The sequence below is a fragment of the Paenibacillus sp. Soil522 genome, assembly GCF_001428245.1.
Classification (GTDB): Bacteria; Bacillota; Bacilli; order Paenibacillales; family Paenibacillaceae; genus Pristimantibacillus.
The window spans coordinates 1-41,168 of the sequence record NZ_LMRV01000053.1 but is presented as its reverse complement, the minus strand read 5'-3'; the positions used below and the strand labels follow the sequence as shown (position 1 = coordinate 41,168).

Sequence of the window (41,168 nt, the reverse complement as noted above, 5' to 3'; positions counted from 1 at the left end):
CCAGCTCATGTATGAAACCAAAGTCCACAATGCTATGAATCTTGCGTAAGAGGTGATTTTCCGGAACAAGTGTATATAACTCCGCATGAAATGATGCGATTAATTGTCTACCTACATGCAACAAAGCCGTTCAACTCGCTTTTCCTTTTTTCCCCATTATACAACAAACCCAATGCCTACGCGGCATTGGGCTGTATTTTACAGAAACTGTATTCGTTTTGCAGGGCTCTCAAGACAGACACTTTTTTCAAAGCGTCCATCTTACGGGTCACCATTATCATGCGGGAGGGATTTTATTATAAAACATATGTAGTAAAAACCGATCTGCCCAAATTCGGCAGACCGGGAGACTGGATTATTCTTACCAAGCGGAACACAATTTCCAGATATCGATCGAATTCATGGTTACTTGGCCGCCAATTGAGAAAACTTCCATATTTGTACTGCTCGGAACCGGATAAATATTATTGGTCATTACTGTACGGTTATTATCCGTATATACTTCGATCACACAGGTATCGATGAAGATATGCAGCTTCAGTGCCTCTTCGCCTGATCGTTCCAAGATAACCGACTGAACGCCTTCGCTCCACCCATCGGATTGATTGCGGTCGAAACGCAGCTCGTTTGTGCGGATATTGTATATGAGCAGAGTCCGCTGTATTCCATCGCTTGCGGCCCTTAATACGAATCCTATCTCTTCCGCACTGCAACCGGCCAATTGAAACTCCACCTTCATTTCCACGCAATCACTGCCCGCATACTTGGGAAGCACCTCAGCTCCCGGAGAAACAATCGTATTCGCCAGACGATAATGCTCCCGACGAAGCACCTGCAATTCTTCCACTGGCGCAAACCTTAACCTGCCGTCGGTATCCAATTCCACTGTCCGCGGAGCCGACATTGCGCCGCACCAGTGATTTTTCTCCGTTGGACCAAAGTTCTTGAACCACGGCATCCAATCCCAGGCGTTCAACCAGGCAATGATCACCCGCCGTCCCTTACCATCCAAGAAGGATTGCGGCGCATAATACTCAAAGCCATGATCGATGTCGCCCATCGTATCCCAAGTGAATTTGCCGGTCTCATAATCCATATCTCCGACCAGATAAATTGTTTTGCGGGTGCCCATTCCCATTGGTGAGAACATCAGGACATGCCTGTCTCCGAGCGTAAAGAAATCAGGGCATTCCCACATATAACCCATTGTCCCGTCACTTTCCGCAAGTACTCCGACATATTCCCAGGCACGAAGATCTGTCGATTTGTACAGCAATGCCTTCCCGATGTCGTCTTTCCTGGAGCCGACTACCATGTACCAGAATTCATCATGTTTCCATATTTTAGGATCACGAAAATCCGCAGAGCCATCTTCCGGAGGGACCGGAATAACTGGGTTGCCTTCATATTTCTCGAAAGTGATCCCGTCTTCGCTTGTAGCCAGGCATTGTGTTTGAATGACCTTTCCATCTTTGATGACTGTTCCCGTATAAAGCAGTGTCAGGACGCCGTTGTCATCCACAGCGCTCCCGGAGAAGCAGCCTCCCCGCTCATCCAGGTCGTAGGGTTCACTCGGTGCAAGAGCGATCGGCAAATGTTCCCAGTGCACCAGATCCTTACTCTTTGCATGCCCCCAATGCATGGCGCCCCACTTAGAATCATACGGATAATGTTGATAGAAGAGATGATATTCGCCTTTATAGAAGATAAGTCCATTTGGATCGTTGATCCAATAGGCAGGTGCCATAAAATGATATTTTAACCGGCTTAAATCCTTACTTACAGTGTCTTTTATCTTGGCGATGGAATGTTCCGCTTTCAATAATGCTTCCCTGTGGGAGATCATTCCATTGATTGATACTTCCAATATTTTTCCTCCTTCTGTTTATTGTTGCGGAACCATGAGGCCCCGCAACAATATGAATCTCTTATTTAAACGAATCACGGACGTTCTTGCTCTGTTCAATATTTCCTTGGGAATGCCAGGAGACTCTGTCCACTTTCTTCTGAACCTGATTCGTCCGACCTTCCGAATAGGCAGCCATTCGTTCCTTTGCAAGCTCGTACGACTCTTTCATCTCGTCATTCAACTCTACCTTCTTCAGCGGACCCGGGCTTGGGAATTGCGGCATCAGTTGGATCCGCTCTTCTACCGGCAGAATACCGAACGGTTTGGAAGGCAGCGTCTGGTACCAATAAGCCGTCGAAGACCAGTCGTCAGACAGATGATTGGCATGCCCATGCTCGATGGTGACTTTAAGGCTCTCCGAGAAATGAACCGGATCGGTAATATGGAACCGGTATGAGACCTGATAACCGGGAACGTCACTTTCGTGTACGATGGAACCGTGAAAAGGGAAGGCGTTCTTTTGCATGCCCCAAGCATGGTTGAAATAGTCTTCCGCGCCTGTCCCGACAATGCTCGGCAGCTTCTCGCCGTCGATGAAGAACATATCGTCGCCCTCTCCCCACCAGCTTCCCTGGAAGTGAGTAACGGACAGATTGCAGCCGATATAGTGGCCTTTCCCTTCCGTTTCCAGAATGACGTAGTTCCCTTCTCCGTCAAGATTCGCTACGCTGTTCACCTCCGGCGTATTTACCTGAAGATCGGGCCCCCAACCGTCGCACGGGTTCTCACGGCGCCATTGCGCATGGAAATATGCCGTATCATCGCCGAAAGGCTGCTTGTAAAGCTCATAATCGATATGGAAATATAGACCGAACGGCACATCGTTTTCATTGATGATTTCGATTTTGGCTCTCTTGTTGAAAGGCATCGGCAAGTAACAATTCACCGATGCAACCCCACCGAACTTGTACTGTTCCTCCGGTTTAACGGAAACCGTGAACGGGAGCGAAGCAAAATTGCCAGGCATGGAATGGCCGATACAGAAGAAGTCGCCATAAGGAACAAGCACGCTAGGATGGGATTGATCGTCCCAAGTCATCTTTATAAGCACTTTGCGGTACCAAGCTGGATCAGCCGTCTCCCAAGTTACGCCAAGCGCGTTATGAATTTCATTTACCGGTGCGATATTGCCGCCGCCATCCGGATTAATGACGCTTGGGCCATGTGTTCTGCGGCAGAACGACGTCATCCAAATATGCGAGATGCTTCCTGGTCCTTCCATGTCGCCTAGAACAACTGATCCACCGGCCGGAATCATCCAATAATCCTGATTACGACCGTCTTGATCCCAGCTGGATACCCGAGCAGAGCGGACTTCCCTGATCTGAGTGAGTTTACTGAGCAGGTTTAACGATTGATTGTACATAGATGATTTCTCCAGATTTAACGATTGATTTTGCATAGATGACCTCTCCTTTAGTTGGGTTTATATGAAAATTTATTTGTTGCCATTGGGAAACGGTTTGCTAGCCTTTTACTGCGCCTGCCGTCATGCCTTCAATGATGAATCGTTGGAAAAAAACGAAGAAGATGAGCTGTGGAATAATCAAAAGGATGCTGGCTGCGATAATGCCGCCGTAGTCAATATTGAACCTTCCCTTGAACTGTGAAATGCCAAGTGATATCGTAGTCATGGCTTCATTGCTAATCAATGTTACCGCGAAAGGGAATTCATTCCAGATATATAGGGCATTAAAAATGAAAACGGTAGCCACAACAGGCATGATAATCGGGAATACCACCGCTCTGCCCAAGGTGAATAAACCGCACCCGTCAATGATCGCTGCCTCCTCCACTTCCTTCGGAAATCCCCTTAAAAAGCCTGTAAACAGAAGGGTATTGAACGAAATAGACGTTGCGATATAGGGAATAATCAGCGATGCATAGGTATTATAAATACCAAAGAAGATCGTAAGCCGGTATACGGGAAACAATAGAATAAATGCCGGTATGGCAAGACCCATTAATAAAAGGGCAGTGACGGAGCGTTTTAACCTCTCCGACCTGAATACCATCCTCGACAAAGCATAAGAACTCATGAACGTGATCAAGATTTCAATCACGATCGTGATCGCTGCGATAATAAACGTATTCTTGTATAGTAATCCCAGATTTAAAGTCTCCAACGCACGCGCGTAATTGTCGAAGCTGATTGTCCCCGCGATGCTGAACGGATTGTTCAAAATATCACTGTTCGTTTTGAAGGATAAGAGCACCATCCACAATAAAGGAAGCAGAACCAGCAGGGTTACGATGTAGGCCACTACTGTTGTACCGGTATTTCTTTCGGAAAGCGCCTGTTTTTGCCCTGTCATCATCTTGCTATATAGTTTGGTTTCAATCACCGCATTCCCCCCCTATTCCTCGATGTTTTTTTTGCTGAGTCCCATGTAAACAAGGGAGAATACCATCGTGAGCAGGAAGGTCACGGTAGCAATTGACATTCCGTAGCCATATTCACCTGAAGTGAAGGTAACATTGTACATATATGTGACCAAGACTTCCGACAGGTGGTTAGGTCCTCCATTCGTTAGCAGCAAAACCGTTTCGAAAATTTTGAATACGCCGGTAATAATCAGCACGACATTGATTTTAATGGTTTCATTCAACATCGGAATCGTGATGCTGAACAATTGCTGCAGCTTGCCCGCCCCGTCGATGGAGCTTGATTCATAGATATCACGCGGAATCATTTTTAAGCCGGCTAAAAAAATAGTCGCCAGAAACCCAATCATTTGCCAAGTAAATACAATGCCTACCGAATATGGCGTTAACGTCTTTCCGCCAATCCATTGCAGGGCAAGCTGATTCAAACCTAGGCTCTTAGCGAACACATTGATCAGCCCCATTTGCGGGTCGAGAATAAACACCCAGATCAGACCTACCAGAATCGGCGCGATAATGCTTGGAGCAAAGTTAAGCGCCTTGATTGCGTTGCCGCTCTTTATCTTCACATTCAACAGCAAGGCAAGCAGGAAGGCTCCCGGTAGAAGAAGCGTGATAGAGACAATCAAAACAATTAGTGTATTTTTGAGTGAGATCCAGAACAGGGTATCATGCCAGAGAGTAACATAATTTTTGATCCCTATTAATTCAGCCTTGCCGATTCCCGTATAGGTCGTAAAACTGTAATAGAAGGAAACAATCACCGGAAGAATGATATAGACCAGGTAGACAAGTAAGGTCGGAAGCAGCATTCCCAGGATATATCTTCGTTTACTAAGCCAAATCATTGTGCTCTCTCCTATCCAGTGGAGTGTAGAAGGATTCTGCCGGCATTCAACGTGCTGGCAGAACCCGGCTCTATCGATTACTTCGCAAGTTTGCTGTCAATCAGCTTCAGTGCCTCTTCCGGTTTGTAGAATCCGTTAATGACGCCATAAATGCTGTCATTCAACTGATTGGCTACAGCTTCGGAAAGAACGAGGTCAGGTTGTGCAGCTGGACGGTCCCAACCCGGTTCATTCAACTTGCTAATGACATCCGCATAGACCGGATATTTCTCCTTGTCCACACTGCCTGTGTATTTAACGACTGGCGGAGCTTCGTTCTCAGCCATAACGGCAGCGCCTTCCTGGCTGTAGAAGAACCCGAAGAACTTGGTTACCGCATCATATTTCGCTGCATCGTCTTTCACCTTTGCGCTTGCGACAAGCGGCGCTGCGGCTACAGCCATTGCGACTTTCTGATTGCCTACGCCGTCCGAGAATGTCGGTCCCCAGGAGAAGCCTGCGGTCTTCGCGATTGGGCTGCTTTCAATCTTTTTGGTTTCCCATACGCCGGCATCCAGCATGGCCGCTTTCCCGGACGTGAACATTTCGACCGCCTGGAAGTAGGAGAGCGTGGTTACATTTTCCGGGAACGCGCCATTTACGCGAAGCTCATCAATCTTATTAAACAGCTTCAGAAAATCCGGATTGTCGAATTTCTCGGTGCCTGCTTGTATCTTTTCAACCTTATCGAAGAACCCATAGCGGGTAAGCATCCCGAGGAATGCCCATGTACTGAATGTGTCTTTTGCGCCTTTTGCTATGGTGACGACATTGTTCTTCTTGAACACCTTTGCTGCAGCGATCAGTTCCTCGTAGGTTTCCGGAACTTTTACTCCGTATTGGTCAAACAGCGCTTTGTTGTACCATAAGCCGGTAACCAAGGCTTGATACGGTAACCCAAATTGTTTGCCTCCATCCTGATAAGCGCTTACCATTTTAGAGTCGATACTGGAAGCGATTTCAGGATTATCATTCAAAAATTCATTCAGATCGAGAAGAAGACCCGCCTTGTTCATTTCCTTGGCTGGAGCCGGCAGCATCCAGAAAATATCCGGAAGCGTATCCGTTTGCGTCATCATCTTCATCTTCTTAATATGTTCCTGGGTATCCGCACCTTGCAAATCTATCTTGATGTTTGGATATATTTCTTGGAATTTTTGAATAATTCCATACATGTAAGGCTCTTGGTCCTTCACGTTGGCTACATGCATGGCAATCGACAGGGTTACCGTTTCCTGTGCATTTCCATCGCCATTAGTCTTATTTGCAGCATCGGTACCATCCGCGTTGCCCGCTGTATTGGCCGGAGCAGTTTCTCCCGCATTTCCGTTCTTGCCGCATGCCGCTAAACTAAGAACCATAAAACACGCGATAAGGATAATCGACAGCTTTCTTTTCATAGTTTATATTTCCCCCTCGTTCATAATCTTCAAGATAACATTTATTGCCCTCTTCCTTGAAGTATAATCCAATATTACACCCTCAATTTACGCTTGTATTTAGCAAAACTTATTTTATATTTATCATTTCTTGCTTTTATGTTACGCTTACAAAAACGAAAATTAAGGTGGGATTTCTAATGATTTTACACCAAATTTCACCTTATATCCGGGTAGCCATGGATAATATCGTCGAACGCCCATGGATCATCCAGGATCGTGTGTTATTCGATTATGAACTTCTGTATATAATGGAGGGCAAAGTGATCGTCACCATTGAAGGCGACGTCTATGAGGGGGAACGGGGAGATATCTTCCTATTTCGCCCGAAACAAAAGCACAAAATCGTCAAAGTAGAAGGACAGAGATTGAGGCAGCCTCATATTCATTTCGATTTCTTTTATGCCGAAGACAGCGATAAAGTAAAGGTTTCCTTTCGGCCTCTTGAAGAGGTTAGCGACGACGAGTATTCCTGGTTCAGGAATGATATCATCGATGAAATGCCTATCCCGTTATCCAGCCATCTTCGGCTTAAGAATCCGATCCTGATCGAAAAGATGATCATGGACATTATTTATGAATATGAAACAAAAATGCCATATTACGAATTCAAGGTCAAAGGCTTGTTTATCCAGTTATGGATCCAGCTGCTTCGTGAAAACCACTGGAACCGCAACCCTCATCTTGAGACAAACATGCACGCACTGATGCACACGAAACAATACCTTATGCACAACACAAACAGGAAGATCAGTCTGGATGAGATCTCCAAGATGTCCGGCATCAGCAAGCACTATTTAGTCCGTCTCTTTCAGAAGGCTTTTGGCATGAGTCCGATCCAATACCATCAACTCATGCGCGTTCATGCAGCCCGTCAAATGATACAGTACACTACAGATCCGCTTACTATTATCGCAGAGAAGATGGGATTTCCAAGTATCCATGCTTTCAGCCGTTTCTTCAAAACAGTCGAGGGCACCGCTCCATCCTTTTACCGCAGCAGCAAAAATTAATCCGGTCCTATTCCCATCCATTCGGGCAGAAAAGCCCATCATCTAACTTGAAAACCGGAGATATCCACCTTAATGGCAATAAGAAAAACCGTCAGGAAATTTCAACCTGGCGGTCAGTTTTATGGTCTTATTTGACTATGCTTTCAAACCAATCCATTTATTGATTAATTTAATCTGCTAAAGACTATTTCTTAAATGATAAAATAAAATTGGTTTGCACACTATTTGTAATGAAATTTATTTCTCCGTTATTCTTATTCATAATTTCATTGCAGATGGCGAGGCCGAGGCCAGTTCCCTCTTCTTTGTTCGTTATAAACGGTAAAAATAACGTATCTCTTATTTCTTTTTGTATTTCAGGACCGTTATTTATAATTTGAATATAATAATTATCATTATCCTCCTTGCATAATATTCTTATTTCTTTCTCATCATGTTTAACACTCAATGCATCTATAGCATTATTGATAATATTAAATAATACTTGATGTATCGCTATTTTCTGAACTTTAAGGAAAAAATCATTTTCACAACTAATTGTTAAATGGATATCTTCATTCATTATTCGTGGATTCAACAAAGAAAATATAGCTTCTATCAGCTGTAAAACGGAAACCTCCATATAGCTTTCTTCGGTTATGCGATTTTTGGAGAAGCTCAGCAATCCAGTAATTTGCATATTAATAAGCTCAAATTCATTTTCGATAATATCCATATATTTTTCTGTTTTATCCGTAGTTCCTTTGGATAGATTTGAGCGAATCAGCTTCAAAAAACCTTGGATTGCAGTCAAAGGATTTCGTATTTCATGCGCGATGCTGGAAGCCATCTTCCCGATCAAATTCATCCTATCATTATGCAGCATCTCGATTTTTGTATCTTTTTCATTCATTAACATGATGGAATTTTGCCCGTATAATTCAAAAAACTTGTGTTCAAACGCTCCATTCCTCGCTAAAATCATTTCCATGCACGCTAATGCTTCTTTAGGATTTTCGCTCTTTAATAAAATATGAATAAACGCAGTTTCCCAGCATTTGAAAATAGCCAGCATATAAGGAAGCGGTCTCTTTCTGAGAAAGACGATCTCGCAATACATTTGAATAGCTTCATATACAGGATGGCTTTCAACGGAAATATTAAAATCTATAAGAAAGTCAAAATAGTTATGGGCATGTACTTCTAACTCGGAAAATATATACTTATTGGATGAATAATTATCTAAGTATGTAAACCAGGTAGAAATTACAGTATCCTTTTGTAATTTAAGAGAAGTTAACTCTTTCTCGAAAACCATAATCCTCTCACCTTTTCATTTTTAGTCTGTATAATCTAAGCTTGGGAAAGATTTCTAAATAATTGCAATATTAAATTATTCTCTTATAGTTATCAAAGATTTCTACATGGATCTACATTTTTCCTTCTTTCGTACACATAAATTTGTTTGCAAGCTCCGATTTTACTCATTTATTACCTGAGAAAATAAAAAAAGTCCCGATGATATGAATATCATCGGGACTGGCTTTATCTAGGCTGACGCTTTCGAATAATGAAGAAGATTGCCCATTGACTTCATTAGCTACAAATGTCAGACGCTTTTCGTCTTATCCAATGTACGGCGGATTAATACATTGTCGAGGGAGAACGTGTTTTTATCGGCTAGCGCCAAGCAAATGGACATGAACAGGAACGCCACGTCGAGCTCGTAACCGGCCATCTGCCCATTCCCTAGGAAGCCAAGAGCAAATTTCACCTTCACAATCGCTCCCAGCATGATGAGCGAGAACAAGACGGAGACGATACGTGTGCCAAATCCAAGAATGATGGCTAGACCGCCTGCCAATTCGATGATCGCAACAAGATATGCCGCAAATCCCGGTAATCCTAAGCTTTGAAACCATCCGGCAGTATTGGCGATGCCGCCTTGAAATTTCACGAACCCGTGAATGAAGAACGTTAACCCGAGAGCCAATCTAAGCAACAGTAATCCAATTTGCGTTTGTTTATTCATAATATCGAACACTCCTTTTAAGATGAATTAAAATCCTTTACTAATAATAATTACTTATTGTAAGTTAATATATATTGATTATTATATGGTGTCAAGTAATTGATTTACTATTGGTAATAATTTTATTAGTTTCCGTCTTTGCTCAACGTTACGATGCGAAGCGTATATAGCGCTGCCTCAAGCAGAACCAACGAGCAGACCCATGCGCAATCGCATGGGCCTCTCTCATTTTATGATTCGCCTATCTTAATGATCTCATAGTCAAGGAACCGCAATTACTGAAATCCAATCACGGGATGAGGAACATACGGCTCCTCCAGCATCGCTATTTCTTCAGGTGCTAACTTGATCGAGAGCGCAGCTGCCGCATCTTCAAGATGAGACATTTTCGTAACCCCAATGATCGGAGAAGTAACAGGCGCTTTGTGAAGCAGCCACGCAAGGGCGACTTGGGCGCGGGGAACGCCTCGTTGTTCTGCGATTGCCGCAACCCGCTCCACGACCAAGCGGTCGGCCTTTGCATGCGCATCGTATTGGGCTCTCTGGACTTGATCGGTTTCGGAACGATGCGTCGTTTCCTGCCAATCACGCGTCAATCTTCCTTTTGCAAGGGGGCTGTACGGAATCACACCGATTTTTTCTTCCTTACAAAGCGGCAGCATCTCCCTCTCTTCCTCACGGTATAAGAGGTTGTAATGATTCTGCATCGATACAAACCGGGTCCAGCCATTTTTCTCAGCTGTATGCAACGCCTTCAGAAACTGCCAGGCGTACATGGCAGAAGCGCCTATATACCTTGCTTTACCTGCCTTAACAACATCATGAAGCGCTTCCATTGTTTCTTCGATTGGTGTATTGTAATCCCAACGGTGGATTTGGTACAGATCCACATAATCGGTTCCCAGGCGTCTAAGGCTGTTGTCAATTTCAGTCATAATCGACTTTCGGGAAAGCCCTGCGCCATTTGGACCTTGATGCATGCGAAAATGAACCTTCGTCGCGATCACAATTTCATCCCGATTTGCATATTCTTTTAGAGCCCGTCCAACAATTTCCTCACTCGTTCCATCTGAATACACATTTGCCGTATCGAAAAAATTGATTCCGAACTCTAGCGCTTTTTTAATAATTGGACGGCTGCGTTCCTCATCAAGTACCCATGGATGACTCCACCGCTCCGCTACACCAAAGCTCATACAACCAATACAAAGCCGTGATACATCCAAGCCGGTATTTCCAAGCTTTACATATTCCATTCGTCTATACACTCCTTTGTTTCAGAGAATTTAGCTCAAACCGCCCATAACGGGATGCGGTACATAAGGCTCCTCCAGGCTCGCAATTTCGGTTGAATCCAGCTTCACCGACAACGCAGCAACTGCATCCTCCAGATGATGAGCCTTTGTTGCTCCCACGATCGGCGCCGTTACCGGCTCCTATTCAATGACCATGGAGCGAGTCCGCGTTCAGGCACCCCATAGCTCATACAGCCAAGACAGATTCGTGAAACTTCCAAGCCGGTGCGGCCTAGCTTTACATAGTTCATTAGTCGATACGCTCCTCTGTTTTTGATGATGCGAAGACATCCTTCGTGAAGTTTCTTTATTGCTTCAACGTTGTCATATCAATAACGAATCGATAACGAACGTCCCCTCGTTTGACCCGATCCCAAGCCCGGTAAACCTCATCGGCGCGAATCCTTTCAATCTGGGGAACGATGCCATGTTCAGCGCAGAAATCCAGCATCTCCTGCGTCTCTCGAATACCGCCTATGCTTGAGCCGGAAATGCTTTTTCTTGGGAGGATCGAGAACGTATTATAGGATACCGGCTCCGCAGGCAAACCGACGTTAACAAGTGATCCGCCAACACCTAATAACGATAAATAAGCATCTATGTCGAGCTTCGCTGAAACGGTGTTCAAAATGAAATCGAACGTGCCGGCAAGCTCGGTGAAAGTAGACTGATTACAAGTTGCATAATAGTGATCGACACCAAAGCGGAAAGCTTCTTCACGCTTGTTCTCGCTCTGGCTTAACACCGTGACGTCCGCACCCATCGCGTGAGCGATTTGGACCCCGAGATGTCCGAGACCGCCCATCCCAACAATGGCAACCTTCATGCCGGGACCAGCGTTCCAATGCTTGAGCGGGGAGTACGTTGTGATACCCGCACACAATAACGGGGCAGCGGCATCAAGTTCAAGCGTATCGGGAATACGAACCACGTATTCCTCGTCCACGACGATTTGCTCGCTGTAACCGCCGTAAGTGGGGTTCCCTTCATAGTCTAGTGCATTATAAGTATACACAGCCCCCCTCTTGCAATACTGCTCTTCGCCGGACAAGCAATATTGGCACTTTCGGCAGGAGTCCACTAAGCATCCTACTCCCACGCGATCTCCGATCGAGTAGGTTGACACGTGTGAGCCTACGGCAGTCACGATACCGACGATTTCGTGCCCGGGCACCATCGGAAAAATCCCTTGCCCCCAGTCGCCTTCACCCTGATGAATATCTGAGTGGCATATTCCCGAGAATTTAATAGCAATGAGCACATCATGTCCTCGAAGCTCTCGACGTTCAATCGTGGTATGCTCAAACGGAGAACCGGCACTTGCCAAGCTAAGGGCATGCGTTCGGATCAAAGCTTCTCCTCCTCTCTTTATGAATATAGAAAGAGTGTACAGTCTGGAGTTAACTCCAAGTCAATACCAAACATTTTCAGGAATGAGAACGGGTGTTCAGAGGGCTTGGCCGATTATCCTGCAACAAACGCTTCACAAAAAAAGTGAACATCAATAACGATAACGCAACCGACACGGCGCTGACCGTGAACAACACTTGATAGCTCATATACTGGGAGACCCAGCCTAGCATGATCGCACCAAGCCCGATGCCGAGGTCGGTAGCCGTCAATAAAGAAGCATTGGCAACCCCTTTACGGTCCGGGCGGGCAAGGCGTATCGTTGCCGCTTGAAGAGCCGGCTGCACCGAACCAAAACCGATCCCGTACAGAACCGCCGAAACGAGCACGCCGAACAATCCGGTCGAGTAGCTCAAGACAATCAAAGCCGAAATCGTAATCACAAGGGCCGGTACAATGACAAACGTCTCGCCGTGCCGGTCCGAAAGTTTTCCCGCAATGGGACGGATCAGGGCAAGCGTTGCGGCATAGGCCAGAAAGAACGCGCCGGAATTGACCTTGATCGAGTTAGCCAACAGCGGGACAAAGGTGGTAATGCCACCATAAGCGATATACAGAAAAAAGACCGATGCCATGATGGGCAAGACCGATTTTTCGAACAATTCGATTTTCCGTGCGCCGGGTTGCGGCCGGAAAGGCATTTTTGCGCCAAACGTCAAGAGCAGTGCTGCGGCAGAGAGGAGGGCGGCGAATAGAAACAGAGCGTGGTACGATAGGTTCTCTGTAACCCAAATGCCGAACATCGGACCGATTGCCATAGCAACGGTCATGGCCATGCTAAACATCCCCATGCCTTCTCCTCGGCGGGCGGACGGGATCATATCCGTAATCGCCGTAATAATGGCGGTTGTGGAAAAGGCCCAGCTCGTCCCGTGCAATATTCTGAGCCCCATCAAAACGACGATTCCGCCAATCCAGTCATACATATACATCGCCAAGGTGAAGAGAAGCAGCCCCCAGACGATAAACGGACGCCTGCCGAACCTGTCCAGCAGCCCGCCGACGAACGGGCGAAAAATAACGGCAGTCAGCATAAACGCGCCCGCCGCCAGACCGACCTGCGCTTCGTTGCCGCCCATCTGTTTGATGAACAGCGGCAGTGTTGGAAGCAGCATATAAAATGCGGTGAATAAGAAAAACATCCCAACGGTCATGAGAATAAACGACTTCGTCCATAGGCGTTCCAACGTTTCATTCCTCCTTGAGCAAGACTAAACGGCTGTCGCCGTCCTCTGGCGGCAAAAGCTCGTTTCGCGGTGAAATATAGGCGAAGTATGAGATAAAAACTTATACTTTCCTATATTTTGAATAAAACCGGGTTGAGGAATGGTTCCCAACCCGGTAAACTAATTGTCCGTTCTTTTTAGTAATCTTTCTTTTACGACCACTGCCTGTTCATATCTTGTTATTTTAGAATCCAGGCGTTCCAGCGTTTTCTCCATCTCTTCCATTTTTGCTGCGAGCTGCTTACGCTGTTCAATCAAGAGCTCTTTTCTTGCCTCAAGCGTTTCATCACCCAGTTGAAACAGCGCAACATACTCAATCAATACTTCAACTTGAAGACCTACACTTCGCATGCATTTGATAAATTCGACCCACCTGCAGTCTTCTTCCGTATAATCCCTGATTCCGCTTTTATTGCGGTTCACTCGGGGAAGCAATCCGATGCGTTCATAATAGCGGAGTGTATCATGTGAAAGACCAAATATCCCGCTTACTTCTGACTGCAAGCTACAAGGTAGAAATGTCAATGACAAATCGGTAACGAACATCGCTGCGGAGAACACGCTCATACGCTTCGTCGACTTGGTCAGCGCGGATAACCTCAATTTTAGGGGCAATGCCATGTTGAGCGGAGAAATCGAGCATCTCTTGCGTCTCCCGAATCCCGCCAACGAGTGAACCGGCAATGCTGCGGCGCTGCATGATTAAGGAAAACACATTATACTTATCGGACTGGGTTGGTGCTCCGACATTGACAAGCGTCCCGTCTACGCGAAGCATGGATAAATACGCATCCACGTCAAGATTGGCAGACACTGTATTTAAGATGAGGTCAAACCGACCTGCCAGTTCGGTAAATACAGCAGGATCGCTCGTTGCAAAATAATGATCTGCGCCCAATTCAAGAGCTTCGCTTTTCTTATTCAAAGACTGACTCAGAACAGTTACTTCCGCACCCATGGCATGGGCATATTGGACCGCCAGGTGACCAAGCCCTCCCATCCCTACAATGGCAACCTTCCGGCCTGGGCCGGTATTCCATTTTCTCAAAGGAGCGTACGTGGTGATCCCAGCACACAATAGCGGGCTCGCCACATCCAAATCCAAAGCATCCGGTATACGGACAACAAACTCTTCCTTCACCACGATGTTCTGGCTGTATCCACCGTATGTTAGATTACCGTCATAATCCAATGAATTATAGGACAAGACAACGCCCTTTGTACAAAATTGCTCCTCGCCCCTAAGGCAATATTCGCATTTTTCGCAGGAGTCAACAAAGCAACCAACGCCAACGCGGTCACCAACGTAAAATTTTGTCACTTCTGGTCCAACTGCTCTTACGACTCCGGCCATTTCGTGCCCGGGAACCATCGGAAACATTCCGCCTCCCCATTCGTCGTAAGCATTGTGAATATCGGAGTGGCAAATACCGCAGTATTTAATATCGATAAAGATGTCGTCCGGACGTAATTCTCTCCGCTCGATAGTGGTCTTTTCAAATGGCGCTTTGGCGCCTGAAACACTTAGAACATGAGTTTTGCACATATATTTCCTCTACTCCTTCGATCTAGTAAATTGATGCCGCTGGATAAATTGAAACACGTAGGATTAGATTTCACCGTATCCAAACGCATATAAATGATGAACGCGTCCACTTTAATGAACGATTGACTATTATTTTATATGGATTCATTATGATTGGAATTGCTAAATAAACACGTTTTGTTCATTACTGAACAAAACGCTTCAAATATTAATTATCTCTCGGCATGTTCACCCTCTGGACAACAGGCTCGGGGTTATTCCCCCTCCTTATTCGGGTTTGTTCACTCCTAAGCTGCGGCGAGCCTCCAAATCTGGATCGGTTGCCGATTTCACAATCAAGTGCGCAACACTCTTACGCGACACGACCGAACCTTTAAATGGTTCGCCTTTCTGAGTTGTCTCATAGTCAATTTCATTTGTATTCGTAAACCATGCAGGTCTTATAATCGTATAGTCGAGGTCAGATGCTTCGATGACTTGAGCCGACTTTCGATATGGATTGAGAATACTGCCATATTTCTCGCCAGGGACTTCATCATAAATACCCATAGAACTGATAAGACGTTTCACGCCAGTCGCGTCCATGGCTTGCACAATGTTTTTAGCCATCTTTTCTAAATCACCGGCCAGGTTGGCATAGACAACATCTTGTCCCGTCATGGCTTCTTTCAGTTGTTCTATATCCATTACATCGCCTTCAATTACTCGAACACGATTGGACTCCATGTTTTTTAGTCTGAGCGAATTACGCAGATAAAGCGTCAACTGAGCATCGGTCTCGTTAAGAAATAAATCAATTTCATGACGGGCGATTCCCCCATTTGCGCCGAGGATCAATACATCACTCATGTTTATAACTCCCTTTCGTTTCGTCATTTCCATTCCTCCTCTCTTTGATTTCATTCGACATGCTGCTTCATTATCAAAGTTAACATATAGTTAGTAATAAACATTGATTAATTAGTGAACTACTGTCTATAATTATAAACAGATATAGCACGATCGCAATTGTTAAATGAACGCTTTTTGTAAATTATTGAACAAATGATTAAGTACTGTATATTATCTCTCAGAAAGTCTGGTGGACAAGATGTCTAAAGTGGATCGACGTATACTCAAGATGCAAGAAGCATTAAAGAAAGCCGTGATTGAACTGATGCCGTTAACAATATCCAACCTAAATAGTTAATGCAGTCCAATGTGCGTTTAAGTAATCCGCTATATATTGAAATATAAGCGCTTTCACCAATGGTTTTAGCGCAGACAAGGAGGATTCGATGTGTCCGACGAGCGTTTTTTGATCATTAATGCTGATGATTACGGCCTATGTCATTCGACGAATCAAGCTATTGATACGCTGCTGGCAGAAGGCTTCATTACTTCAGCAAGTCTTATGGTGACATGTCCCTGGATGCTGGAAGCTATCGCTTTCATTAAACAAATCCCGAATGCGGATGTAGGCATACATCTTACAATGACGAGTGAATGGGACCATTACAAATGGGGACCGGTTAACAAGCGATTGTCAACTTTAGTCGATGAGACTGGCTATTTCCCAGCGGATACCAGGTCAGTTATGGCAAATGCCGATCCGGAGGAACTCCGTGAAGAAGCGATTGCACAAATCGAACTTGCTCTGCGAATGGGAATAGACCTAACCAACATTGACAACCATATGGGTTCAATGCATCATGTAGCCGAAATTATGCTCGATCTTTGTGAGAAATATAGACTCCCGCTGCGATATGCCAAGCATAGCTCGTTCTTCTCGCATCCGCGGCATGAAGAGCTCGTGCAGCTAGCAGAGAAGAAGGGAGTTGCTATTCTCGATCACTTTGATATGCTCCCCTTTTTTCCACCGGCCAGCGAAATAGCAGCTTCTTATGCTTATACGAAAGAAGCAGCAATTCGCACCATTAAGGAATTGAAGCCCGGCTTGACGGAGCTGGTTATCCATCCGTCGCTGGACACCAGTGAAACAAAAGCGATCACGGACACGTGGCAGATTCGCCGGTATGATTATAATGTGTTCCAGGATCCAGAGATTACCCGTCTATTGCGGAACGAAGATATACGCTTGATCACTTTGCGGGAAATTCGCGATAAACAAAGGTCATAGTCAAGTTTTTGAATAGTAACATAAGAACAAGGGCTGTTTCCCGAACATCTAAAGATCGGAAACAGCCCTTGTTCATTCTATTCAATTGTATAAAAAGTAAACGGCAGCCAAAATTGCGCTGCCGTTTCTTCGTGTTTATTCAGCTTTATTTTAAATTGTTATATTCCTCATCCTTTACGGGTTCCAACCATTCGGTGTCTCCCATTTGGACATTTGTGCTTATCGCAATATGAGCAAACCAACGATCAGGGGTAGCTCCATGCCAATGTTTCACATCCGGAGCGATCTTGACAACATCTCCTTCACGAAGCTCCTGTACCGGTTTGCCTTCTTCCTGATAATATCCTGTGCCGCCAGTAACCAGCAGAATCTGGCCACCCGGATGCTTATGCCAATTATTTCTGGCACCTGGCTCAAACGTGACATTGCCTATCGGGCAATTAAAAGTCGTGTCAAAAGGAACAATCATTTCAAGCCAGGCTGCCCCGATGAAATAATTATTCGTTATTTTTTGACCTTTCGGGAAGATTACACCTTCAGATAAATGATTCATGTTTTCATTCTCCTCTTCTCATTCATTCATATTGCGATGACGCTTCAAAAAATCAGCCCCCAAAACTTTATCCATTCATGCAAGGACTTCACGTCCGCTTATTTTTACCCTTATGAAGGACATCAATACCGTATTATTTACCTTTTGAAAACTGATCTTTCGCAACCATAATGGCAGACATCGCTTTCGGCCATCCCGCGTAAAAAGCAAGATGGGTAATGACTTCTTTAAGCTCTTCTTCCGAAATTCCGTTTTCTTTTGCCCTGCTCAGATGAAATCCCAATTGTTCAGTATTTCCGCTGGTGATTAAACTGGATACCGTAATGAAACTTCGGTCACGCGGGGAAAGCTCCTTACGTTCCCAAACATCTCCGAATAAAATCTGGTCGGTCAATTCTACGATTTTCGGTGAAAAATCTCCTATCATTCTCTGTGCAGCTGTAAGTTCTCTTTCATTAGACATTTGGAGTATTCTCCCCCTTTCTTCAAAATAGTTAAGATCAATCCATTAACAGTTGTTGATATATTATTGAACTCATGTCTATAATTATAAACAGGTACAGATATCATGCAATTGTTAGATGAACGCATTTTGTTTAGTAGTGAACAGCTGCTTGATATTTGTTTATTATCATTAGAAAGTCTGGTGACCTCCGATGACTAAAGTCGATCGAAGAATACTCAAAACGCAAGATGCCTTAAAGAAAGCCGTTATTGAACTAATGTCTGATAAAAAATTTGACGACATTACCATACAAGATCTTTCCGACAGGGCAAACGTCAGCCGGGGAACGATCTATCTTCATTACATGGATAAATATGATTTACTGGATAAGCTCATCGAATCCCATATCAACGAACTCCGAGAAAGGTGCGAAGCGGCAGCTGAAATGGATTTTATAAGCGGATCACTGATTTGGACTGAATACTTTGAAAGTAATTATTCATTCTTTTCGATGATGTTAGCGAGTAAAGGAGCCCCGTTCTTTCGAAACCGGTTCCTTGAATTTCTTCACGAAGAGTTTAGGGATGAGGTAGATATAACCAAAGGAAAAAACCGGGGTTTAAATAAAGATGTTATCGTTAGGTTTGTTGCATCGGCTTATGTAGGGGTAGTGGAATGGTGGTTCACGAATGAAAAGCCTATTCCGCATCAGGATTTAGCAGAACAATTGGGGACATTGTTAGAGAGGAATTGTAACTAGAACTAACTTTATCCTTGCACCAATGGTATCCATTTTTCATCCGCCCTTTAAATGTAAAAATGGCCCCGATTGATTTTGAAGTCATCGGGACCATTGTCCAGGGAAAATAAAGTATTAGACTCGAGTTATTGAACTCCCTCAATAAATTAATCTCCGTTTTTCTCACTCTTTCGTACGATTTCAACTTTTGCGAACGAAGCGCCCATGGATAATATTTAACGAGGAACGAAAATCCTCGCTTCGAACTAATGTTTACCCCTATACATTCACAAAGCCGCACGCTCACTTCACCCCACATTTACATAACGATCACCCCTTCCAGGACATTCTTCAAGCTAAGCTTCCTATCCTTTGACAGAGCCGATCAGCATTCCCTGTGTAAAGTGGCGTTGTATAAAAGGATAGATGATTAATACAGGCAGGCTTGCGACCACGATAAGCGAATACTTCATCAAATCGGCAAGAGCCTGTCTCCTGAGCAGATCCGCAACGTCAATATTGCTGGAGATGGAGTTGTTGAGAATCAGAATGCTGCGAAGCACCAGCTGCAGCGGATAAAGGTTCTGTGATTTTAAATAGATCAGCGCATCGAAGTATGCGTTCCATTGGCCGACGGCATACATCAGGCAAAGCACCGCAATAATCGGTTTGGACAACGGAACGACCACGCTCCACATAAACCGCAAGTCGCTGCACCCGTCTATCTCGCTCGCTTCGGCAAGCTCGTCCGGGATAGACGCCTGAAAGAAAGTTCTGGCCACAATAACCTGCCAGACCCCAATGGCACCCGGGATCAGCAATGCCCATCGCGTATCAAGCATTCCGAACGCTTTCACAATCAGGTATGTTGGAATAAGTCCGCCGGAGAACAGCATCGTAAACGTAATGAAAAACATCAGGAAATTACGGCCGAAAAATGATTTTCGCGAAAGTGGGTACGCGAATACGACCGTAAGCGTTACGCTGATAAGCGTTCCGAACAAAGCATAGAATAGCGAGTTACCATAGCCAATTAGGATTTGCGGATTGGACAGCACCGCTTTGTACCCGAGCAATGTGAAATCTACGGGCCAAAGCCATACCCGTCCGGACGAAACAGCCAGTGGATCGCTGAAAGAAGAGCTTACAATGTATATTAGAGGGTACAGTACTGCCATCAATATAATTGTCAATACGATATAAACTCCTGATAAAAAAAGCCGATCGCCGTACGATTCCCTAATACGGCGCCCGTTCCTCTGTATGGATGTTCCTCTCATGGTTGCACCTCACTCCGATTTGTTTTACCACAAGCTTGATTTGGTTATTCTTTTTGCGAAAGCATTAACAAGCACAAGCAGACTAAAATTGATTACGGAATTAAAAAGCCCTACCGCGGTAGCGAAGCTGAAGTTGGCATTCAGCAAGCCGATTTTATACACATAAGTCGCAATGACTTCAGATGTTTCCAGATTTAGCGGGTTTTGCAGCAGATACGTTTTCTCAAACCCGACCGACATGATGCCTCCCAGATTAAGGATCAGGATAATGACCGCCGTCGGCATCAGACCGGGAAGATCAATATGGATTATCTTTTGAAGCCTGGATGCCCCGTCGACTCTGGCAGCTTCATACAGCGATGGATCGACTCCCGCCAGCGCCGCCAGGTAAATGATCGCGGCATATCCGGCGTTCTGCCATATATCCGACCAAACATAAACAGAACGGAACATGTCCGCATTCCCGAGAAAATCGATCTCTTCCATTCCGAGCGACCTTAATGCAGTATTGACAATACCCAATTTGGGGGACAACACCAGCATGATCATAGAGACCATCACGACGGTCGAGATGAAATGCGGGGCATATGTGACCAACTGCACCGCTCTCTTGAATAGCCCGTTCCGCACTTCATTCAAAGCAAGCGCGAGCAGGATGGGGATCGGAAAACCGGCAACCAGATGGTATATGCTGAGCAGCAGCGTGTTTTTAATCAGGTCCCAAAATATCGGGTTATTAAAAAACAGGTTGAAATGCTTGAAACCGGCCCATGGGCTTCCCCATATCCCCTTCACCACACTGTAATCCTTGAAAGCGATTACGGAGTTGACCATCGGGATATATTTGAAAACGATAAAATAAACGATTATGGGTACGATAATCAGATACAATTGCCAATGCCTTTTGAAGCTTTTTCTTGCTAATGACGATTGGCTTGGTTTGCGTATCTTTGCGCTAGAATGAGGCGTACTATGCTCAACAACTGCTTCAACAAATTTCAAAGTAATCTCCTTCTTTCCTGGATGTCTTTCCTGAATGGTAGTCTCCTTCTCCTCTGATTACTTTCCGCCAACTTGATCATGATCTTCACGTTCTCCCCATCTGTTTGTCTGTCAACGCTTTCACACGAAAAATTTACCGCACTGCTATTCGCGCTGTAAAGGTACATATCCGGAATCGTGGTACACTTGCCGACAAACGAGGAGGGGACATTTTTTCCTGATTGGTACACTTCATGCACACAATAAAAAACGGCTTTGCAGCTGGGCAAACAGTGGATCCTGGGGTCAGTAAAAAACCGAGAACTGCGGTTATGAATGCCGCAGCCTCGGTTCCATGAGGCTTCGAATAACATTTATTAGTTATACGATGTGTCGTAGGACTGCTGCATGATTTCCAGGTACCGCTTCAGATTCAACTTATCAAGTCCGTTTACATACTCGTCCCAATCTTTATTCAAGTCTTTGTTTCCTGTGATGAACTTGAGCATCCCCTGGTCGATGTAGTTCTTGATGTTCGTTTGCAGCATCGCCGCTTCGTCGGCAACCGACGGATCGATCCAGATCGCCCAATGCGGGAATATTTCCTTCGGCTGCTTGCCGTCATATAGGTTCGTTGCTTCCTGCAATCTCCGCTCGTAGCCTGCCGATTCATAAATCTCGGTGCTCGCTACCCAAGAGCTACGGAATTCTTTCGGTTGGAAATACTGCGCCATAGCTCCCCAGTTCGAGTTATGAGGCGGTTCGCCCTCCTTGCCCGGAATTGTAGCTAATGATGGAGTCGCGCTCTCATCTATTGCTACATCGCCGGCTTGAGGCTTTCTCCAATCTAGCCCTTCCTCGCCAAAGTGTCCGCGGATCTGACCCTCTTGTGTGAACAGATAATCGACAAGCTTAATAGCTGCGATTTGCGTCTCTTTGCTGGCCTTGTTCGTCAGAACAAATGTGGCGCCCGAATCGACCGGATAATTATACGTTGCATACGATGCGCTCGGTCCTGCAAGAGGAGGTACGGCATCGTAGTTTTTGGAGTTGTCCGTTCCGCCCGAGACGAAAACATTAGGATGCATGGCGGCACCGGCGCCAAGCGTTCCATTATCACCCAATTTCTTGAATTCATCCCAATTCTCCAGCATTGCGCTTTGATCGATCAATCCTTCGTCATACAAGGACTTCATATATTGGAGTCCCTGCTTCCATTCTTCCTTATTTGCCGCCATTTCCACTTTGCCGTTGTTCAGCGTCAAATAGGTCTTGCCGTCATTGTAAATGAAGCCGTTCATAAAAAACGGAATCAAATCGGCGCCAATGCCGCTGAGCGGAGCTTCATCGGCTGTTCCGTTACCGTTCGGATCCTCCGTTTTAAACGCTTCCAATACCTGCTTAAACTCGTCCAGCGTCTGCGGCACTGTCAGGTTCAGCTTCTCTAGCCAGCTCGAATTGATCCACAATTTGTTCGGATACGAGCAATGATAGCATTCATTCAATTGCGTCAGACTGTAAATTTTTCCATCCGGCGCTGTATTCATCATTTTATAATATGGATATTTATCCAACGCCGCTTTAATATTAGGCGCATATTCATTGATGAGATCATCGAGCGGGACCATGACGCCCTGCTGCGAGTAGCGGAGAATATCGGTTTGGGAAAATTTATCGACCCATGGGATCAGCATGTACAGATCCGGGTAGTCTCCGCTGGCCAGAGAAATCTGTCTCTTCTCCGCTGCGCCGTCCCAAGGAATCGTCTGCCATTCAAACTTGATATTGAACTTCTCCTCGACAAGTTTGGTGAAGCTGTTCTGGGCTATATCCGCTTCTGCGCCCATCTGGGCAAAGATTTTGATCGTAACAGGTTCGGAGGCTTCAGTCGCCTCGGGACTTTCGGCCGCATTGCCATTCGTGTTGGAAGCGCCTTCAGAACCTTTCTGATTTGAACATCCAGCAGCAAGCATAAGGCTGAATGTCAGCAGGATTGATAATATTGTCGTTACCGTTTTTTTCAATTGTGCCATCTCCTTTGGATTTTTCACGGCTAACCCCTTCTTAGATTCTCAATTTATATCCGATCCTTTTGATATTCACATGGACATCACCTCCTTGACGTTTAGCCGACAGTGTTACGCCAGCTTCTCTCCTGATATTTCTTAACATGGACAACTTACCTCATTGTAATTCGTACTGTAAAGGTACATCTCCGGAATCGGGGTACACTTGCCGACAAACGAGGAGGGGACGTTTTTTACCTGATGGTACACTTCCTAAACACAACAAAAAACGGCTTCGCCGCTGGCGAAACCGTGGTTCCTGAGGTCAAATGATGACCGAAGATTATTTCTCCGTTGTATTTCTGTACATGCTCGGGGATGCTCCTGAAACCCTTTTAAACGCCCTCCTGAAAGAATGCGAGCTGTTATAGCCAGTTTGCCGGGCAATTTCATCAATCGTCATCCCGGTACGAACCAATAATTCGGTTGCCTTATTGATTCGCATTTGCTCCAAATACTCGGATAATGTTTGTCCCGTTTGTTCTTTAAAAAGTTGCGAAATATACCTTTCCGGACGTCCCACCGTTTCAGCGAATTTATATACAGACATATCCGGATCTCCATACAGCTCTTCCAGCCTTGATATTAATGTACGTACCGTCTCGTGCTCTCTTTTATTTCTATTATTCACAATCATGCGACAAAAGGCTTCCATCACGTTCTCCAGGTCATGCCTCACTTTGTCAAGTCCGTCAGTCGACTGGATACGAACCGTTTGAACTCTCATATTCTCCATAACGTTCGATTCCATTAGTCCTTTTTGGTCCAGGAGTTTGATTATGGTTCCTTTCATTTGGCCTACAAGCTGCTCCGCCATTTCTGGCGACAAATCCCGATCCACAAAGTTCTGTTCGAATATTAGAGACACGATCCTCTTCACTTCGGATTGTTCCCCGGCCTTCAAAGCATTCAGCAATCGAAGCTCAAGATCAATCGGGTAATAGAAAGTTGCCGTTTCTTTCGGCATGCTATGGTGCCACAGCACCCCGCTGACTTTGATGAAAGCTGCATGCTCCATCGCCCGCTTCGCTTCGTAATAAGATCGGCTGATATCGGGATGACCATGGAATACGGCGCCCATGGAAACGGTCAGCAAAATTCGATACTCGGATTCTAAAGCTGTGCGGAGACTGGTTATCATCGCCTCGATTTCCCTTTTCATAACGACATCGGGCTCTTCATTAGACATTAAAATGACAACGATCTTATCGGAATCCATATCTGTCAGGTTGAGTTTGCCGGTGATCTCTTGCATTTTCTGTTTGGCAATCAGTCGTGCAGCATACAGTTCATTCAGAACGTCTTTGCTATCCATGCCGCGATACCCATTAACTTGAATAAGTCCCACATAACCGAATTCTCCATGCAGTTCGATACCCGTTTGGGAAGCCATCGCCCTGATTTCGTTCAGCGATTCAAACTCCCCCTTCACCAACCGTTTCAAGAAAGCGTCTCTCAGCAGCGGGGTCTGCCGGTTTAATTCCGTTTCCAGCTTCTTGTTATTCGAAATCAGGCTGGATATGTTTCCGTGCAAAAAGTGGTATCCGTTTATTTTTTTCGCAGAATCCTGGCCGACTTGTTCCATGAAGATCCCAATCAATTTATGGATCGGCGCGCTGTTGCGATAGGCCATAAGCAAACTGATGAAGAGCCCCAAAAGCAGTGTCGCAGACGTGATAATCCAAGTATTCTTCTTGATGACATTAGCTTTCTTCATGATCTCTTGTTTTGGGATGCCCGCAGTATATATCCAATCGTTGGATTCGGAACGAATCGAGATAATCAATGTATCGTCTATATATCGTTTCGAGACATCTCCGCTCGTCCCGGACACAAGCTGCAAACCCTTTACTTGCGATTCGTCGGTCCCGACTATAGCTAGAGTATTCCCCTGACTATCCGAAATATAGGCCCAGCCGCCGTATTGATTGGGGATGCTGTCCAGCAGGCTGCCGATTCTCTTCTGGTCTATAGGTATAACAATCGCTCCCATCGGGTGATTTATGCTGTCCAAAGGGATCGATTGCACATAAGAGATTCGCATCGTCTCATTCCCATTATCGCTGTATGTGTGGAGCGGCATAATCCAGTGTTGATGGCCCTTTTCCAGTATCGTTTCTTTCCATTCCTCAAAGGAAAGATCGTTGTAGCGGTATAGCTCGTAAAAATGTTCACTTCGTAAATATACGGATTTCGGGGAGATAACCGCGTTATAATTTCTCAAATAGATGTAAAAGTACTGTAAAAAATCATTCGTAAGTCCATAGGCATATACATCTTGCCAAATTTTCCGCAGATCATAAACCGGATAATTTTCCTCATTCACACTTTCACTTAGAAGATGCATCAAATCCTGATTCATGGCAATCTGTGTTGTAAATGCTTCGACTTCGTCCATTCGCCGCTCTAAAATATCTTTACTTTGTTTCAACACCATTAAGCTGGTATCAATCGAGCTAGATTCCGCAACATCTATCGCCGCCCGATATGAAATGTATCCGGCCACATTGGAAATAATTAAAATAACAATGTACGAAATGAGAAAGCTTCTGAAAATATTTGTAAATCTCGATCTGTACATTTTAGTCCCCCCGAAGTTGAAAACGCTTACAGATTCCGTTAAGATTTTATTTTACCATGTCTTGATAAGGATATGCGAGATTTAAGTTTTGGTATAGGTAACTTCTTAAGTGTCGGATTTAGCTCCGGTCTTTAGACCTCTTCGGAAATTTTATGTGTTTCTTCAAATACAAATAGGGGCTTTCCAAGAGATAGCCCCGTTAAAGAACTCATTTGTTATAACCCTAGTGACGATAGCTGATAAAGTGGATACATGGTATCCATATGTATGCCTCCCTATGAAAATGGGCCGTCCCGAAAAGAATCTTTTTCAGGACGACCCATGAAGTCATTTTACCTAGATTAGCGGTTCCAGACATTTTTTACTGGTTCCACACTTTTTTATCACTGGACAAAACATCTCTTCAAACTATCGCAACTACTCCACCGTTACACTCTTAGCCAAATTTCTTGGCTTATCCACGTCATGCTCGAGTGCTAGAGATGCATAGTAAGAAATCAGCTGCAGTGGAACGACAGACAATGCCGGTGATAAGATCGGCAGCGTTTTCGGAATCGCGAATAGCTCGTCGACAGATTTTGCTACTTCGTCTTCTGAGCCTTCGTTAGCGATACCTAGGACGTGAGCGCCGCGCGCTTTTACTTCCTTGATGTTGCTAAGCGATTTTTCGTACAGCTCTTCCTGCGTTACAAGAGCGATAACCGGAATGCCGTCCTCGATCAGCGCTAATGTTCCGTGCTTCAGTTCTCCGGCAGCATAAGCCTCGGAGTGAATGTACGAAATTTCCTTCAGCTTCAGCGAGCCTTCTTGTGCTACGGCATAGTCTACGCCTCGGCCGATGAAGAACAGGTGTTTATGGTGCGAAATAGATACGGCTACTTTCTTCAACTGTTCAGCTTGCGCAAGGATATGCTCAACCTGTGCAGGCAGCTGATGCATAGCGGCAATCATTTCTTCAATGTAAGCAGCATCCTTTGTTCCAAGCGTGCCAGCCAGCTGCAAACCAAATAGATAAAATGCGATCAGCTGCGATGTGTATGCTTTTGTCGAAGCAACCGCGATTTCAAGGCCTGCCCATGTAATAAGTACATGGTCTGCTTCACGAGCGACCGAGCTGCCGACAACGTTCGTGATCGCGAGTACACGAGCACCATTACGTTGTGCTTCGCGAAGGGCCGCAAGCGTATCTGCTGTTTCGCCTGATTGGCTTACAACGATAACTAGCGTATCCGATGTAACGATTGGTCCGCGGTAACGGTATTCGGATGCGACATCCGTCTCTACCGGGATGCGGGCAAGCGTCTCAATTACCGACTTACCTACAAGACCTGCATGATAAGCCGTTCCGCATGCTACGATCTGTACTTTGCGAATCGATTTAATATATTCATCTGACATACCAAGCTCTTTTAATTGCACGGACTTGCCGTCTTCCGTAATACGGCTCATCATCGTGTCACGGTATGCTTTAGGCTGTTCGTAAATTTCTTTCTGCATGAAGTGATCAAATCCGGCTTTCTCCGCCGTTACGAGATCCCAATCGACATGAAATATTTCCTTGGAAATACTTTCGCCTTCAGTCGTCATTACTTCGACAGAATCACGTGTCAAGATTGCCATTTCGCCGTCGTTCAAAATGTATACGTTGCGCGTATGCTCCAAAATAGCCGGGATATCCGAGCCGATGAAGTTTTCGCCTTCGCCTACGCCGATTACGAGCGGGCTTGCATACCGTACGGCAACAAGACGATCGGGTTCAAACTCCGTCAATACGCCAAGCGCGAACGCTCCGCGCATACGCTTTACAGCGCGTTGAACGGCTTCCACAATGTTATCGTTATATTCATCAGCAACAAGGTGGGAAATAACTTCCGTATCTGTTTCCGATACGAAAATATGCCCTTTTGCCATTAATTCTTCCTTCAGTTTCAAGTAGTTCTCAACGATACCGTTATGAACGACAGAAAACTTCGCAGTGTTATCGGTATGCGGATGCGAGTTCACATCAGATGGTTTACCGTGTGTTGCCCAGCGGGTATGACCAATTCCGACAAAGCCTTCTAACGGCTCTTCGCGCAGCAAGCCTTCAAGGTTCGCCAAACGACCTTTGGACTTCGTAATTTCGAGCCCGTTTTTCGTGAAGACAGCGATACCGGCAGAATCATAACCCCGGTACTCCAGCTTCTTCAATCCTTCGAGCAAAATGTCCTGCGAGTCGCGTTTACCAATATATCCTACAATTCCACACATAATTTAATAGGCCTCCGATAAGGTTATTTTCCCGTCCAATCGGATGCCTGCCAATGCGCGGCACAGGCAATATGAAGTTGTCACAGAATAATCCCAATCATTGCGGAAAATGTAACCCCTCTGCCCGTGCCCACCCCACCGGTGGCATCTTGGACATACGGGAGTAATGGATATGATGAATGAGCAGCCTGCCGTACGATTGTATGACCGGTCGCCCGGCCGTTTTACGTAACGGCTTTCGGTTGGCTTGCAAATACCGGAAGGTCCCCGCCGAATGTTTCGAACACCTTCACCTCGTCAGCTTCCCGTATGAACTCCCGCTTCAAGCTCAGCTTCCCAGCCAGCTCTACAACAAGATCGTTCATCACGCAAGCTCTGGCGCTTAACATGCTTAAATAACCTCTATCCTCGCTTTCCTTCCTGAGTCATACTACCTATCATATTCATTTTCTAGCTGCTGTGCAACTATTCCATGAAAAATCCTTTACTATTTTCCAAAATAAAGATGGCCCGCCGGCTGCAAAATCCGACAAGCCTTCGACAACTTCTTCTTAAGATTAACCTAGTTCACTTTTAACGACGTCAGCGATTTGCGCAACGTATGCCTCAACCTGGTCCTTCTCCGGTCCTTCCGCCATTACACGAATCAAAGATTCCGTACCTGATGGACGAACAAGCACGCGGCCGTTATCGCCTAGCTCAAGCTCCACAAGTTTAACCGCATTCTCGATTGCTGTATTGCCTTGGTATAAGCTCTTATCTGCTACCCGAACGTTAATGAGCTTTTGCGGATATTTGCGCATCAGACCTTTGAGCTCGCTTAACTTCTTACCGGAGGCTGCAAGCGTATCAACGAGCTGCAGCGCTGTAAGAATACCGTCACCTGTCGTAATATGGTCAAGGAAAATAACATGACCGGATTGTTCGCCGCCGAGGTTGAAGCCGCCGCGGCGCATTTCTTCCATGACGTAACGGTCGCCTACTGCCGTTTGCGCGGTTTTCAGACCAATGCGCTCCGCGCCCTTGAAGAAGCCGATGTTAGCCATCACCGTCGTTACGATTGTATCTTCCTTCAGCTTGCCAGCCCGCTTCATCGCATCGCCAATAATACACAAAATAAAATCGCCGTCCACCTCTTCGCCATTCTCATCAATCGCGATTAGACGGTCAGCATCCCCGTCAAAAGAAAGCCCGACATCTGCGCCATGTTTTAGTACTTGCTCGCGCAAATATTCCGGATGCGTCGATCCGACACCGGCATTAATATTAAGCCCGTCTGGTTCGGCGCCTACCGTTATAATGTCCGCTCCAAGCTCGCGGAATACGGAAGGAGCCAGCTCATAAGCTGCGCCGTTCGCGCAGTCGAGTACGATTTTCAAACCGCTGAACTCACCTTTGATCGTTGTTTTCAAGTAATCCAGATAACGCTGTTTTGCGCCTTTATCGCTTGATACCGCTCCGATATCCCCACCCTCAGGCCGTGGTAATTCATCTGTTAAAGCATCAATTAGTTGTTCGATTTCGAGCTCGGTATCATCCGACAATTTAAAGCCGTCGCCAGCGAAAAATTTAATGCCATTATCCTCTACCGGATTGTGTGAAGCAGAAATCATTACGCCCGCATCAGCATTCAGCTCACGTGTAATGTAAGCGACTGCCGGCGTAGAAACGACACCCAGACGCACAACGCTTGCACCAATCGACAATAAGCCCGCAATTAGCGCAGATTCCAACATCGGACCGGATATACGTGTATCCAGACCGATAACCACCTTAGGCTTTTTGGCCTGACGTGTTAAAACATAGCCGCCGCAGCGACCGATTTTATAAGCCAGCTCTGGTGTAAGCTCACGATTGGCTATGCCCCGCACACCGTCTGTTCCGAAATATTTCCCCATAATTAAAATGCTCCTTTGTTATATGCTGCGTTCATTATTATCTGCCTATACTGCTTTGTTGATTAAGGACTTGTATTAGAGCCGCCTGCAGCGCTACCTCCTTCATCTCCGCTCTCCGCAACGGTATCCGGTGTTGGCGCCGATGCCGGAGGCTCCTCTGTCGGCGTTCCTCCAACCTCCTCTGAGTCCTCCTGCCCTTGCTCAGAGACTGCATCGTCTATAATCTCGATGGATACGGTCAGCGTCTGCCCTTTAACCGGAACCGTCTGCACATAGGCAGGCACATCGACCTGAAGCGTGACGTTATGTACGCCCGGCTTCAGTCCCTCGACATTCGCAATAACACTGATTGCATCTGCCTTAAGTGCGGATATGACAGATTCCGCTCCGCTAACTGTCAAATTAATTTTTCCGTCCGCTGGAGACCGGATAACGGCAGACGACCCGCTTTCGAGCCCCTCAACCTTTACGGGCAGTCCCGTAAAGGTTCGCTTAATATTAGGAGCTACAACGACCTTGACCGATACCTCGGCAGGATCGACCGATTTAATGCCTTCGATTGGCTCCGTCTTCAACTGTAGGGTGCCTGATTCCTTCACCTTCGAGAGATCGAGCACTACGCCATCATAAATCTGAAGCTCTTCTAACGACTTCTGCTCGCCGTAAACGGTCACCTGATCAAGCGCCGGCTTAACCGATACTAAGCTTAGCCCCTCAGGTAAAGTACCGGTATAGCGCACCTGCAAAGGCAGTGTTTTGAACGGCGGTGTTACCTTCACCTCGGCATGAACCGTTTCCGGAGTAATGATCGCATTCGTCATCTCTTTGCCATCCGTATCATATACGACTACTTTAGACTTTTTATTAACGACCGTTTTATCAGCGCCTTCGACACTAATCTCCGTCGTTACGAGTCCGATCCGGCTCATATCATCCTTTGGCAGTGTAACCTCGACGCCTGTCGTTGGCGCTACAATCGATGAATCTCCCATTACAAAGCCGTCAGCCGGCTTTCCTTCCGTAACGACCCGAAGCTCGAACGGCTTCGTTAAAATCTCTTCAATCTGCACCATTACGGTTCGCGGCGACATCTCCACAAGCTGAACCCCTTTAGGTAATCTTACGGTCAAGGGCAATTCATGTATGCCTGCTTTCGTACCCTTCAAGTCCACCTTCACGACATAATCATCTAATGAAGAAGCCTTGAGCAGATCAGAGAAACTCCCCTGCACGTCAAGCCGTACTACGGTAGGATCCATGGCCGTCAGAACATACTTATCGCTATCCAGGCCCTCGGTTGTAATAACAGATGCCTCTATCGTCTTTGTATCAATATTAGATGTTACCGTCTGAGGTGACGTATCCGGATCAATATGTACGACAGCCCAGAGCAGCAATCCGACAATGACGGAAATGATTTTGAGCGAGGTGGGGTGACTTAGCCATTTATCCATCACTGCCTCCTTTCCGCTTCCAAAGAGACGATACCGTAACGCGTTCCTTCGTGAATCCGTTCGTCTTCGGCGTCAGCTCTTCGAATAGCTTGGAAATCAACGACTCCTCGTTAATATCTCGGACGATCATACCGCCCAGAGACAAGGATACTTGCCCCGTTTCTTCAGATACGGTTACAGACACCGCATCCGTTACCTCACTTACGCCAATAGCTGCCCGGTGGCGTGTTCCAAGCTCCTTGCTTATAAAAGGATTTTCCGACAGGGGCAAGTAACAGCCCGCCGCCATAATTTGATTGGATCGAATGATGACCGCACCGTCATGCAGCGGCGTATTCGGAGTGAAAATGTTAATGAGCAGCTCCGAAGTAATCTTCGATTCCATTCGAATGCCCGATTCAATCAATTCACTCAGACCCGTGCTTCGCTCAAAAACGATTAACGCTCCGATCTTTCGTTCCGCCATAAAGCGGACAGCTTTAATGACCTCGTCAATTTGCTCATTAACGACATCCCGGTCAAGTGAATACGAGCGTGCAAACAGCTTACCGCGCCCAAGCTGCTCCAGCACACGTCTAAGCTCCGGCTGGAATATAATGAGCACGCTCACGATTCCGAATGTGAACATCTGATTCATAAGCCATTTTAATGTATACAAATTGAACCAGGTGCTTAGCGCCCATACCGCAACAAGTATAAAAATACCTTTCAACAGCTGTACGGCGCGGGTTCCGCGTACGAGCAAAATAATTTTATAAATAATAAAGCTGACTATGCCAACATCAATAATATCCTTTATCCAGTCATGCCATGTTAAATCTGAGAAATAATTCATATGCCAACCCCCAACAGCCGATCACTTTATTTGTGTCTATGAACGGATTTCAACTTTATTATTTTCTAGATATGGGATTGGAAATCCTTTTTTTAAAAAATAAAAAAATACCCCCCTAAAAAAAGGGAGGCAGCTTGCTTTAACGGGGATTTCCGCCAAAGGTTTGCGTCACCTTATACCAGAACCAATCGAGTGCTTGATCAATCGTTCTGCTCTGCCCCGAGATATGACCGGTGGACGCGAGGTTTAATGAGCCGTCGATCACGGTTACGTTACCATCCACCTCGCCCTTTACATCAGCTGTTCCGTTCTCCACCGTCAAGTTTCCGGTTAAATGGGCACCCTCCGGCACAATTACTGTGTTTCCTTCTATAATGACCTGCTGAAGATCCTCGCCTGCTACAATAAGCTTAGTATCTTCTTCCCACATGGTGAAGAAGCTTCCTAGCATAACGAGTACAAACACAGCAGCAGCAGTGACTCCCGGGTTCCGGTAAATGTAGCGTACGATCCCGTTCCGCTGCTTACCCCGTTTCTTCGGCAGCTGCTGCATGATCCGCTGCGTCAATAGTTCCGATGCCTTCTTGTCAAAATCCGCGGCAGGCTGAATCGCTTCTAAAGTATAGTACGCCGCGGCGTCCGTCTTCTGGAGCTGTTCAAACCGACTGCGACAAGCCGGACAGGAAAGCAAATGAGATTTTAACGTAACGATATCTTGTGTGGGCAGCTCGCCGTCCAAATAGTCATGCATCCATACGATGGCGACGTTGCAATTCATAGCAGCCAGTCCTTTCTTTCAGTTGCTCGCGCATGAGTTCTATTCTCGCTATTAGGATACGTTAATAGTGAGGGGATGTTTCAATTTTTTTCGTAATCGGGCAAGTAATCATTTCCATCTACAATTTGTGCTCGAGCTTCTTCCGGAGAAACTCCCTGCCGCGGTGAACGCGCGTCTTAATCGTCGTCACAGGCATGTCCAGTACATCGCCAATTTCCTGCAAGGAAAGATCCTGCATATAGCGAAGAGTCATAACGGTCTTATATTTCGGCGGCAATGCTGCAATGGCTGTATGAATAATCCGCTGCGTATCCGTCAGCAGCAGCTCCGATTCCGGCGTCCGGTTATCACTAGGAATCATCGAATAGCCATCCAAGCCTTCATGACCGGATGACTCCGCGTCAAGCGAATAGGTCGGCTTTCGTTTACGCAGCCGATCGATGCATAAATTCGTAGCAATCCTGTAGATCCATGTCGAAAATTTTAACGTATCATCATACCTATCCAGGTTTTTGTACACGCGAAGAAAGGTGTCTTGAACGACATCCTCCGCCTCCTGGCGGCTATTCAGCATTCGATATGCCATATGAAAGAGCTTATCCTGATAGAGGTCTACAAGCTCAGCAAAAGCCTGCTGATCGCCTTTGAGAGCTAATTGCGCCAGGCGTGCTTCCAATACATTCACCTTAACTCCTCCAACCTTCCGTTCGTTCTGCTTATTGCCTTGCCGTATGCTCTGCAATCATAATGCCCGCAAGTATAAGTAATATTCCAATCGTCATACCTGCGCTTATTATCATCATCGCGGATTTTTGGACGGGATCACAATCCGCCTGCAATCTGTATGTCAGAAACAAAAACAAACTGTATGTAACCGCCGATGCCAGACCGTACACGACCCCGGCGATATTAAGCTCAACATCATTCTTCTGCTCAAACAGTCCTACCGCGAGCAGCGTACCTGCCATTACGACAGCAATCGCGAAAATCTGTTGGTGCCTAGGTCAACGTCTATCCCGCAAGCACTCAAGCAAAATCGTAATCCACATGAACTGAAAAAGCAAGACAATTGAGAAAGAAGCTTCCAATTTTTGCAGCGCCAAATTATAAAATACAGTTGATGCGAACCATTCTGACAATTATAAACGTTCGGTGCTGGGCCAGCAATCGACTTTAGGCTAGTTGACGCTTCGACTTACGACCAGTTTCCTTATTTATAAAGTAAAAAAAGGTCTAGGAGACATCTTCGTCCCTGACCTTCTGCGTGTATGATTTCCACTATGATTACAGTGTATTTGTTTTCAGTTTTTCCAACACCTTCGTGATGGTCGATGTCGGGATCGCGAAGCCGATTCCTTGCGCCTCGGCGTTAACCGCCGTGTTGATGCCGATAACCTCGCCCTTCTCGTTAAGGAGCGGTCCGCCGGAGTTTCCGGGATTAATCGATGCGTCCGTTTGGAGCAAATGCTCGTATTCGTGTTCACCTTGCTCATCGGCAATGGTGATTGGACGCTCTTTGGCACTAAGGACACCCATTGTCAGCGTTTGATCGAAGCCGTACGGATTACCAATGGCCATTACCCAGTCGCCGATTTGTGTTTCATCAGAGCTTCCAAGCTTAAGGGAAGGGAACGCTTTGCCGTCCGGACTCTCAACCTTCAGCACAGCCAAGTCCAGCTCGTAGCTTGAGCCAAGAACCGTTGCTGCAAGCGGCTCATCGTAGCCCTGAACGGTCACCTGAACCTCCTTCGCATCTGCTATGACGTGTTCGTTCGTTAATATATATCCGTCCTGTTCAAAGATAAAACCGGTTCCTGAGCCCGTCAGTTCCGGCTCTGTGCTGCTTTGCTCCTGCTGCTGTTGACCGTCTCTGCCCGATTGACCGCCGCCAAAAAACGGACGAAAGCCAGGATCATTGAACATGGAGGAGGAACGGGCAGGCTCCGCGTAGTTTTCTATTTTTACAACCGCTGGACTCGCCGATGCGTAGACGGAGGCAATATCGTCGCTTGTGTTGAGCGATGCTGTAGATAAGCCTGCATCCTGCCGGGCCGCATTGCTTGCTGCGCTTGAGCCGGCATTTTGCAGAGCCTGGCTGCCCCCGCTGAACAGATTATTTTTATCCGCCAAGTATGAGAAGCCGCCGACCACTACCGCACCGATCAGGAACGATGCCAGCAGCGTTTTTGCTGAGCTTCCTCCCGAACGTTTGGAACGCTTTTCTCCGCCCGCCACTGGCTTACTCCTATCCTTCTGCAATCCAAGCTCCTTCTCGTAAGAAGCTCTAAGCTCATTGGTTGATTTGCTAGATTCATAAATATAAGTAGAGACAGGAGCATTATTCGAAGTATTCGATGTATTCGATGTATAAGTCGCAGTATAAGTATCGTTGCTCGCATCCGCGCTGCGTTTGTTATCCTCGTTCATTTCTATCATCCTTTCAAGTGCAGGTATCTGTTTCCTATGTATCTATCATGCAGGATGTACCTTAAACGAAACTTAAGCGGATTATAAATGAACATAAGAAAAATGCGTGCAGAAAATGGATAGCTTTTTGGGGTTGGCGCGTGAGTTCCCGGCCGACCCCTTTGTATTTGGTGCAAAAAAATTGCATTCCTGCCTTCACGCATCGCTGCTTGCGGATTCCTTTTTAGCATGCATCAACCAGACGTAACGATTGAGATGCTGGAAGGAGACCGCGAGGCCATGGGTCCCGCATATTCGTCCGAGCACGTTCAGCGTTGTATAATATTCACTCTGCAAATCCTGAAGCAATTTCATGTAACCCGCTTGCTCTGCATCGGCCTCGATTTGCTTGCGGGTCTCTTCGTCCTGAAAGACGGTGTCCGCGAAAATAATTTGTCCGTTCTCTTCAAGGAGCGTGCTGTATAAAGCGATAGCCCGCTCCTTCTCCGCATCGGTCAAATGATGAAAGGCATAGGTGCTCACGATCGTATCCAGCTGAACGGGGATTTGCGGGAACTGAAGGAAGTCGCCTTCTAAAAGCACAGCGTCTAAGCCCCGCTTTTTAAATCGTTTCCTCATCCCTGACGACGGCTCAACCGCATACACGCTGCTGCACCGCCGAAGGAGCTTCTCCGTCAGATTGCCCGTTCCGGCGCCGAACTCAAGGACTGTACCGTAGGAGCGCTCCGCTGCCGCCTCAAGAATGGCATCATAGCTTTGAAATACTTCCTTGTATTCCTCGTCATGCCCCTGTACCGTAAGGTCATAATGATCCGCCCAATGGTCAAATAGATCGATAAATTCTCTCCCCATCGCTTCGTCCATCCCTTCAAAAAATATAATCCCCACTAAATACATCGAATTAAGCATGTATATCCTCAGCATATGATGGCTGATCAAAATAGTTCTAGCGTTCCTTACGCACTCGTTTCTCCAAACGCAAAAAAAAAGCCAGCCACGGTGTTAGCACCATGACTGGCTTTTCGTTATAGCACACTCGCCTAAGCGGCAGGTGGTTTAATTAGCCCGTATTCCGAAGGCCTGCAGCAATTCCGTTAATTGTCAGAAGAACTTCGCGAAGCAGCTCCGGATCATCCTCTTCGTTATCACGAAGCGCGCGCAGCTCGGTTAGCAGCTGTACTTGCATATAGCTAAGCGGATCGACGTACGGATTACGCAAACGAATCGACTCTTGAATGACAGGAACGTTATCCAAAATTTCCGTTTGGCCTGTAATGCTTAGAATAAGCTCGGATGTCAGCTTGTACTCTTGTTCGATTTGCTCAAAAATACGATCGCGGATCGTTTTGTCCTTAATCATATCCGCATATTCCTTCGCAATTACCAAATCTGCCTTAGCCAGCGCCATTTGCAGGTTATCGATAAGCGAGCGGAAGAACGGGAACTTCTCATACATCGTACGCAGCGTTTCCAGATTGCTTGCATTTTCACTTACAAATTGATTTAATGCTGTACCCGCAGCATACCATGCTGGCAGCAGGTAACGGCTTTGCGTCCATGCGAACACCCAAGGAATCGCACGCAAATCCTCGAAGCGATCGCTGTTTTTCCGCTTGGACGGACGGGAGCCAATGTTAAGCTCACCAACCTCAGGCAGCGGTGTCGATTCCTTGAAGTAAGTCAAGAAATCCGGATCGCGGAAAATAAGATCTTGATATTTCGTGAGCGCCGTCTCGGAAATCGAACGCGCAATTTCATCCCACTCGGCTTCTGCTTGCGGCGCTTGTTCTGGGTATTTCGCCAGACGCGCTGCCGTAATAAGCGCCCAAGTCGCTTGCTCTAAGCTGCGGTAAGCGATGCCTTGCATCGAATAACGCGAGGAAAGCACTTCACCTTGCTCGGTAATTTTGATGCCGCCGCCAATCGTATGAGGCGGCTGAGCAAGAATACTGCGGTTAAGCGGCATTCCACCGCGGCCAAGCGCTCCGCCACGACCGTGGAAAAACTTCAATTTTACATCATATTCTTTGCCGGCAGCCGTAATTTCTTTCAGCGCCACGCGCAGCTCCCAGTTCGCCGTAACCACTCCGCCGTCTTTGTTGCTGTCGGAGTAACCGAGCATAATTTCGTGCAGGTTGCCGCGAGCCTCAACCGCTTGTCGGTAAATGGGCAGCTCGAAAAGCTCCTTCATGATAGCCGGTGCCGCATGAAGATCGTCAATCGTCTCGAAAAGCGGTACCGATTGCAGCGTACAGCGAACAGAGCCGTCAGCTTCCTTGCGGAACAAGCCAACTTCCTTCGCAAACACCATAACCTCAAGCATGTCGCTCGCCGCTTGGGTCATACTGATCAGATAGCTGGAAATACAATTGACGCCAAATTCCTGCTGCGCACGATAAATCGTATGGTAAACGTTCAAGCATTCACGCGTCGACTCTGTGTAATCCAGATGCCCCGACGTAAGCGGCCTTGGATCGTTCAGGAGACGGTGAAGCAGATCAGTCTTCTCTTCTTCCGATAGCGACGCATAGTCCGCTACCACATTCATTTTCGCCAAAATCTCGGACATCGCATTCTCATGCTCTTGGCTGTGCTGACGGACGTCAAGCGCCATGAGATGGAAGCCAAACAATTCAACTTGACGAATAAGCGTAGCGAGTGCCGTATCTGCTACATAATCAGCGTAGTGATTGCGCAGGCTGCGGTCAATAACGAGCAAGTCCTCGCGAAGCTCGTTAGGGTGGTTATAACGCATTGGGGAGCCTTTAAGCGACTCATCGCGCGTATTAGCGAGCTTCTCCAGCATAAAGCCCAGCTTAATCCGGTAAGGCTCCTTCGTATTTCTCCACAAATCAACACATTTCAGCTCAACATGCTCGCGGTCCAAACGAATCGATTCCACCAGTTCATCCGACACCTCAACCAGGTTCGTGCTGAAGCTAAGCAGACCCATAAGCTCATCGAGCTTCTCTTCGTACTTGCGAATAGCCAACTGGCGGTGCAGCGTCAGCGTCTCCCAAGTTACCTTCGCCGTTACGGATGGATTGCCATCGCGGTCGCCGCCTATCCAAGAGCCGAAGCGCAAGTAATCCGGTACATGCCAGTTCTCATTCGGGTAATATTTGCTCAGGCAGCGCTCAAGCTCTTCATAAACGTTAGGCAGCACCTCGAACAACGTTTCATCAAAATAGTACAAGCCATTACGAACCTCGTCGATAACCGTCGGCTTGCGGTCACGAAGCTCATCGGTTTGCCACAAAATGAGAACCTCATTCATGAGCTTCTCTCGCAGCTTCTCGCGCTCGCGATAAGTCAATGTCGGGTTATCAAGCTCCATTACATCAACAGCAATCCGTTTATGAATATCAAGCACCGCACGTCGAGTCGCCTCGGTCGGGTGCGCAGTCATCACGAGCTCAAGCGAAATACCGCTCAAAATATCTTGAACATCCTCGATCGCAATCTCACGTTCCTTCAAATCCTGAACAGCGCTCTCGATCGAGCCGCGCTGTACCGCTTCACCGGCAGAAACCTCGTAGTCGCGTTTCCGTCTAATCCGGTGATTTTGCTCGGCAATATTAACGAGCTGAAAGTAAATAGCAAACGCTCTAATGACTTGATGACGAATTTCCGGACTTAGGGACGAGACGTTTTCCTTGAATTGTTCGAATAGTTCCGGCACAAATTCGGCGCGAAGCGCTTTGCTTTGCTCACGAATCCGTTCCACAATATCAAGCAGCTCGCGACCTCCTTGATGGACGAGAACTTCGCCGAGAATGTTACCTAGAAACCGGACATCGCGTCGCAGCAAATTGTTAGCCTGCTGCCGATTTGTCGTCAAAGTAGATGCAGATTGATCCGACATACTGTTCCTCCTAAAATTTTGCGAAGCAAAGACCGCTCCGTAAGCTTTAATACACAACATGAACGTTTAATTGACTTCTACCATCATACTACAAAAACCTACAGGGTTGAAGCCCTGAAGCCAATCCTCACAAAAACAGAACAGCGTTATTTGTAAAGATGCTTGCTCTGTTTAGAAGGAAATGATTTGTGTAAATAATGGCATCTATATTTCATGAGCAATTGCTCCATCAATCGACTGTTATAAAATAAAAAAAAGCCCTTGAGAGATCAAGGACTTCATCGTTTGTAGTTGGATTGTAAAATTGGACATAGCTAGCTACCCCTTTGCGCAACGCGCGAGGGTTTTCAAATTCATTCAGATAAATACATTCGTATTTGAGTGACCGGAAATAGNGTTGTAAAATTGGACATAGCTAGCTACCCCTTTGCGCAACGCGCGAGGGTTTTCAAATTCATTCAGATAAATACATTCGTATTTGAGTGACCGGAAATAGCGCTCTGTTCGGCTGTTATCCGTTGCTCGTCCCTTACCGTCCATCGACACTTTAACGCCTTCTTGCCCAAGCAGTTCAAGATAGGTTGCATTGGTGAAATGGGATCCTTGATCGCTATTCATAATCTCCGGCCTACAGCGGCTGAATGCACGTTTGAGGCACTTCAATACAAAGCCTTTCTCAAGTGTGCTGGATATCTCGTAATCAATGATTCTGCGGCTGTACCAGTCGATGATGTTGAACAGGTACATGAAACCATTGCCCATCCGGAGATACGTAATATCGATCCCCCAGACTTGATAATCAATGATTCTGCGGCTGTACCAGTCGATGATGTTGAACAGGTACATGAAACCATTGCCCATCCGGAGATACGTAATATCGATCCCCCAGACTTGATTCGGTCGATCTATTTTCAGACCTCGTAGGAGATAAGRGCGCTTGTATTTGGCATGGAGGCGTTTGCTTAAGTTTGGCTTCGGATAAATGGCCTCGAGTCCCATGATTCTCATCAGCCGCCGTACGCGCTTACGATTGRCGTCAAAGCTCTGATCTCGAAGGAATCTGGTCATACGCCGGTAACCGAAGTAAGGATGCAACATGTAGATCTCATCTATCCGATGCATGATCTGTACATTTTCTTCGCTCTCATGACGTTCCTTGTCAGCGCGGTATACGCTGGTTCGGTTCACGCCTAGCAGCTCTGCCTGACGCTTGATGGTAATCGCATCGCAATCGCGTTCTACCATGGCTTTTCGGGCTTCTAGAGGTTCATTTNGAGTGGCGGACAATCTTCTTCGTCTTCGGTTCATGTGCAAGAAGGTTCCCGGTATACGCTGGTTCGGTTCACGCCTAGCAGCTCTGCCTGACGCTTGATGGTAATCGCATCGCAATCGCGTTCTACCATGGCTTTTCGGGCTTCTAGAGGTTCATTTAAGACCAGATTTTTTTTTGAGCCAGTCGACCTCAACCGTAAGTTGGCCTACCAGCTTCTCTAGATGTTCCTGCTTGCTCTCATACTCCTTTTTCAGTTTTTCTGCTTCACTGGTCTTCTTCTCAAATACCACGGATGCACGTTCTAAAAACTCAGCTTTCCACCGGCTAACCATTACCGGGCTTAGTTCATATTTCACACTAATCTCGTTTACGGTCTGCTCCTCACGGAGGACCTCCAGTACAACCTTCGTCTTAAACTCTGAGGTATATCGGTTCCGTTTTTCCATTGCTTCATTATAACTTATTTTTCTCCCTCCCGTGTCTCAACTTATGGGAGCATTATA

The 41,168-nt window shown here is 46.3% G+C and carries 36 protein-coding genes and 2 pseudogenes; 4 read left to right on the top strand and 34 right to left on the bottom strand.

What is annotated here, in order from left to right:
* Positions 1 to 361: 361 nt before the first annotated feature.
* From ASG81_RS17420 to ASG81_RS17400, 5 genes are all read right to left on the bottom strand, one after another.
* The gene (locus ASG81_RS17420; RefSeq protein WP_235548919.1) at positions 362 to 1,867 is read right to left on the bottom strand and encodes a glycoside hydrolase family 32 protein; all 1,506 of its coding nucleotides are present in this window, start codon (positions 1,865 to 1,867) and stop codon (positions 362 to 364) included.
* Between the two features lie 61 nt (positions 1,868 to 1,928).
* Positions 1,929 to 3,311, bottom strand: a complete 1,383-nt coding sequence (locus ASG81_RS17415; protein WP_235548918.1) for a glycoside hydrolase family 172 protein — start codon at positions 3,309 to 3,311, stop codon at positions 1,929 to 1,931.
* A 64-nt stretch (positions 3,312 to 3,375) separates the two neighbouring features.
* A complete protein-coding gene (locus ASG81_RS17410; protein WP_235548917.1) occupies positions 3,376 to 4,254 on the bottom strand; it encodes a carbohydrate ABC transporter permease in 879 nt (292 codons plus the stop codon).
* 12 nt (positions 4,255 to 4,266) lie between these two features.
* Positions 4,267 to 5,142: a carbohydrate ABC transporter permease gene (locus ASG81_RS17405; protein ID WP_056636750.1), complete on the bottom strand. Its 876-nt coding sequence runs from the start codon at positions 5,140 to 5,142 to the stop codon at positions 4,267 to 4,269.
* A gap of 77 nt (positions 5,143 to 5,219) precedes the next feature.
* Positions 5,220 to 6,581, bottom strand: coding sequence for an ABC transporter substrate-binding protein (locus ASG81_RS17400; protein WP_056636748.1), 1,362 nt, complete (start codon positions 6,579 to 6,581; stop codon positions 5,220 to 5,222).
* Between the two features lie 179 nt (positions 6,582 to 6,760).
* On the opposite strand from ASG81_RS17400, the gene ASG81_RS17395 reads away from it, so the two are divergent.
* Entirely contained in the window at positions 6,761 to 7,633 is an 873-nt protein-coding gene (locus ASG81_RS17395) for an AraC family transcriptional regulator (RefSeq protein ID WP_056636746.1), read from the top strand.
* A 184-nt stretch (positions 7,634 to 7,817) separates the two neighbouring features.
* Here ASG81_RS17395 and ASG81_RS17390 read toward each other — a convergent pair whose 3' ends face one another.
* The 9 genes from ASG81_RS17390 to ASG81_RS17355 all read right to left on the bottom strand — a co-directional run bounded on the left by ASG81_RS17390 (position 7,818) and on the right by ASG81_RS17355 (position 15,970).
* Positions 7,818 to 8,930, bottom strand: a complete 1,113-nt coding sequence (locus tag ASG81_RS17390; RefSeq protein WP_056636744.1) for a sensor histidine kinase — start codon at positions 8,928 to 8,930, stop codon at positions 7,818 to 7,820.
* Between the two features lie 291 nt (positions 8,931 to 9,221).
* Positions 9,222 to 9,644: a DoxX family protein gene (locus tag ASG81_RS17385; protein WP_056636742.1), complete on the bottom strand. Its 423-nt coding sequence runs from the start codon at positions 9,642 to 9,644 to the stop codon at positions 9,222 to 9,224.
* A 275-nt stretch (positions 9,645 to 9,919) separates the two neighbouring features.
* The gene (locus ASG81_RS17380; protein ID WP_056636740.1) at positions 9,920 to 10,900 is read right to left on the bottom strand and encodes an aldo/keto reductase; all 981 of its coding nucleotides are present in this window, start codon (positions 10,898 to 10,900) and stop codon (positions 9,920 to 9,922) included.
* 30 nt (positions 10,901 to 10,930) lie between these two features.
* Entirely contained in the window at positions 10,931 to 11,059 is a 129-nt protein-coding gene (locus tag ASG81_RS29985; RefSeq protein WP_442952903.1) for a hypothetical protein, read from the bottom strand.
* Between the two features lie 187 nt (positions 11,060 to 11,246).
* Positions 11,247 to 12,290, bottom strand: a complete 1,044-nt coding sequence (locus ASG81_RS17375) for an NAD(P)-dependent alcohol dehydrogenase (RefSeq protein ID WP_442952901.1) — start codon at positions 12,288 to 12,290, stop codon at positions 11,247 to 11,249.
* A gap of 76 nt (positions 12,291 to 12,366) precedes the next feature.
* A complete protein-coding gene (locus ASG81_RS17370; RefSeq protein WP_056636738.1) occupies positions 12,367 to 13,536 on the bottom strand; it encodes an MFS transporter in 1,170 nt (389 codons plus the stop codon).
* A gap of 159 nt (positions 13,537 to 13,695) precedes the next feature.
* On the bottom strand, positions 13,696 to 14,121 hold the full coding sequence (locus tag ASG81_RS17365; protein ID WP_056636736.1) for a MerR family transcriptional regulator: 426 nt from the start codon (positions 14,119 to 14,121) through the stop codon (positions 13,696 to 13,698).
* On the bottom strand, positions 14,081 to 15,121 hold the full coding sequence (locus tag ASG81_RS17360; protein ID WP_056636734.1) for an NAD(P)-dependent alcohol dehydrogenase: 1,041 nt from the start codon (positions 15,119 to 15,121) through the stop codon (positions 14,081 to 14,083). The genes ASG81_RS17365 and ASG81_RS17360 overlap by 41 nt, the downstream gene beginning before the upstream one ends.
* Positions 15,122 to 15,388: 267 nt before the next feature.
* Complete coding sequence (locus ASG81_RS17355; protein WP_056636758.1) at positions 15,389 to 15,970, bottom strand: NAD(P)H-binding protein; 582 nt, start codon at positions 15,968 to 15,970, stop codon at positions 15,389 to 15,391.
* A gap of 241 nt (positions 15,971 to 16,211) precedes the next feature.
* Here ASG81_RS17355 and ASG81_RS32850 point away from each other — a divergent pair.
* Together ASG81_RS32850 and ASG81_RS17350 are read left to right on the top strand one after the other, a co-directional pair.
* Positions 16,212 to 16,280 (top strand): annotated as a pseudogene (locus tag ASG81_RS32850) (TetR/AcrR family transcriptional regulator); the annotation flags it as partial.
* Between the two features lie 120 nt (positions 16,281 to 16,400).
* Positions 16,401 to 17,240 (top strand): polysaccharide deacetylase family protein, encoded by an 840-nt coding sequence (locus ASG81_RS17350; protein WP_056636732.1) that lies wholly within the window; start codon positions 16,401 to 16,403, stop codon positions 17,238 to 17,240.
* 145 nt (positions 17,241 to 17,385) lie between these two features.
* Here the strand turns inward: ASG81_RS17350 and ASG81_RS17345 are convergent, their stop codons facing one another.
* Positions 17,386 to 17,793, bottom strand: a complete 408-nt coding sequence (locus tag ASG81_RS17345; RefSeq protein ID WP_056636730.1) for a cupin domain-containing protein — start codon at positions 17,791 to 17,793, stop codon at positions 17,386 to 17,388.
* A 133-nt stretch (positions 17,794 to 17,926) separates the two neighbouring features.
* Positions 17,927 to 18,256 (bottom strand): carboxymuconolactone decarboxylase family protein, encoded by a 330-nt coding sequence (locus ASG81_RS17340; protein ID WP_056636728.1) that lies wholly within the window; start codon positions 18,254 to 18,256, stop codon positions 17,927 to 17,929.
* Between the two features lie 193 nt (positions 18,257 to 18,449).
* Between ASG81_RS17340 and ASG81_RS17335 the strand changes: the two genes are divergently transcribed.
* Complete coding sequence (locus ASG81_RS17335; protein ID WP_056636726.1) at positions 18,450 to 18,998, top strand: TetR/AcrR family transcriptional regulator; 549 nt, start codon at positions 18,450 to 18,452, stop codon at positions 18,996 to 18,998.
* 344 nt (positions 18,999 to 19,342) lie between these two features.
* Here the strand turns inward: ASG81_RS17335 and ASG81_RS17330 are convergent, their stop codons facing one another.
* The 18 genes and pseudogenes from ASG81_RS17330 to ASG81_RS17250 form a co-directional block, all read right to left on the bottom strand.
* Complete coding sequence (locus ASG81_RS17330; protein ID WP_056636725.1) at positions 19,343 to 20,257, bottom strand: carbohydrate ABC transporter permease; 915 nt, start codon at positions 20,255 to 20,257, stop codon at positions 19,343 to 19,345.
* Between the two features lie 24 nt (positions 20,258 to 20,281).
* Positions 20,282 to 21,136 (bottom strand): ABC transporter permease, encoded by an 855-nt coding sequence (locus tag ASG81_RS17325; protein WP_442952905.1) that lies wholly within the window; start codon positions 21,134 to 21,136, stop codon positions 20,282 to 20,284.
* A gap of 479 nt (positions 21,137 to 21,615) precedes the next feature.
* Positions 21,616 to 23,289, bottom strand: a complete 1,674-nt coding sequence (locus tag ASG81_RS17320; protein ID WP_442952900.1) for an extracellular solute-binding protein — start codon at positions 23,287 to 23,289, stop codon at positions 21,616 to 21,618.
* A 298-nt stretch (positions 23,290 to 23,587) separates the two neighbouring features.
* Positions 23,588 to 25,885: a helix-turn-helix domain-containing protein gene (locus ASG81_RS17315; protein WP_056636721.1), complete on the bottom strand. Its 2,298-nt coding sequence runs from the start codon at positions 25,883 to 25,885 to the stop codon at positions 23,588 to 23,590.
* A 417-nt stretch (positions 25,886 to 26,302) separates the two neighbouring features.
* Entirely contained in the window at positions 26,303 to 28,135 is a 1,833-nt protein-coding gene (glmS, locus tag ASG81_RS17305) for a glutamine--fructose-6-phosphate transaminase (isomerizing) (RefSeq protein WP_056636718.1), read from the bottom strand.
* A 224-nt stretch (positions 28,136 to 28,359) separates the two neighbouring features.
* Positions 28,360 to 28,524: a hypothetical protein gene (locus tag ASG81_RS31020; RefSeq protein ID WP_155971627.1), complete on the bottom strand. Its 165-nt coding sequence runs from the start codon at positions 28,522 to 28,524 to the stop codon at positions 28,360 to 28,362.
* A gap of 168 nt (positions 28,525 to 28,692) precedes the next feature.
* Positions 28,693 to 30,033 (bottom strand): phosphoglucosamine mutase, encoded by a 1,341-nt coding sequence (gene glmM / locus ASG81_RS17300; protein WP_056636716.1) that lies wholly within the window; start codon positions 30,031 to 30,033, stop codon positions 28,693 to 28,695.
* A 62-nt stretch (positions 30,034 to 30,095) separates the two neighbouring features.
* Positions 30,096 to 31,487 carry a CdaR family protein gene (locus tag ASG81_RS17295; RefSeq protein WP_056636714.1) on the bottom strand — a complete coding sequence of 464 codons (1,392 nt, stop codon included), beginning with the start codon at positions 31,485 to 31,487 and terminating at the stop codon, positions 30,096 to 30,098.
* The gene (gene cdaA / locus ASG81_RS17290) at positions 31,480 to 32,322 is read right to left on the bottom strand and encodes a diadenylate cyclase CdaA (protein ID WP_056636712.1); all 843 of its coding nucleotides are present in this window, start codon (positions 32,320 to 32,322) and stop codon (positions 31,480 to 31,482) included. The genes ASG81_RS17295 and cdaA overlap by 8 nt, the downstream gene beginning before the upstream one ends.
* A gap of 139 nt (positions 32,323 to 32,461) precedes the next feature.
* Complete coding sequence (locus ASG81_RS17285; RefSeq protein ID WP_056636710.1) at positions 32,462 to 33,100, bottom strand: zf-HC2 domain-containing protein; 639 nt, start codon at positions 33,098 to 33,100, stop codon at positions 32,462 to 32,464.
* Positions 33,101 to 33,218: 118 nt separating this feature from the next.
* The gene (gene sigW, locus ASG81_RS17280) at positions 33,219 to 33,785 is read right to left on the bottom strand and encodes an RNA polymerase sigma factor SigW (RefSeq protein ID WP_056636708.1); all 567 of its coding nucleotides are present in this window, start codon (positions 33,783 to 33,785) and stop codon (positions 33,219 to 33,221) included.
* 31 nt (positions 33,786 to 33,816) lie between these two features.
* The gene (locus ASG81_RS17275) at positions 33,817 to 34,068 is read right to left on the bottom strand and encodes a hypothetical protein (protein WP_056636706.1); all 252 of its coding nucleotides are present in this window, start codon (positions 34,066 to 34,068) and stop codon (positions 33,817 to 33,819) included.
* Positions 34,069 to 34,384: 316 nt separating this feature from the next.
* The gene (locus ASG81_RS17270; RefSeq protein WP_235548916.1) at positions 34,385 to 35,527 is read right to left on the bottom strand and encodes a S1C family serine protease; all 1,143 of its coding nucleotides are present in this window, start codon (positions 35,525 to 35,527) and stop codon (positions 34,385 to 34,387) included.
* A gap of 195 nt (positions 35,528 to 35,722) precedes the next feature.
* Positions 35,723 to 36,379, bottom strand: a complete 657-nt coding sequence (locus ASG81_RS17265) for a class I SAM-dependent DNA methyltransferase (RefSeq protein ID WP_056636753.1) — start codon at positions 36,377 to 36,379, stop codon at positions 35,723 to 35,725.
* A 208-nt stretch (positions 36,380 to 36,587) separates the two neighbouring features.
* On the bottom strand, positions 36,588 to 39,392 hold the full coding sequence (ppc, locus tag ASG81_RS17260; RefSeq protein ID WP_056636704.1) for a phosphoenolpyruvate carboxylase: 2,805 nt from the start codon (positions 39,390 to 39,392) through the stop codon (positions 36,588 to 36,590).
* A 229-nt stretch (positions 39,393 to 39,621) separates the two neighbouring features.
* A pseudogene (locus ASG81_RS34040) lies at positions 39,622 to 39,774 on the bottom strand (hypothetical protein); the annotation flags it as partial.
* A 14-nt stretch (positions 39,775 to 39,788) separates the two neighbouring features.
* Positions 39,789 to 40,637, bottom strand: an 849-nt coding sequence (locus ASG81_RS17255; RefSeq protein ID WP_442952899.1) for an IS3 family transposase, incomplete at its 3' end; no start/stop codon positions are given.
* A gap of 180 nt (positions 40,638 to 40,817) precedes the next feature.
* On the bottom strand, positions 40,818 to 41,111 hold the full coding sequence (locus ASG81_RS17250; RefSeq protein ID WP_056636700.1) for a transposase: 294 nt from the start codon (positions 41,109 to 41,111) through the stop codon (positions 40,818 to 40,820).
* Between the last annotated feature and the right edge of the window lie 57 nt (positions 41,112 to 41,168).

What these genes read in the sequence shown, in the direction of transcription:
- ASG81_RS17345 (WP_056636730.1), bottom strand. Translation starts at nt 17,793, where the DNA reads ATGAATCATTTATCTGAAGGTGTAATCTTCCCGAAAGGTCAAAAAATA.
- ASG81_RS17380 (WP_056636740.1), bottom strand. Translation starts at nt 10,900, where the DNA reads ATGGAATATGTAAAGCTTGGAAATACCGGCTTGGATGTATCACGGCTT.
- ASG81_RS17250 (WP_056636700.1), bottom strand. Translation starts at nt 41,111, where the DNA reads ATGGAAAAACGGAACCGATATACCTCAGAGTTTAAGACGAAGGTTGTA.
- ASG81_RS17275 (WP_056636706.1), bottom strand. Translation starts at nt 34,068, where the DNA reads ATGGCAGGTACGCTGCTCGCGGTAGGACTGTTTGAGCAGAAGAATGAT.
- ASG81_RS17385 (WP_056636742.1), bottom strand. Translation starts at nt 9,644, where the DNA reads ATGAATAAACAAACGCAAATTGGATTACTGTTGCTTAGATTGGCTCTC.
- ASG81_RS17360 (WP_056636734.1), bottom strand. Translation starts at nt 15,121, where the DNA reads ATGTGCAAAACTCATGTTCTAAGTGTTTCAGGCGCCAAAGCGCCATTT.
- ASG81_RS17355 (WP_056636758.1), bottom strand. Translation starts at nt 15,970, where the DNA reads ATGAGTGATGTATTGATCCTCGGCGCAAATGGGGGAATCGCCCGTCAT.
- ASG81_RS31020 (WP_155971627.1), bottom strand. Translation starts at nt 28,524, where the DNA reads ATGTTAAGCGCCAGAGCTTGCGTGATGAACGATCTTGTTGTAGAGCTG.
- ASG81_RS17265 (WP_056636753.1), bottom strand. Translation starts at nt 36,379, where the DNA reads ATGGGGAGAGAATTTATCGATCTATTTGACCATTGGGCGGATCATTAT.
- ASG81_RS17415 (WP_235548918.1), bottom strand. Translation starts at nt 3,311, where the DNA reads ATGCAAAATCAATCGTTAAATCTGGAGAAATCATCTATGTACAATCAA.
- ASG81_RS17405 (WP_056636750.1), bottom strand. Translation starts at nt 5,142, where the DNA reads ATGATTTGGCTTAGTAAACGAAGATATATCCTGGGAATGCTGCTTCCG.
- glmM (WP_056636716.1), bottom strand. Translation starts at nt 30,033, where the DNA reads ATGGGGAAATATTTCGGAACAGACGGTGTGCGGGGCATAGCCAATCGT.
- ASG81_RS17330 (WP_056636725.1), bottom strand. Translation starts at nt 20,257, where the DNA reads ATGAGAGGAACATCCATACAGAGGAACGGGCGCCGTATTAGGGAATCG.
- ASG81_RS17270 (WP_235548916.1), bottom strand. Translation starts at nt 35,527, where the DNA reads ATGAACGAGGATAACAAACGCAGCGCGGATGCGAGCAACGATACTTAT.
- ASG81_RS17340 (WP_056636728.1), bottom strand. Translation starts at nt 18,256, where the DNA reads ATGTCTAATGAAAGAGAACTTACAGCTGCACAGAGAATGATAGGAGAT.
- ASG81_RS17395 (WP_056636746.1), top strand. Translation starts at nt 6,761, where the DNA reads ATGATTTTACACCAAATTTCACCTTATATCCGGGTAGCCATGGATAAT.
- ASG81_RS17365 (WP_056636736.1), bottom strand. Translation starts at nt 14,121, where the DNA reads ATGTTCGTTACCGATTTGTCATTGACATTTCTACCTTGTAGCTTGCAG.
- cdaA (WP_056636712.1), bottom strand. Translation starts at nt 32,322, where the DNA reads ATGAATTATTTCTCAGATTTAACATGGCATGACTGGATAAAGGATATT.
- ASG81_RS17295 (WP_056636714.1), bottom strand. Translation starts at nt 31,487, where the DNA reads ATGGATAAATGGCTAAGTCACCCCACCTCGCTCAAAATCATTTCCGTC.
- ASG81_RS17285 (WP_056636710.1), bottom strand. Translation starts at nt 33,100, where the DNA reads ATGAATTGCAACGTCGCCATCGTATGGATGCATGACTATTTGGACGGC.
- ASG81_RS17335 (WP_056636726.1), top strand. Translation starts at nt 18,450, where the DNA reads ATGACTAAAGTCGATCGAAGAATACTCAAAACGCAAGATGCCTTAAAG.
- glmS (WP_056636718.1), bottom strand. Translation starts at nt 28,135, where the DNA reads ATGTGTGGAATTGTAGGATATATTGGTAAACGCGACTCGCAGGACATT.
- ppc (WP_056636704.1), bottom strand. Translation starts at nt 39,392, where the DNA reads ATGTCGGATCAATCTGCATCTACTTTGACGACAAATCGGCAGCAGGCT.
- ASG81_RS17400 (WP_056636748.1), bottom strand. Translation starts at nt 6,581, where the DNA reads ATGAAAAGAAAGCTGTCGATTATCCTTATCGCGTGTTTTATGGTTCTT.
- ASG81_RS17315 (WP_056636721.1), bottom strand. Translation starts at nt 25,885, where the DNA reads ATGTACAGATCGAGATTTACAAATATTTTCAGAAGCTTTCTCATTTCG.
- ASG81_RS17390 (WP_056636744.1), bottom strand. Translation starts at nt 8,930, where the DNA reads ATGGTTTTCGAGAAAGAGTTAACTTCTCTTAAATTACAAAAGGATACT.